This window comes from Bacillus sp. B2-WWTP-C-10-Post-4 (assembly GCF_009183805.1).
Lineage (GTDB): Bacteria > Bacillota > Bacilli > Bacillales > Bacillaceae_G > Bacillus_A > Bacillus_A cereus.
Genome location: NZ_WEII01000010.1, coordinates 1 through 56,343, shown reverse-complemented (window position 1 = coordinate 56,343; position 56,343 = coordinate 1). Strand labels below are relative to the sequence as shown.

The window sequence follows — 56,343 nt, the reverse complement described above, 5'->3', positions numbered from 1 at the left end:
TATTTCAGTTTCAATTGCATTCGTTTACGCATATGCAATTGCCCGTACGAATGTTTTTGGAAAGCGTGTATTTCAGTATGTAGCGTTATTACCATTGTTTGCACCAACGATGATGCACGGTATAGCACTTACATATTTATTTGGTAATCAAGGGCTAGTAACGAAAGGAATGTTTGGGTTATTTGAAGGTATACAAATCCCTTTATATGGACCAGTAGGAATTGTAATAGCTGAAGTTATGTATACATTTCCGCAAGCCTTTCTCATATTACTAATTGCCTTTCAAGGATCCGATTATCGTTTATATGAAGCTTCTAATATGCTAGGGGCGAGTAAAACAAAACAATTTTTCACGGTTACTTTACCTAGTGTAAAGTACGGATTAATTAGTGCAATGTTTGTTGTGTTTACACTTAGTTTCACTGATTTTGGGGCACCAAAAATTGTTGGTGGACAATATAATGTGCTTGCTACTGACGTATACAAACAAGTAATTGGACAGCAAAATATGTCGATGGGTGCAACAGTTGGAATGATTTTATTAATCCCAGCTATATTCGCATTTGCAGTTGATCGTATTACGCAAAGAAAGCAGGCGAATTTCTTATCTTCAAAAGCAGTACCATACAGAATAATAGCTAATAAGAAAAGAGATGTCATCTCATTCATATACTGTAGTGTGATTACATTTATGATCATTCTGTTATTTGTGGCAGTTGGTATTGCTGCAAGTGTGAAAGTATGGCCATATAATATGAGTTTTACATTTGAGCATTTTAATTTTTCGAGTTTAACAGGAGATGGACTTGAAGCATTTAAAAATAGCGTAATTGTTTCAGCAGTTACAGCAGTTATTGGGGCGATTTTAACATTTGTATTTGCATATGCAATTGAGAAAATAGACCAGCTACAATTCTTCCGAAAAACAGGTTACTTTTTCTCTATCGTTCCTTTAGCCATACCAGGTTTAGTACTCGGATTAGGATATGTCTTTTTCTTTAGTCAACCAACGATTCAAATTTTGGGACTATCAGTAACGAACCCGTTTCATTCTTTATACGGAACAATCGCTGTGTTAGTACTAGTAAATATCATTCATTTTTATTCTGTAACATTTGTCACGGCAACGACTGCTTTAAAGAAATTAGATCGAGAGTTTGAGCTTGTTTCGCAGTCGATGGGTATTCCGTTTTATAAAACATTCTTTAGAGTAACGGTACCAATGTGTTTACCAGCAATTTTAGAAATGGTAATGTACTACTTCGTAAATTCAATGGTAACTGTATCGGCAGTTGTATTCCTATATGCAGCTGATTTTAAACTAGCTGCCGTATCAATCGTAAATATGGATGATGCAGGAAATGTGGCGCCAGCAGCTGCAATGAGTGTGCTTATTGTTGTTACAAATATTGTAGTAAGAGTTGTATATGAATGGGGAACGAAAGCACTTCGTAACCGAACTTCACAATGGCAAAAAAGATAAGTAAGAAAGGTGATGGACAGAATGAAAATTGAAGCAGTTATTTTTGATTGGGCAGGGACAACAGTTGATTACGGATGTTTTGCACCACTAGAAGTATTCATGGAGATTTTTCATAAACGGGGTGTAGCAATTACAGCAGAAGAAGCTCGTAAGCCAATGGGGTTATTAAAAATAGATCATGTAAGGGCACTTACTGAGATGCCTCGTATTGCGAGTGAGTGGAATCGTGTTTTCCAACAATTACCAACAGAAGCAGACATTCAGGAGATGTATGAAGAATTTGAAGAGATTCTCTTCGCTATTTTACCACGCTATGCTTCGCCGATTAATGGAGTAAAAGAAGTGATTGCTTCTTTACGTGAAAGAGGAATTAAAATTGGTTCAACGACTGGTTATACGAGAGAAATGATGGATATTGTAGCAAAGGAAGCAGCGTTACAAGGATATAAACCTGATTTTCTTGTTACGCCAGATGATGTTCCAGCAGGCCGTCCATATCCATGGATGTGCTATAAAAATGCAATGGAACTTGGTGTGTATCCGATGAACCATATGATAAAAGTTGGGGACACAGTATCAGATATGAAAGAAGGTAGAAATGCTGGAATGTGGACAGTTGGTGTAATTCTTGGCAGTAGCGAGCTCGGTTTAACGGAAGAGGAAGTGGAGAATATGGATTCGGTAGAACTTCGTGAAAAAATAGAAGTAGTTCGCAATCGTTTCGTTGAAAATGGGGCGCACTTTACGATAGAAACGATGCAGGAACTCGAAAGCGTAATGGAACATATCGAGAAACAAGAACTTATTATTTCATAAAAGGGGAATAGGATCATGACTGAAAATCACTACTTATTATTAACACCAGGACCATTAACGACAACAAAATCAGTAAAAGAAGTTATGCTATACGATTGGTGTACGTGGGATGATGAATATAATACGATGGTGCAAGAAGTAAGAGCTAAACTTGTATCGTTAGCGACGAAGGAAGAAGAGAAATATACAACAGTGTTAATGCAAGGAAGCGGTACGTTTTCAGTTGAAGCAGTAATTGGTTCTGTTATTCCGGCAAATGGGAAGATTCTCGTTTGTACAAATGGTGCGTACGGTAAGCGGATTGTGCAAATGGCAGAGATGTTACAGATTGATGTAGTGGTCAGTCAAACAGAAGAGTGGGAACCTACTAATATTGTAGAAGTAGAGAAGTTATTGCAAGAAGATAAAGAGATTACGCATATTGCAGTTGTTCATTGCGAAACGACGACAGGCATTATAAATCCAATTGTAGATGTATGTAAATTAGGAAAACAGTATGGAAAGGTTACAATTGTTGATGCGATGAGTAGTTTCGGCGGGATTGAAATAGACATTGCTGATTTACAAATTGATTTTTTAATTAGTAGTGCGAATAAGTGTATTCAAGGGGTTCCTGGATTCGGATTTGTAATCGCAAAACGTGATGAATTATTGAAGTGTAAAGGGCAAGGACGCTCTTTATCTCTTGATTTATATGATCAATGGGAAACGATGGAAAAACAAAATGGGAAATGGCGTTTTACTTCACCTACACATGTTGTACATGCTTTTTATCAAGCACTACTTGAACTAGAAAAAGAGGGAGGAGTAAGAGCGCGTTACAATCGATATTACAACAATCAAAAACTACTAGTAAATAGAATGGGAGAAATCGGATTTAAGCCACTAGTAGATGAGGAATACCAATCTCCTATTATTACATCTTTCATTTATCCAAAAGAGGGATTCGAGTTTCAACAGTTATATAACGAATTAAAGCGTTATGGATTTGTTATTTACCCTGGGAAAATTTCGAAAGTAGATACGTTCCGCATTGGAAATATCGGTGATGTACATGAACAAGATATTAATCGCTTAGTTGATAGTATTGCTAAAGGAGCTGTTATTGGGTGAAAGTGTTTTGCTTAGGTGGAGCAGGTAAAATTTGTCGCGAAGCTATTTTGGATTTAGTTCAATTTTCATCTTTTGAGACAATTACAGTAGCTGATTTTAACGAGGTAGAGGGCCGTAAAGTAGTAGAATGGCTCAACGACCCTCGTGTTGATTTTGTAAAAGTAGATGTAACGGATCACGAGGATACGGTTGCAAAAATGATTGGTTATGACATTGTAATGGACGGTACGACGATAAAGTTAAACAGATTGTCGACCCGCTGTATTGCAGAAGCAGGATGTCACGGTGTGAACTTAAATGGATTTGGTGAAGAAAATGAATCGCATGCTATATTTGTTGAAAATGAAAAGATATGTTTACCTGGATTTGGCATGACGCCGGGTGTAACGCAAATGATGGCAATGCATGCAGCAAATCAATTGGATACTGTAGAGTCTGTCCGTGTAAGTCACGGTTCGTATCGTCCGATTGCTTTTTCTGCATCAATTACAGAGACAACGACATATGAATATGATCCATATTTACCATCGCGTACAGTGTATGAAGATGGTGAATTTAAGCAAGTACCTCCGTTTGCGCGTCCGAGAGAAATAGAATTGCCAGAGCCTTATGGTAAGGCAACGCAGTATATCATTCCGCATTCTGAAACGATTACGCTAGCAAAGGCATTAGAAAATAAAGGTGTCAAACTGATAGAGACGAGAGGAACTTGGCCACAGCAAAATATGCAACTTGTACGTGCTTTATATGATTACGGCATATTGCGTAATGATCAGATTGAAATAAACGGGAAAGAAATAGGCATTATGGATTGTATTTCACAGTATTTATTGCAATCGAAAGAAGGGCAAGAAACAGAGCTTTATGGTTATGCACTTCATGTAGAAGTAATAGGTATGAAAAATAATGAGAAGCAAAGACATGTGTTATATCATACACATCCGTTATCTGATGGTTCTGTTGTAGGATGGGAAAAATTAAGAGCGTATACGAGAAACGTCGGTATTCCATTTGGGATTGCTGCAGAGTTAATTGCAAATGGAAATGTAAATAGGGTGGGTGTTGTTACGCCTGAAGAAGCCTTTGAAAATCCACAATTGATTTTTGATGAGCTAGCAAAGCGCGGTATTCATATTCATGAAGAAGTTTCTACTTATAAAGAAAATTATAGCTTTGTATAAGTAAGGACGTTTATAAGGGAGATATAAATGAGGTGAAGCTATGTCTGTAGTAGGAGAAGAAAGAAAGCGAACCATTCTTGAAAAGGTAGAATTTAAAGGGAAAGTAAAGGTTTCAGAATTAGCGAGAGAATTTGCTGTATCAACAGAAACGATTCGTCGATATTTAGAAGAATTAGATCGTGAAAAGAAGCTGAAAAAAGTGTATGGTGGAGCAGTTCAACTTCCAGGCGCTGGAGTAGAGGCACCAATGTTAGAAAGAGAAATGCTACATATAGAAGAGAAGAAAAGAATTGGTTATAAAGCAGCGACATTTGTAGAAGACGGTGATGTCATTGCAATTGATGATGGAAGTACACCGCTTCAAATGGTTCCATACCTTGTTCATCGTAAAAACTTAACGATTGTAACAAGTTCATTTCCAGTCGCAACACAATTAATTTCTTCTATTAATAAAAAGATGTTTCACGGTGAAGTTTTGTTTATAGGTGGAAAAGTATCTCCAAAGCATTCGCGTGTATCAGGGTCTATTTCTCAGCAAGTCATACAGCAATTTCATTTTCATAAAGCGTTCGTTTCGATTGATGGGTTATTACCTAGTTTTGGAGTTTCCAGCTTTGAATTAGAGAAAGCGAAATTGTCAGAGGCGATGATGAAATTAGCTGAGAAAACATATATTTTATGTGATCATACGAAGGTAGGCGTGAAAGGGAATTATCGTATAGCAGCAATTTCGCGTATTCAACACGTAATTTGTGATAAAAAAATGCCATATAGCTTTGAAGAAGAACTTAAGAAGCATAATATTCAGTGGACAGTTTGTTAAATACAGTGAAAGCACATAAACTCCCGCCTAATTTTTAGGAGGGAGTTTTATTATCTGTAAATCGTAAAATAAAAGATTTGCAGTTATGCAAAAAGTGGACACATTTTCTCACCTCTTTCATATAATTTACCAATACAAAAAAAGTTGGTCGAAGGAAAGAAGGGAGAACATGTCAGAACGAATATATAATAAACTTGTATTGTACGCGAATATTTTGCAAAAAATCGGTGTCATCAATGAGAAGGAAAAAAGTGAAATTCTTCATACGATAGGTAAAAAAGCCCTTTGAATAAAGGGCTTTTTTATTTTTTATCTTTAAAAATATAAATTTAATGTAATATTCTCATTGACAATGATAATGATATTCATTATCATTTATTTGTGGATAATTGATAATAATTATCAATTGTAAAGATTATATATGATAGGGGATATTATTTTGAAAAAAAATTACATGAAGGCGCTAGTAGTAGCGACAACATTAGCAATTCCATTTGCTACGTACTCTACTCCAGCATTAGCGGCATTAAAAGTTGAAGCAAATCAATCGGTAGCAGCAGCGAGTGATCGCACGTATGATACTGAGATTAAAATATATAAGGACCAAAAAGATGAGCCATCTATGGTTTCTCAATATATAAAAGATCCTAAAGTAACGATTGCAGCTGGCAAAAAAATTGTCACTGTAACAATGCAAGATAGTGATTATTTTCAATATCTTAGAATAGAAGATAGAAACCAGCCTGGTGTATTTCATGATGTGAAGGTTTTGTCAGAAGATAAGAGGAAGAATGGAACGAAAGTAGTTCAATTTGAAATTGGTGAGTTTGAGAAGAAGCACAATATGCAAATGCATATACTTATTCCAGCTATTGGATATGATCACAAATATCAAGTTCAATTTGAAATTAAAGATCCAACTGTAGGTAACAAAGAAACAGAGAAACCAGATGATAACTCTAATTCAGGCAATACGGAAACGGATAATCCAGTTGATAATCAAAATATGATAACAGATAAGAAATTAAGAGAGCTTGTTAATAAAAAAGTATTTAATAGAAAAGATTTAAATACACCAATTACGAAAGAAGATTTATTACAAGTAAAGGATTTGTTTTTAAATACAAATGAGATACTTGATTATAGTGCATTAAAATATATGCCAAATTTAAAATCTTTAACAGTTGCGAATGCGAAGATAAAAGATCCGTCGTTCTTTGCGAACTTAAAGCAATTAAGTCATTTAGCTTTGCGTGGTAATGAATTTTCAGATGTAACGCCACTTGTTAAGATGGATAATTTAGAATCTCTTGATTTAAGTAATAATAAAATTACAAACGTTGCACCACTAACTGAAATGAAAAATGTAAAAAGTTTATTTCTATCAGGCAACCAAATAGAAGATGTAACAGCATTAGCGAAAATGGAACAACTAGATTACTTGAATTTAGCAAATAATAAAATTACGAACGTTGCTCCATTAAGCGCTTTGAAAAATGTAACATACTTAACTTTAGCAGGTAATCAAATTGAAGATATTAAAGCGTTATATTCATTACCTTTAACAGACTTAGTATTAACACGTAATAAAGTTAAAGATTTATCCGGCATTGAGCAAATGAAGCAATTAGAAGAATTGTGGATCGGGAAAAATGAAATAAAAGATGTTACTCCTCTAAGTAAGATGACACAGTTAAAACAATTACACTTACCTAACAATGAGTTAAAGGATATTACGCCATTATCAAGTTTAGTAAACTTACAAAAGCTTGATTTAGAAGCGAATTATATTTCAGACTTATCACCAGTTAGTAATTTGAAAAAATTAGTATTTCTAAGTTTTGTTGCAAATGAAATCCGTGATGTGCGACCAGTTATAGAACTAAGTAAGACGGCTTATATTAATGTCCAAAATCAAAAAGTATTTTTAGAGGAAACAGAAGTAAATAAAGAAGTAAAAGTACCTATATATGAAAAAGATGGTGAGGTTTCTACGAAAATCCGTCTGAAGAGCGATAACGGTACGTATAGTAATGGTGTAGTGAAATGGAGTACACCAGGTGAGAAAATATATGAATTTGGTGTGAAAGATCCATTCGCGGATACAGGAATTTTCTTTACAGGGTCTGTTATTCAAAATGTAGTAGAAAGTAAAGACGGTAATACGTCTAAAGAAGATGAGAAAACAGAAGTGGTAGAATTTAAAGATGTACCAAAGGGACATTGGTCAGAAGAAGCAATTAATTACTTAGCGAAAGAAAAATTATTTATAGGCTATGGAAATGGTGAATTTGGATTTGGTGATAACATTACTCGTGGACAAGTAGCTCTTCTAATACAAAGGTATTTAAAATTAGAAAATAATCTAGTACCAAAAACGGCATTTACAGATACGAAAGGAAATATGTATGAAACGGCTATTGATGCAGTGGTTCAAGCTGGAATTATGACAGGCTATGGAAATGGTATGTTCCGTCCAGATGGAGTATTAACTCGATATGAAATGTCAGTAGTATTACAAAGAGTATTTCAGTTAAAAGAAAATGAAAATAGTGCAGAGAATTTTAAAGATATACCAAATGACCATTGGGCGAAAGGATATGTGAAAGCTTTAGTGGATAATAAAATATCAAAAGGCGATGGGGAAGGGAATTTTTTAGGAGATAATTTCGTAACACGTGAACAATATGCACAGTTTTTATATAATGCAATAAAGAAATAAAGTGAAACTTTAATCAGTGGGGGTTTTGTTCATTCCCCACTGATTATTAGCCCTCACTAATCGGGCTGCCCGTTAATGCGGAATAAAAAATGAGGAAAATACGCTATTCTTTAATTAAAGAGTAGCGTATTTTTATGTACAAAATGAAATAGGAAATAGATAGGAGTATAGACATATGAATAGCCTATTTTAAAGAAGAACCACGAAACTATATTGACAAAAAAGCGTTCTCATGTGATAATTCAATTAATTTTTAGAATAATCAAAAAATATTCCTTTTACATAGAAAGGATTTGAACCTTATATGAATATTATGCCGGGGGTGACGAAATGTTATTTTTTCTGAAGAAATGGAATGAATTAAAAGATGTGAAATCTGAATTGGCACTTCGTGATTGGTTTTATGGTACCAAAATTAGCTTATCGCTATGTACGTCAAAAGAGCCGTTAACATTCTTAGTAAATGTTGAAGGAAGAGATAAAGGGCTATTTTCGGAAGAAGATTTTATTGTCGTAAATTGCATGTGCGAGTCAGTATTTGAAAATGAAGAAAAACCAGCTGCAGAGTCATTTATGCATGCGGATATTTATAAAAAAAGTAGTGCAGGATGTATTTTACAAGTGCAGACTGTAGATAGTCATTTAATATCAGAGTTATATGGGGAAGAAGGAGAAGTAACGTTCGATAAACGCAGTGTGGAGCGTGTTTTCGGAAAAGAAGGTATAACAGAAATGACAATTCCAATTGTAGAAGATGAAAAAAAATTCGCTGATTTATTAGAAAGGAATGTTCCGAATTTCATTGAAGGTGGAGGGGTAGTTCTTGTTCATAATTACGGCATGATTGTGTGGGGAAAAACGCCAGAAGAGGCGAAAAAATGGCTAGAGGGTATAGAATATTTAATGAACTATCATGTAAAGTTATTAATGATTAAGGGGGCAAGAAGCTCTGTTATATAAAAATGGATGTGATATAGCTACAAGTTAATAAATAAATGAAAGCGTTTTAAAAATAATTTCACTCATAAAATATAGGTCTCCTTATTATATATAGATTACATGTTGACATGTAAGGAGGAACATATTTTGCGAGTTAAATATCATTTTCTGCCAAAGCAGCAAGTAACATTTTGCAAAATAAATGATTCTGGTGAAGAGGCACTGCAAATGATGAACGAAACGGGATTTCGAGCCATCCCGGTATTAGCAGAAGATGAGAAGAAATTCACGGGGATTATTTATAAAGTAGATTTATTAGAAAAAAAATGCAATAGCGGATTAGAGCATGTAAGTGCAGGGGATATGCTCGACGATTCCAATGCATTTATTTTTGAAAAGGATTCCTTCTTCAGAGCCTTTTATGTAATTCGTCGGCTTCCGTTTTTAGCCGTGCTAAATGATTATAATGAATTTGTCGGTATGTTAACGCATTCGAATATATTTGATGTTATTGAAGATTCATTTGGTATGCGAACAGGTGGTTATATATTAACAATTGCAACACAAGATTGTAAGGGAACGATTAAAGAGCTTGGGACATTGTTAAAAGCATATAATATCGGTGGCCTATTTACGCTAGATAACGGTGATCAATATATCCGCCGCGTTATTGTAAATATATCAGATGAGTTAGATGAAACAAAATTAAAGCAATTAATCGGAAAAATAGAGAAAAAAGGATTCAGAGTGAGTCACGTAGATTATATTTAAGTTAAAAAGAAAAGTACCTATCTGTTATATATAGATAGGTACTTTTTTGTCCCACTATTTGTGGGTAGTAAAATCCACGCCTCAAAATTTGGTGAAAGCAAAGAAGTTAGGTGGGCGGGTGTTACCTGTAAAAGCCCAATTGGTGAGGGCTGATTATATGTGAGTAATGAACTTTATTTTGAAACAGGAGGCGGGGATAATGCTAGATCAGATAAGAAAATAAAGTCTGCATGCTCACGAATTTTAGGGATAGAAGTTTCAATAACGCGTGATGTAATTTCACCTGGGGGGCCCACATGCCCGATAGCTACCATAATAGGTTTTTCTTGAATTTTTTTGATGAGTAATTGGGCTTGTTTTGAAATATGCCCTGCTGTATATACATCATCAAAAAATAGTTGGTTTTCAATAATAGGAACTCCTAATTCTTTTCCGATTTTTGGGACGACACTATTAGGATTCGTTTTACTATCTAAGTAAAATAAACCGTGTTTTTTACAGGCAGCAAGTATAAGGCGAACAATTCTTTCATCCGCTGTTACTTTTGACCCCATATGATTGTTCATTCCAATTGCATGCGGTACTTCTTGAATCGCTTGTTCAAGTCGGTTGTTTATTTCTTCATCGCTTAAATCAGTTGTAATTGCTTTCGGCCCAAGCCATTCTTTTTTACCTTTTATAGGTTCCATTGGCATATGTATAATAACTTCATGTCCTTTCTTATGGGCAGCTATTGCGTCTTCTTTTGTGGAAGGAAGAAAAGGCATAACAGCAACAGTGAGTGGAATGGGAAGTGATAACATTTGATTAGTCCCCTTCATATTATTACCGAAATCATCAATGACAATAGCAACTTTATTCGTATGAGCATTTGCTTGAATAGGAAATAAGAAAGACGGTAAAAACAAAACAATGATGAATAATGCAATCGTATATTTTCGCATATAAATATTTCCTTTCTATTGTTATCCTGCTATTTGTGGGTAGTAAGACTCCCACCTCAACATTGGGCTGGATAGGTGGGAGATTCACTGCCTACCCGATTGGTGAATGCTAATTATCAGTGGGGGCTGAACAAAAAAACACTGATTAAAGTTTCACTTTATCAATCATCATTATGTTTTGCTTTTTTATATAAATTAAACAAAAAATGTCGAAGAAAAGTAGGTGGAAAATTAAGAATCCCCGGTTTACGTAGAATTTATAAAAAAAGAAGATGAAAAAAATGTCTATTATTGCGAATGTATTTACAAAGATAGAATAATTTGTAATAATTCTCAAAGTGAGGGTAAAGATTTGTAAATTACAGGGAGAAAATGTTAAATTTTCTGATTCTTCAAATTTGCATATGATTAAGTAGTTAAAAAAAGTCAATGGAGAAGTGAAGTTAAGAGCATGGAAGTATAATAAGGGGGATATGGATGTTTACTGTAAAAAGGAAGTACACATTAGAAAAGCTTTCACGTGATATTCATATGAAACGTGAAGAAATGATTCAACTAGGATTAACAAGTGGGCTAAATAGTAGGGAGACAATTCAAGTTAGTCAAGAATTGGACAAGCTTATTTTACAATATCAATGTTATAAAGAAAAACAAACACCGAAATGGTTTTCAATTATAAAAATACCTATTTTCCAAATCGGGTATGAAGGAAAATCAAATAATTTTTGGCGAATGCTTGTGGGTGGTTTTATGAAATAAGTATAATTACCCTTATAGGATAAGGATAATTATACTATGTGTAACGGAATTTCGATATGAACTGTCGTTCCTTCATTTTCTGTACTGTCGATAAAAATATGCCCATTATACATCTCTACAATTCGTTTACATATGACAAGTCCAAGACCTGTTCCAGTATCTTTATTAGTAAAGAACGGATGAAAGAGGTGTTTTTGAATATGTTGCGGAATCCCTTTTCCAGTATCTGTAATATGCAGTTGTGCGTGTGTTTCATTGTTTTTTACTACAATGGTTAGTGTATCATTAGAAGTCATGGCCTCAATTGCATTTTTGGTAATGTTTAAAACCACTTGTTTCATATGGTCTTTCGAACAACGGATATGAACAGGATGGTCTGGCAAATGTAAATGGAATACAATGTTATGTAAATTCGCCTCAGATTGAATAATTAATGCTACCTCATTTAGAATTGTTCTTACATCATATGTTTGTTCAATGATGGCGGTTGGCTTTCCTAGAATAAGAAATTCACTTACAATTTCATTGATTCGCTCTATTTCTTGTTCAATTACGGAAAAGTAGAACTGATCTTGTTCATCTTTATATTTCTCTTTTAATAGAGCGACGAGTCCTTTAATTCCAGTAAGAGGATTACGGATTTCGTGTGCTGTACTCGCTGCAAAAGTTCCAACTAATTCAATTTTCTGTAGTTCATTTTGTTGTCTTTCAAGTTTTGTTTGACGTTTTAACAACATATATTGAGCAAGCAAAAATAAAATAGACATTAAAAATAAAGTAGCTATACACTCTATTGCAACCCACTGGTATAAGGTTTTTTGATGAATGGGTAATGGAGAAACAGAGACCTTCCAATTTAATCTTTGGAGTGGGGTAGTAAGCATATTAGAATGCGTATCACTTGTGTCGTTATTATCATCGGTTAGAAAAACTACATCATGTTTATCAGTTACCTCAAAATGGTATTGTGGTTTAATGGCATTTAAAGAAGAGGAAATGTAATCAAAGCGTAAACTAGCTAATAATAATCCTGAGAGCTCCTTCTGTTTATTAAATATGGGGGCAGCAATCATAATAGCTTTATGTCCAAGAACGCGATCAGTAATGACTGATGATACAGTGGTTTTTTTAGTTTGGAGCGCGTCTTGAATATATTTACGGTCTGAAACATCTATAGGCTTTGATTCATCTTCAGATGCGATTGTAATGACTCCTTCTGGTGTAGCGTAATATAGACCAGAAAAGCGTGCATCGTTTCCATCTGTATCATGTACAATTTGTTTAATGCCATTTATATTACCAGTCTCGGTGCCTACAACTTTTGCAAGCATGTCTAAAGCAGAAATTGCTTCACCAAGATGATGATCCAAATAATCTCTATATAAAAAGAGAACTGTATGAGCAGATAATTTGTTTTCCTGTTTCATTTTATATGTATGATACGAATAAAATGTAGCACCAATCCCTATTGTCGGTAGGATAACAAGCAATATATATATAATTATGCTTTGGAATTTGACTTTCAAATGTGGTACTCCTTCTTTTTTTATTATCATTATATATAAACTATGTTAAAATTGTCATGTTTTTATTCAAGAATGATTTTTAATATATTAGGGGAGAGGAAATGGATGAGTGAATGCTCATTCGGAATTCACATGAAGTATGAAGTGGTATTTTCTTTTTATTGCTGAGAATTTAAGTGAAGGGTTGAAAGTTGTATGACATCAAATAATGAACGAGAAGATATTTCTCAATCTTTAAAAGTATTTATTGCATTATCTCGTGTACATCGTTCTGTTATGGATACTACAAATAAATCTATACAAAGTAACGGGTTAAATCCAACTGAATTTGCTGTATTAGAACTGCTATATCATAAAGGCGGTCAACCACTCCAGCAAATTGGTGAGCGCATTTTAATAGCTAGTGGCAGCATTACATATGTTGTAGATAAGTTGGAGAAAAAGGGGTTAGTAAAGAGAATCCCATGTCCGAATGACAGACGTGTTATTTACGCGCAATTAACTGAGTCTGGCGAGAACTTTATTGCTTCTATTTTTCCGGGGCATGAGAAAGTTATACATCAGTCTTTTGAAATGTTAACGAAAGATGAAAAAGATGAATTACTTGATTTATTAAAAAAAATTGGGAAGTATGAAAAATAATATGTTCCAAAGGAGCTTTGGATAAATAAATCCAAGGCTTTTTTATTTGTAATGAACTCATGGCAGTCACTGCCGAAATTTGTTGAAAATTAAGAGGGGATTCGAGAATACGTATTGAATTATAATAAAGGTATGTAATGGAGAGGAGGCTCGTTCATGTCATTTAAAGACTATGAATATAAACGCCCAAATATTGAAGAGTTAAAAGAGAAATTTACTGTTGCTTTAGAGAAGTTTGATAACGCAAAAACTGTAGAAGAACAAAAACAAGTCATTCATTCAATTAATGAGATTCGCAACGATTTTGGTACAATGGGAAACCTTTGTTACATTCGCCATTCTGTTGATACGACGGATACTTTTTATAAGGAGGAGCAGGATTTCTTTGATGAATTCTCTCCAGTTGTACAAGGATATGGTACAAAATATTATAAGGCACTCATTAATTCTCCATTTCGTGAAGAATTAGAGGCGTATTATGGAAAACAATTATTTGCTCTAGCAGAATGTGATTTAAAAACATATTCAGATGAAGTCGTGAAAGATTTACAATTAGAAAATAAATTATCATCGCAATATACACAGTTATTAGCATCTGCAAAAATTGACTTTGCTGGAGAAGAAAGAACGTTATCGCAACTGATTCCGTTTATGCAAGGAAAAGAAAGAAGCGAACGTAAAGCAGCAAGTGAAGCATACTACGGATTTTTAGCTGGAAATGAGGAAGAACTAGATCGTATTTATGATGAGCTTGTTAAAGTGAGAACGAAAATCGCAAAATCTTTAGGTTTCAAAAACTTTGTTGAACTTGGATATGCAAGAATGTACCGTACAGATTATAATGCGGAGATGGTGGCTAATTACCGTCAGCAAGTGCTAGATTATATCGTTCCCGTTACAACGGAATTAAGAAAGCGACAACAAGCACGTATCGGTGTAGAGAAGTTAGCTTATTACGACGAAAACTTTGAGTTTGCTACAGGTAACCCAACTCCAAAAGGAGATGCGGATTGGATTGTTGATCATGGAAAGACAATGTATAAAGAGTTATCGGTTGAAACAGATGAATTTTTCAATTTCATGCTAGATAATGATTTATTAGATTTAGTTGCGAAAAAAGGAAAAGCTGGTGGCGGATATTGTACATATATTGAGAATTATAAAGCGCCATTTATTTTCTCAAACTTCAATGGAACATCTGGTGACATTGATGTATTAACACATGAAGCAGGTCATGCTTTCCAAGTATATGAAAGTCGTAAATTTGAAATTCCAGAATATAATTGGCCAACATATGAGGCATGTGAAATCCACTCTATGAGTATGGAATTCTTTACATGGCCATGGATGAAGCTATTCTTTGAAGAAGATGCAGATAAATATTACTTCTCTCACTTAAGTTCAGCACTCCTGTTTTTACCTTATGGTGTATCTGTTGACGAATATCAACATTATGTATATGAAAATCCTGAAGCATCACCGGAAGAGCGTAAGACAGCATGGCGTAACATAGAGAAGAAATATTTACCGCATCGTGATTATGAGGATAATGATTATTTAGAGCGCGGTGGTTTTTGGCAACGTCAAGGACATATTTATAGTTCGCCGTTCTATTATATTGATTACACGCTTGCTCAAATCTGTGCGCTACAATTTTGGAAACGTGCAAGAGATAATAGACAAGAGGCTTGGGAAGATTATGTGAATCTGTGCCAACAAGGTGGAAGTAAATCGTTCTTAGAATTAGTAGAAGTTGCAAATTTAACATCACCATTTGCTGAAGGCTGTGTGAAAAGTGTTATTACAGAAATTGAAGCATGGTTACATGCGATTGACGACACAAAATTGTAAAAAACATGCGCTTTTTTTCACATGTTTAACATCGACATAATGGGAAAATGATGAGATAATAAAAGAAAATTCAGAATACTAAAGAGGTGTTTCTAATAAGGAGCACCTCTTTTCACAAACAAAAGGGGGGAACAAGTATGCTTCAATCTAATATGGATGTAAGTTTAGAAAGTTTAGTAAACTCATTACAGTCTACTCGAAGCACGCTATTATCAGAAATTGAAATGTTAAATGACACAGAAGTGAATGTAAAGCCACGCCGTGATAAATGGAGCATTATTCAAATTTTACACCACTTGCATTTAGTTGAACAATCTGTCACGTCTGCCCTTGTATATGCTTTACAAAAAAAGGAAAGAAACATGACTCCATTTAAAGACCTCCAACTTACGCTTGATCGCACACATAAACGAGAAGCTCCTCAGCAAATGCAACCAACAGAAACTTTAATGAAAAAACAGCAAGGAATTCAATTGCTAGAACATTCACGCCAAGAACTATTACACGCGCTTCATAGTGTTATAGATGAAAAAGATTTATTTGAAAATGGATTAAAGCATCCTGTTTTTAATGATCTGAATTTGTATCAATGGGTTCAATTTCTTGATTTGCATGAACAAAGACATCTTACGCAGTTAAAAGAGGCGAAACATGCAATTTTGCAACGCTAAAGTGGAAGAAGTGGGAAACCACTTCTTTTTTGATACGTGCATAGTTTTCTTTCTTATTTTGGAATACTACATGGAGAAAGAAAAGAAGGAGTTGAAAAAACATGTCTAAAAAGAAGCGAGAAGAAGAGCGCGCCTGGAAAGCACGTAAAGAAAATCAACAACCGCACGGAAAAGTGAAAGCTTTTGCTGAATTAGTTGAAGGAACAGAAAAAACGTGATGAGTATTTCATCACGTTTTTTGTATGAGTGGAAAAGTTAATAAAAAGGTTGTACCGATTCCTTTTTCACTTATAATATCAATTTTTCCATTCATAGCTTGAACAACACTGAATACGACCATCATTCCAAGTCCAGTACCTTTTTCTTTCGTTGAATAAAAAGGAGAGCCAAGACGTTTTACTTGTTCTGAATCCATACCGACTCCTGTATCTTTTATATATAACTGAATATGCTTATGATCAGGAACTAATGTGAAATAAAGATCACCGCCTTTTGGCATAGCCTCAATGCAATTTTTTAAAATATTTAATAAACATTGATTTAGTTTTTGCTTTTCACCAGCGATAAAAAAAGAAGTGCTTTGCTTTATATAATGAGTACGTACATTTGTTAAATTAGCAAGCGGTGTAATTAACGACAATGCATGTAGTAATTCTTCTTCTAACTGTAATGTTTGTTCTTTTTCAATGCTTGGTTTAGCAAAGGTTAAATAATCTGTAAGAACATGATTTGCTTGTTCGATGCCATTAATGGCAATGTCGATATATAATTTTCGTTCCTGCTCAGTGCATGTACCTGATTGTAACAGTTGTAAAAAACCTTTCGTTGAAGTTAATGGATTGCGAATTTCATGAGAGATAGACGCTGCCATTTCACCAATTAAATGAAACTTTTCAGCATTTATAAGTTCGTTTTGGAGACGAACTTGAGTTTGTAATATGTGTAGTAAATATAGAATTAGAATCGTACCAAGCATTGAACATAATTCATACACAATAATATGCGGTATATAATCAGTCTTATTTGTAACCTTTGAAAGGAAGAAGGGTATCCAACTAAATCCGTATGTGAGACTGTAGATAATAGCAAGTGTTATTTTTATACGATTAGAAGTTCGATTGAAAAATTTATATGTTAATAATAGAACAATAAATAGAAGAACAGAACCGATAAGAGATGGGAAAACACCTACCCCACCTAATAATAAGCGATATATGTTTAATACAACTAAGATAGAACCACCAGCAATAGGCCCTCCCGTTAATGTACCGACAATTAATACAATATGGCGCATATCAAATTGAAAACCATTATTTGTTTTTGCTGCAAATGTAATACAGAGTACGGTAGCAAGGCAACAGAGTACAATGAATATAGCTGAATTTAATTTAGGAGAGCGTTTCCCTTTTTGATTCCAAAATAAATGATATACGAGCATTGTAATCAGGATGAATAATATATTTAAAAAGAGATAAATAATAAAGGATTTCAGTGGGATGCCTCCTCTCTTCTTAGATTAAATTAATCATACTATAAAATGAAAGAAATGAAATAATAAATAGCGGAAAAATCAGAAATTTTTACGCTAGTATACAATATGTTACAATAAGCTGTGTCAATGAAAGAAGAAATTCCGTGCATCGCGCGGGAGAGGTTCGCGAACTCCCTCTATAAAAAACTATGGAAACAACAATATCCCTAGGTATTGTTTTGTTTTTTTATTGTGACAGTTCAAGAACGTTCTTTCTTCTTATTTATAGTAGAGAAGGAGAATGAGTGAAATGAAAAAAGAAAAAGCAGTTGTTGTTTTTAGTGGAGGACAAGATAGTACGACATGTTTATTTTGGGCAATAGAGCAGTTTGCAGAGGTAGAAGCTGTAACGTTTAATTACAATCAACGTCATAAGCTAGAAATTGATTGTGCAGCGGAAATTGCAAAAGAACTAGGAATAAAGCATACGGTACTAGATATGAGTCTATTAAATCAACTTGCTCCAAATGCGTTAACGAGAACGGATATGGAGATTACACATGAAGAAGGTGAATTGCCATCGACATTTGTAGATGGACGAAATTTACTCTTCTTATCATTTGCTGCTGTATTAGCAAAACAAGTTGGAGCACGTCATATTGTAACGGGTGTATGTGAAACTGATTTCAGTGGTTATCCAGACTGCCGTGACGTGTTTGTGAAATCGTTAAATGTTACTTTAAATTTATCTATGGATTACCCGTTTGTCATTCACACGCCACTTATGTGGATTGATAAGGCTGAAACATGGAAATTATCAGATGAACTTGGAGCATTTGAGTTTGTTCGAGAAAAAACATTAACATGTTATAACGGAATCATTGGTGATGGTTGCGGTGAATGTCCAGCATGTCAACTTCGTAAAGCAGGATTAGATACGTACCTACAAGAACGCGAAGGAGCGACTAACTAATGGATAACTTTTTTGGATTTCGCATCGTAGAGAATTTGCAAAAAATGGACAAGGATATTCAGCGTAAACAACTCAAATACCATAATAAAAGAGTAATGGTCAGCAAGGAATTTACATTTGATGCAGCACACCATTTACACTGTTATGAAGGGAAATGTAAAAACTTACACGGTCACACATATAAAGTTGTATTTGGAATTAGTGGATATGTAAATGAAATAGGTCTTGCAATTGACTTTGGAGATATAAAAGAAATTTGGAAAAATGAAATCGAAATTTATCTAGATCATCGTTATTTAAACGAAACGTTACCTGCAATGAATACGACTGCTGAAAATATGGTCGTTTGGATTTATGAAAAGATGGCAGAAGCACTAACAAAAGAGAATCGAGTGAACGAATATAAAGGAGCTCGCGTTGAATTTGTTCGTCTATTTGAGACGCCGACTAGTTATGCGGAAGTAAGACGGGAGTGGATGCTTGATGAGTAAAATCCCTGTCTTAGAAATATTCGGTCCGACTATTCAAGGTGAAGGAATGGTTGTAGGGCAAAAAACAATGTTTATCCGTACAGCTGGTTGTGATTATAGCTGTGCTTGGTGTGATTCTGCTTTTACGTGGGATGGATCAGCTAAAGATCAAATTAGACAGATGACACCAGAAGATATTTGGGATGAGCTTGTTGCAATTGGAGGAGAAAATTTTTCTCATGTTACGATTTCAGGTGGAAATCCGGCATTACTGAAAAATATTGAGTTTCTTCTTTCTATATTAAAAGAAAATGGAATGCGAACGGCAATTGAAACGCAAGGGAGTAAATGGCAAGATTGGTTACTTCAAATTGATGAGGTAACAATTTCTCCAAAACCACCAAGTTCAACGATGAAAACAGATTTTCATAAGTTAGATGCTATTATTCAGAAACTAGCAGGAAAAGATATTAGTTTAAAAGTAGTAGTATTCGATGATCATGATTTTGAATATGCAGTTAAGATGCACGAACGTTATCCAAAGGTACCATTTTTCTTACAAGTAGGAAACGATGATACAAAAACAGTGGATGATGCGATGCTTATAAAAAAATTATTAGATAAGTATGAATGGCTGATTGATAAAGCTGTAAATTGTAAAGAGATGAATGATGCAAAAGTATTGCCTCAGCTTCATGCGTTAGTATGGGGAAATAAGCGCGGCGTATAACGAGAAGGGATGTTTAAAATGACAGGAAGATTAGATGAAGATTTAAAAGATGTAACATTACTAGGGAATCAAAATACAAAATATTTATTTGAATATAGCCCAGAAATATTAGAGGTATTTGATAATAATCATCCAAACCGTGATTATTTTGTAAAATTCAATTGTCCTGAATTTACAAGTTTATGCCCGAAAACAGGACAACCAGATTTTGCAACAATTTATATTAGCTATATTCCAGAGCAAAAAATGGTAGAGAGTAAATCTTTAAAGTTGTATTTATTTAGTTTCCGCAATCATGGTGATTTCCACGAAGATTGCATGAACGTTATTATGAACGATTTAATTAAATTAATGGATCCGCGTTATATTGAGGTATGGGGGAAATTCACACCACGTGGTGGCATTTCAATTGATCCATACTGCAACTACGGGCGCCCAGGTACGAAGTATGAACAAATGGCTGACTACCGCATGATGAACCACGATCTATATCCGGAAACAATTGATAATCGTTAATAGAAAGAAAGGGCCTGTATAGTATACAGGCCCTTTCTTTCTATTATATTATGCATTTTGATTAATGACAGTATAGTTTTTATGACTTACAACTGTAAGAGGTTCCATATCTAGTTCTCTAAAATTCTTCATAATTGTTATATCAACAATAACAGAGTTTTGATTTACTTTTTGAACACGGCCTTGCATTCCACCTTTAAATTCGATGATATCTCCAGTTTCTGCGATCTGCATAAGCAACTCTCCTTGTTACAGTTTTCCCAAAAAAAGAATAAATTTGGGTTTTTTTATTTCCTCCTATTTTGAACCATATTTCCTACTTTGTAAATGTTTCCAAAGTAAAAATTCGAAAAATATTCACTTTTTGTAAGAAAATATGTAGAAAATCCATGTTTTTTAGAAAAAATAGCAAAAATGCGAGAATCTTTATATCGAGGTATAATGAAAAAGTAGAATAACCTGCTGAAGTGGGAGAAATTAGAGGCGGTAAAATGATGTTTGAATTTGTGGGGAGTGTTATAGCTTTAATTTTATTTTTATTTTCTTATATGCATTTAAAAAAGATTCGTCAATATGATACGAGTACATATTTTGATGGGATGGATGGTATCCATGCTTCGATAACACATGATAGTGGTGGGGAGATGTAAAGGTATATAACTTTATTTTCTTGCGTGGTATGATGTTTAGAACTAGTGCATAATAGAGTTCATAAGTGATGAATGGAGAGTGAAAAGAATGAAGATTTCTTTTATTCGTCATGGTTGTTTAAGTCGTATAAGAGAACCGATGACAATTAATTCATTTCACGAATGGATGAAACAGTATGATTCCGAGTCAATGATACAAAAAGCTAAAATGCCGATAGAAACAATAGAGGCAATTGAAGCAGCGAAATTTGTCTTAACAAGTGATCAAAGGCGTGCTGTACAATCAGCAGCTGAATTGACGGATTCTTTATCTTTTATGCAAAATTCTCTTTTTAGAGAAGCTGAAGTTCCTTCATGCTTTTTTGCTCCGAAGTGGTTGAAATGCACAATTAAGGTATGGATGTTCATTGGACGAACATTATGGATACTTGGCTACCATAAAGATGTTGAGTCTTATAAGGAAGTAAGAGAGAGGGTAAGGCAAGCGGCTTACCTGTTACATCGTTATGCTCTCGTACATGGAAGTATAGCTCTTGTAGGTCATAATTATGTGAATGTAATGATTGGTGCCGAACTGAGAGCGATGGGATGGTCTGGTTCTCCTATTTTGCACAGAGAGCCATGGGGATGTACAACATATACGTTTCACGAGGCGATGGATGGAAATATATTAAATACAAATTTAACATAAAAGCACACGATTTATATAAATCGTGTGCTTTCTTTTTAAGATATAGAAATTTTGACGTTTAATGGTTTTACGAGATGAGCATAAGGTTCCCCTACTAGCATAACAATTTCATCTTTTTTATAACCTAACTTTTCGTATAGTGAATAGGCGCGTTTGTTTTCTAAATTAACAAGTAAAGCGATTTTTTTATGCCCTTTTTCAGTTGCATAGATTTCGGCAGCTTCAATTAATTTAGAACCTATACCTTTTCCGCCGTGTGCACTTGAAACTGATAATGTATCAATGTAATACTCATCAAGCTCAGCTTCTTTTTCTAACGTAATTGATTCATCTTTATGTAATGCTCTTAAGTGATATACAATTGGTGCGTCAAGCTGTGTTGCTTCACTACCGTGATAAGCGACAATAATTCCAACTGCACTCTCGTCTTGTTCATAGACAAAACAGTTTTCGTAGCTCAGACGGTTATTTTCTTTTGAGAACCATGTCTCAAGTCCTAGTAATACTTCTGCTTCAACTGTGCTACCTGTGATTTTTTCAGCAATTTCATGCAGAGCATTATACAATAAAGGAGCTATTGCCATTGCATCTGTCTTTTTTGCTTTCCGAATCATAGTATCCCTCCTAGTTCTATTTGTATATTGTAGCATAGTGGTATGGAACTTTGCATAATTGAATGCCGAAATGTTTGATATAGAGAAGTAGCTATGTTAGTATATGATATTTAGTGGACATATAGTAAAACAATATTGTTTGCGAAATAACGAAAATAAAATCATGGCATAACAACGAGATAAAGTGAAACGTTAATCAGTAAGATTTTTTGTTCATTCTACGACTGATTAGTAGTCAACACCAATCGGACTACCTGCAAATAGCGGGATAAATTTACAGTTGTTGACCCATAGAATATAAGATAAAATAAAATATTGCAGAGAGGTGAAATACATGGATAAAGAATTAGCAAATACAATTTTAGATCAGCTAAAAAATGGTGAAATAAAGGAGTATGTTGTTACGAAAGATGTATTTTATACGTTCAGAGAAGTTGTTGTAAATAGAGAAGACTTTAAGCATTTCATTGGTAACGCACAGCGAGGCGGGCAAGTGATTTATACATATTCAGAAACGCCACGTTCATAAAGGAGAATTTTGATCAGCAGGGCATCTCTCACTGATTAGTAGCCTTCACCAAATGGACGTTTAATGCGGGATAAATAAAAGATAAAGGAGAGGGGAATTATGGGCGATTTTAAACAAGGCATTTTACCACATTGGGATTATATGTGGAAAGATAGAGCCGGCAATCGATTTATGGGAATGGTTATGTATCCAGAGAAACGAAAATGTTCAGCAAAAATGCTTCAGAAAATAAAAAGAGCATATGAAGAAGCAATAGAAATTAAAGTAACTGTACAAGTTCAACATACATATCAGTACGTAGAAGGACTGATTGTATACTTTGATGAAGAGGCTCCTGTATGTACAATGCTGGATAAAGATGAAAATCCACATCATATATTTGTAAAAGATATTTTGCGCATTGAGTACTCTGAATAAACTTTTCATAAATAAATTGAAGTTCCATAATAATAATCTTTTTCTATAATAGTTATCTTTTAGTATGTAACGAAAAACGAAAGTATATGTATAATATATTTAATAAGGTAAATTTGATAAATGTAATCGTTTTTTAGAGCAGATTATAGTTTCATATCTGTTCTTTTTTGCGTGATGCTGGAGAAATATATTTCTTCAGCATCTACCGTTTTATGACAAAATATATTGTTAACTTTTTTAAAAATAAGGTTAAATTCGTTGACAACTTTTTTGAAAAGCACTTTATTGACATGAGTTTTAGAATGTTGTTTCATAGTCATTGTATTGAAAAAAAACAGCTATCATGTCGAAAAGTAAAAGTTAAAAAAAGAAAGAATTTATACATATATCTTGTGTCTTATTTTGAAACGTAATACAATATATAGAGAAATCAAGAACAACATATAGAGAATATAGATTTGAGAGGGAGGGTCGGAAATGTTAGTTGCATATGATTCTATGACAGGAAACGTGAAGCGTTTCATTCACAAATTAAATATGCCGGCCGTTCAAATTGATGAAGATCTAGTAATAGATGAAGACTTTATTCTTATTACGTATACAACAGGTTTTGGAAATGTACCAGAACGTGTTTTAGACTTTTTAGAGCGCAATAATGAAAAATTAAAAGGCGTATCTGCAAGCGGCAATCGTAACTGGGGAGACATGTTCGGTGCAAGTGCTGACAAGATTTCTACTAAATATGAAGTGCCTATTGTATCAAAATTTGAGTTATCTGGAACAAATAACGATGTAGAATATTTTAAGGAAAGGGTGCGGGAGATTGCGACACATTGAACTGAATAATGAAATCACGCAAATGCAGGACGGTTTTTATCAGCTTCATAAAGATAAAGAGGCATTAGAAGTCTTTATGGAAGAAGCTAGAGAGAATACCGTTCCTTTTAATAGCGTGGCAGAGCGAATGGAGTATATGAAAGAACATGATTACTATTACAACGTTCTGGACGAGTATAGCTTGGAGGAAGTAGAGGAAGTATATAACATCGCTTATGGTGAAAACTTCGAGTTCCAATCTTATATGGCAGCATCTAAGTTCTACAAAGATTATGCGTTAAAAACGAATGATCAAAAACAATACTTAGAAAGCTATGAAGATCGTGTAGCAATTGTTTCATTATACTTAGGACGCGGTGATGTTTCGAAAGCAAGACAATTCGCAAGCATGATTGTAAAACAAAACTACCAACCAGCGACACCAACCTTTTTAAATGCGGGAAGAAGCAGAAGAGGAGAAATGGTGTCTTGTTTCTTGTTAGAGATGGATGATAGCTTAAATTCAATTGGCTTTAACATTAATACTGCGATGCAATTATCAAAAATCGGCGGGGGAGTAGCTTTAAACTTATCTAAGCTACGCGCACGTGGTGAGCAAATTAAAGGTATCGACAACGCTGCAAGTGGCGTAGTACCTGTTATGAAATTGCTTGAAGATTCGTTTTCATATGCGAATCAGCTTGGCCAACGAAAAGGTGCCGGTGCAGTATATTTAAACATTTTCCATTGGGATATTATTGAATTCCTTGATACAAAAAAAATAAATGCCGATGAGAAGAGCCGTATTCAGTCTCTATCAATCGGAATTATCGTTCCAAGTAAGTTCTTTGAGCTTGCTGAGAAAAACGAACCTTTCCATGTTTTCGCGCCTTATACGGTTTATAAAGAATATGGCAAGCATTTAGATGATATTGACATTGATGAAATGTACGATGAATTAATGAGCAATCCGAAAGTGAAGAAGAAGCCACTAGATATTAGTGCACGTGATATGCTTATTAAAATCGCTATGATTCAGCTTGAGTCTGGTTACCCATACTTAATGTTTAAATCAAATGCAAATAATCAACATCCATTGAAGGATATTGGAACTGTGAAGATGTCGAACTTATGTACAGAAATCTTCCAGCTTCAAGAAACTTCAGAAATAAATGATTACGGTACAGATGACATTATCCGTCGTGATATTAACTGTAACTTAGGATCATTAAATATCGTAAACGTAATGGAAAATAAAGAAATTCGTGAAGCAGTTCATGCGGGAATGGAAGCTTTAACAGCTGTTTCTGATATGACGATTATTCCGAATGCACCAACTGTGAAAAAAGCAAATGACGAGCTTCATTCAGTTGGACTTGGAGCAATGAACTTACACGGATATTTAGCAAAAAATAAAATCGCTTATGAAAGTGCAGAAGCGAAAGAATTCGCTCGTACATTCTTTATGATGTTAAATTACTATTCTATTGAGAAAAGTATGGAAATCGCTACAGAAAAAGGCGAGACATTTAAAGACTTCGATAAATCTGATTATGCGAATGGCACATACTTCGAAAAGTATGAAACGACAGATTACAGTCCAGTAACTGAAAAAGTTCAGCAACTATTTGAAGGAATTCATATTCCGACAAAAGAAGATTGGACAAGTTTAAAAGAGCAAGTGCAGAAGAATGGTTTATATAACTCATATCGTCTTGCCATTGCTCCAACACAATCAATCAGTTACGTTCAAAATGCAACTTCAAGCGTAATGCCGATCGTAAGTCAAATCGAATCAAGAACATATGCGAATGCGACAACATATTATCCAATGCCGTATTTATCAAAAGATACGTTCTGGTACTATAAATCTTCTTACGATATGAATCAGTTTAAATTAATTGATTTAATCGCAGAAATTCAAGAACATATTGACCAAGGAATTAGTACAATTCTTTACGTTAATAGTGATATTTCAACACGTGAATTAGCACGTTACTATATCTATGCACATAAAAAAGGCTTAAAGAGTCTGTATTATACGAGAACACGTAAATTAAGCGTGGAAGAGTGTGTGGCTTGTACCGTTTAATATAAAAAGTGAGACATGATGAGCAGGGTTTTCTGAACCCTGCTCATGCTTAGTTATCATATTTAGAGAAGGGGCGATTTAATGCGTGCGGTAAACTGGAACAAAAAAGAAGATGATTTTAGTTTAATGTTTTGGAAGCAAAACATCGCTCAGTTTTGGACAGAAGAAGAAATTGCGGTTTCGTCTGACAAAAATACTTGGGTGCAATTATCGAAAGAAGAGCAAATTGCTTATAAGCGTGTATTAGGTGGTTTAACACTTTTAGATACGAAACAAGGTGGCGAAGGAATGCCACTTGTACTTGTTCATCTTGAAAATTTACAAGCGAAAAGTGTATTAGCTTTCATGGGAGCTATGGAAGAAGTACATGCGAAAAGTTATAGTCACATTTTCACAACACTAGCTACAGAAGAAGAGATTGATGATATTTTTGACTGGGTAGACAATCATCCGTTACTTGAGAAAAAAGCTGGTATTATTACTAGTTACTATCGTCGTTTATTAAAGCCTGAAGTAACAAAAAAAGAGTTATACATGGCAATGGTAGCAAGTGTGTTCTTAGAAAGTTACTTATTCTATAGCGGATTCTTCTATCCACTTTACTTAGCTGGTCAAGGAAAACTAACAGCAAGTGGTGAGATTATCAACTTGATAATTCGTGATGAGTCAATTCACGGCGTATTCGTCGGTATTTTAGCACAACAAATCTTCGCAGAACTTTCTGCAGAAGAGCAACAAGAAGTGCAAAAAGAAACACAAGAGTTATTAATGGAACTATATGAAATTGAAATGGCCTATACAGAAGAAATTTACACTTCTATCGGTCTTGTAGAAGATGTAAATCGTTTCGTTCGTTACAATGCAAATAAAGGGCTTATGAACTTAGGGCTTGAGCCGAAGTTTGAAGAAGAAGAAATTAACCCAATCGTTTTAAATGGTTTACGTACAGATACGAAAAACCATGATTTCTTCTCTGTAAAAGGAAATGGTTACGTAAAAGCAACGAACGTTGAAAAGTTAGCTGACGATGACTTCGTGTTTAACTTTTAATATAGGATTATAAAGAAAAACTGTCTTATTCATTGATAAGACAGTTTTTCTTTATAATTTTGTTTACATAACACTATTATTTTTGTATAGCGATTTATATTTGGGAAGTTCTATTCGTTTAACGGATAGAACTTTTTTGTAATTAAATGGGTATTTACAAACCTTTTGTATCGGTGTATTATTTAACTAGTACACTGATACAAAAGGAGGGAAGAAATGAAAATAGAGTTTTCTCCAAATACACCAATTTACATTCAGGTAATGGAATACATAAAAAAAGAGATCGTAACAGGACATTTATTACCTGGTGATAAAATTCCCTCGGTCCGTGAATTAGCGAGTGAATTACAAGTGAATCCAAATACGATTCAGCGTACATTTCAAGAGCTAGAACGGGATGGAGTTGTTGTCACACGTAGAGGAATGGGACGGTATGTAACGAATGAAGGGGAGAAAATTATGGAGCTACGAAAAGAGATGGCGAAAGAATTACTTCATTCTTTTATAGATGGAATGGACAATTTAGGTTTTTCAGAAGAAGAAATTCTTACAATTCTTCGTTCTTCATTACATGAGAAAAGGGAGGAGAGCGAATGACAGAGCTATTAAAAATAGAAAATTTATGGAAGAGATACGGATTAAAAGCAGTGATTCGTGAATTAAACATAGAGATTCCGGAAGGGAAAATCGTTGGGCTTGTTGGAGATAACGGGAGCGGGAAAACGACGTTATTGAAAATGATTGCAGGCTTGCAACACCCTTCTGAAGGTAGTATTACAATAGACGGTAAAAAGGTAGGATTACAGACGAAAGAAATCGTTTCATTTATGTCCGATAAGCCAATCTTTGATGATTGGATGACTGTAAAAGACGCTTTATTTTTCTACCGGGATTTTTACAATGATTTCGATATTCAAAAAGCGGTAGATACGATTGCAGAATTTAAAATACCGTTAGAAGAAAAAATTACAGCTTTATCAAAAGGTATGGTTGAAAAGCTTCAAATTATATTAACGTTTTCGAGGAAAGCGAAGTTATACGTATTAGATGAACCGCTTGGCGGGATTGATCTTGTTTCTAGAGAGCACATATTGAATCTCATTCTACAATTTTATAGAGAAGATTGTACGATACTAATCTCGACGCACTTAATAAACGAAGTTGAAAATATTTTTGATGAAGTGATCTTTTTAAAAGATGGGGAAATTGTATTGTATGAAAATGTAGAAGAGTTACGTTTTCAGAGAGGAAAAGCTGTTACAGAGGTGTTTAAGGAGGTGTTTAGTAGATGAAGCCGAGCTTAATATATATGTACAATATAAATAAAAAGCAAATAATTATTTCTTTGTTAACATTTATATTCGTTGTCGCTGTAGCTTTCGTAAGTTTGGGGAATTATATTAAGCAAGAATCAGGAGAAGTAAGACAAACAATTATAGTTAGTTTCGTTATTCTAGTATATATAACTTTTTTAGCAATGATAGTTATTCAGGCGGTGTCTGCATTTGGAAAAATGACTGAAAGCACATTATTTCGGTTAACATCGATATCCGGTAAAAAGATTGTTTTAGCAATATTGTTATACTCTGTAATTTATTTACTTATTTTCGAATTAATAGGATCTATTTTTTTATATGGTATTTCTATGAAAATAATAAAAGGTACAGAGCTCTATGAGGTATTATTTACTTAAAGTGTATTCAATCCACTAAAGCACCTCTTTAGTACTATGTTATATGTATTTAATTTATCAAGCATATTGCTAGTATTACTTTTTTCAGTAGCAAGCGTTAAAGTGTTTTCTTTGAAAAAGAAGAAGTTAAAATATCCACTGGTATTTTTCTTATTTTTACTAGTAACAAAATTATTAGGTACTATATATGGAATGTTGGGTGGTCTTGCACCTACTACGCCTTTAATAGCAAAGTTAGTATATATAGATGAATCATCAGAAGTGAATGTGTTTCTCTATCCAGAAAAACTTATGAATTTATATAGTATTGCTTTTTCAATCGGTATATTTGTTCTACTTATTTATATAACAGGTCGCATTATCGATAAAAAACTAGAAGTCTAAAGGAGGAATCAGCATTGGGAAACGTAGTAGTAAAGTTAGAGAATGTTCGAAAAAAGATTGGTGGAACGGAAATTATTCGTGGTTTATCATTTGAGGTTCGTGAAGGAGAAGTATACGGATTCCTTGGGCCGAACGGTAGCGGTAAGACGACGACGATCCGTATGATGACAGGTCTTATTTCAATGACAGAGGGCGATATTACAATTTGTGGACATAGTATTCGCTCGGAGCGTGAAAAGGCACTAGAGCAAATTGGAGCGATTGTAGAAAATCCTGAACTATATGATTATATGACAGGAATGCAAAACTTAAAGCATTTTGCGAATATGGCCATTACACCAATTAGTAAAGAGCGCATTGCTGAGATTATAAAGCTTGTTGAGTTAGAGCATGCGATTCATAAAAAGGTGAAAACATATTCACTTGGCATGAAACAACGTTTAGGAATTGCACAGGCATTACTTCATCAGCCGAAAATCTTAATTTTAGATGAGCCGACAAATGGATTAGATCCAGCTGGTATTCGCCAAATTCGTGATTATTTACAACGTTTAGCGAAAGAAGAGAATATTGCTGTAATCGTATCAAGTCACTTATTGAGTGAAATTGAATTAATGTGTGATCGCGTTGTTATTATTAAACAAGGTGAGTTTGTACAAGAGTACAACTTACATGAAAAAGTGAAACATGATGAGGCAGTCGTTGTAGCGTTTGAAGTAGATGAAGTTCAGAAAGCAAATGAAATCATTAAAGGCAAAGCAAAAGGGAATGTAATTGTAGCATCTGTAACAAAAGACAACATTCCACAACTTGTAAAAAAACTTGTTCATGCTGATGTGCTTGTATATGGCGTTACTGTTCAAAATAAAACGTTAGAGGATGAGTTCTTAGCGATTACTGGGGGAGTGAAAGCGTAATGTTTAAATTAATTCAAAATGAATTTTTAAAGTTGCATGCGAAAAAAGGTATGTATATTTTAATTGGTGTCATTGCGGCACTCGAAATTTTAGGTACTTTAGCAATGTTGAAGTGGGGAAAAGGTGATGAGTTTAAGGGGTCATATTTAGATTATGCAAACTCAGAGATTGGCTTAATTGTTTTATTTACAACGATTTTTGGGATTACACTTGCTGCCCGTACTCTTACTGATGAGTTCCAAAAGGGTACAATTAAACAATTGTTAATCCGTCCAAGAAAAAGACTTGCAGTTTTATTTTCTAAATATATTACAGTGTTATTAGCAATGTTATTTATCGTATTAGCTGGTATGCTAATTGCAATGATTATTGGCGGTATTGTAATGGATGGTAGTAAAACAGAATTAACATTAGGAATCGTAATGAAGTCCACTTTATATCAACTACTTTCACCGTTCTTTTTTGCAACACTTGCATTTTTCCTAGCAAATGTCTTTAGAAAATCTGTATTACCATTAATTATTACGATGTTCCTATTCTTCTTACAAGGTGCAATTAATATGGTATTAATAATGTTTGCAAAAGGTGTAGCGAAGTTTGTAGTATTCAACCATTTGGATTTAAGAGCTTACGATAGTAATAAATTAATCAATGGTGGAATGGAACCAACATTTACAGAATTTACGTTTACAACTTCATTATTACTTGTAGCTGCATACTTTGTTGTGTTACTTGTAGCATCAAGTGCATTATTCCAAAAACGTGACGTATTATAATAAAAGAAATCCCCGCTTGTAAAAACGGGGATTTTTATTACATAAATTTCTCTTAGATTGCAACCTGAAGAACAGCGATATGTTATTTTAAGAGATATGCTGTTTGAAATGATTTGAGAAAAATAGGAAGAATTTCAACTATATTCATATTATAATTTAGTTATCCTGCTATTTATAGGGAAAGGATTGCCTATAAAGTATTGATTAAAGTTTTATTGTATTTTTACTATCTTTGGGGGTGTTCTATATGCACTATGCATTTTCACGTATAAGGCTACGTAGCTTTTTTGGATGGATGATTATAGGGGTGCTCCTTATAATGATCCCATTAGGTCTAGCAAATGTTTCTGAGAATACGATGGAGGTTATTTCACAAATAACTGTATTTTTTGTATTTCCGTTACTTTGGCTATACGTAAAAACAAATAAAAATAATATTGTATTTAACAGTTTTTTTTATAAGCCAGGACATTTACCTTGGGGATTAATTGTATTAGCAACGATAATGGGAATGATTTTTTCAGTTGGCATATCTCAGATTCAATTTTACATATTAGCACATACGTTACCGAATTTCTTAGTTACTATGCTAGAAGACGGAAATGTTATTAATACGAGTAACGTATATATGACGATATTTACTTTCATTTCAGCATGTGTGTTAGCACCTATTATGGAAGAGGTTATTTTTAGGGGATTTTTCTTACAGCGAATGGCTTATAAATGGGGAATTAAAAAAGCTGTAATTATATCTTCAATTATTTTTGGCTTAGGACATTTTGATGTTATTGGTGCGTTCATGTTTGGTGTCGTTATGTGTCTTTTATATATAAAGACACAAAATATATGGACGAATATAGCTGTGCACGCTCTAAATAATTTGATTGCAACAAGTATGCAATTTTTCGGTGGAGAAGAAAGTGGTACAATCTCAATTACTGAATTACAAGCGCAAAGTAATGTATGGATTGGTATCGGTCTTACAGTTGTTGGATTACTTTGGTTAATTCCTTATGTTTGGAAACAATGGCGTACAGTAGAAGAAGTTGGCGTGCCACGAGTACGTTTTATAAATGAGCAAAAAGTAGTGAGTTCATCACAAGAAAATGAAGTGTATAGTCAAGTGATCGTAACCGATAGATTGATGGCCATAGAGTTACCAGATGAGGCTGTAAATAAGCTTCGGTTAGAAGAAAATGATTATGTAACAGTATCTGTAGAAGAAGATAAAATCGTTATAAAGAAAGCACATAATAGATAATTAAAAAGTAGCTCCTTAGGAGCTACTTTTTAATTTGTAATAATTTCTACACGAAAATTATTACCGTTCTTTACATATTTAATATCTGTAACAGTGCGGACCGTCTTTAAAATCTCCACTTTTTCACCAATTCGTGGGATGGTTGGAACATTGTCCCAAATACCAAGCAAGTCATCTAATTGTGCCGTTTTTTCATAAAACCAGATTTTCAATGTAAAGCCCCTTTCTCGAACTTTATGTATTTTAATACATAATATATTATTTTTATTCTTATTGTAAGGGGTTTTTTTATATTTTATGAATAAAAATAAATTAATCTTCTGGGAAGATATGTTCAATATCAGGAGTAAGAGATACTTCTGATAATACGATATGAGAAACGGTCGTTGCATATGAAGAAACATCATTGATAAATTCTTCCAGTTCAACGAGTGAAGGAACAGAAATTTTTACAATGTAGCATAAGCTTCCTGTTACTCGGTAACAAAAACTTGCAGATGGATAAGACTGAATAAACTGTTGCATACGTGTTGTATCACCATTTTTTAAAGTGATTTCTAAAATACAATCTAAAACGAGTCCTGCTTTTTTATAATCAATATCGATTGTGTATTTTTGAATAACACCTTCGCTTTCGAGCTTACGAACACGTTCTGAAGTAGATGGAGCAGATAAGTTTACTCGTTTCGCCAATTCACGCATCGAAAGGCGACTATCATTATATAATTCATTTAAAATTTTCCGATCAACACGGTCTAATTGCATTTGTAAATATACCTCCAGTAAAATAATGATTTTTGTAAAGGGAAAATATAAATTAAGATTCATATGAAATGTAAAGTGAACGTTATTTATTTTACAATAAAACAGAAGGAAATAGGAGGGGAAATGATGGAGAGAATTTCATTATCAAATGTAGGAGATACAAAGTTTCAAAAGTTATTAGGGCATAATTCGGATATATTACATTCGTGGAGTACGTTAGAAGATACACTGTACAATAAAGGAACTCTTTCAGCAGAGTTGAAGGAGCAAGTGAGAAGAACATTAGCGTATGGGAATGAATGTCCGTACTGTATGGCAAAAGGAAGACCTGATGATATGCAAAAGGCAGAGGAGATTGGTGTAGCAGTTACTTTTGCGCATACATTTGTTCATGACCGAAAAGCAATAGATGATACTATGTTTCACGTATTAAAACAATATTGGACAGAAAAAGAAATTGTAGAGCTTTGCGCCTATGTTTGCTTTATTACTGCGTCACAACAACTTGGTTTTCTATTTCAATTACAGCCAAATTAAGGGGGAAATGATGACAAATCAAATAGCACTTATCATAATCGATGTACAAAAGGCATTTCAATTACCAGATTGGGGCGAGAGAAATAATATTTTTGCTGAAGAAAACATGAGAATTTTATTAGAAGAATGGAGAAAAAGGGAACGACCAGTTTTTCATATTCAACATGTAAATAAAGAAAATGCTCAGTCAATGTTTTATGAGAGAGCGGAAACGGTAAACTTTAAAGAAGAAGTGCAACCACTACTTGGTGAAGTGGTTATTCAGAAATTCGTTAACAGCGCGTTCATTGGGACAAATTTAGAAGAGCAATTAAGAAAGAACAAATGTAATGCAGTAGTGGTTGTAGGATTAACGACAAATCACTGTGTGGAAACTACAACACGAATGGCAGGGAATTTAGGATTTACAACATATTTAGTGAGTGATGCAACGGCTACTTTTAACCGTAAAGGTTTAGATGGTAAGGAGTATAGTGCAGAAGATATTCACAATATGACACTTGTAAATTTACATGAAGAGTTTGCTACGATTGTGACGACAAAAGAAGTATTAAAATTATTTTAAGAAAATAATTGCAAATTATGTAGAAAAAAATAAGAATATTTCGTATAATCTAAGTACAATCATTTTGAAAATAGGGGTGGCATCATATGGAGCAAATTTCAGTAAAGAAATTAGAAGAGGTACTTGTTGTAGCAGGGGATGATAAACAGAAGCAAAAGGAATTTTATGAATTGCTCTTATCTACTGAGTTTTATGTTGCTGGTTCACTAGAAGCAGAGGATGGGGCAACAGAGGGAATACTTCGTTTGCGTCATTTCCAAGGAGAAGGTAGATGGATCGTTCCGTTCTTTACACAAATGGAATTTGTAAAAGATGTGTTGCCAGAAGGAACGCCCCTTATTACGATACGTGGGAAAGAGTTATTTGGTAGCATTGAGAAAGATGCTACAGCTGTATTAAATGTTGGTACTGATATAAGTAAAACATTTATTCCAGAAGAAATTGCAGATATCTCATCTGGACGAATTTTTAATTATTATAAGTAAAAGGAAAAGCGTAATCGCTTTTCCTTTTTAATTTGAATATGGAGTGGCTATACCGGAAGAAATAGAGACTGTTTTATTATTCGTGTTTATTGTCGCTGTAGCTCCAAGTGGAATACCGATGTTTGGACTTATATGTCCAATTGGTAAACCGAATAGGACCGGTATATGATATGGTGCGAAATATTCATATAATATTGCTTGCAATGATTGAGATGGCTTTGAAGGAGTGCAGTCGTGACAACTTGTGAAAATAACGCCCCTACATTCATTAAACTTTCCAGATAAAAGTAGCTGATTTAACATACGGTCAATGCGGTACGGTTCTTCACCAATGTCTTCAAGTAATAAAAGTGTATTGTCCGTATTTATCTCGTAGGGCGAGCCAATTATACTTGTTAACACAGCTAAATTTCCTCCAACTAACGTACCTGTAACTGTACTGTGAGAGCTAGGTACGATACATTCTGATGCAGATAAAATGGTTGAATACGGATGGAATAGCTGATTGAAAGAAGATAAAGAAAGAGAATCTACACCTTTCCCTAATTCTTCAACCATTGGGCCATGAAATGTCACAAGCTTTGCATAACGTGAAACAGCAGTATGTAAAGCTGTAATATCGCTATATCCCCAAAAGATTTTAGGGTTTTGCCGAATGATTTCATATTGAATGTGAGGGAGGAGACGAGCACTTCCGTAACCACCTCGTGCACAGAAAACGGCCTTCACTTCATTATTTGTAAATGCTTCATGTATATCGTCAAGCCGAACTTGATCACTTCCGGCTAAAAATCCATATTTCTCGTAAACACTCTTCCCGATTATTACGGATAACCCCATCTCTTGTAATACATTCACACCTTGTAATACATTTTCGATTGTAGGTGGACCAGATGGTGCAATGATCATTACTGTATCACCTTGTTTTAATGCATTTGGATAAATCATTAAGCTCAGCCTCCTTCTCTTTCAATATATTCGCTTCATATGAAGTTCAACCCTTGCAAAAGCAGGGGAAAGCTTATCAAATAAAGAAGATATAAAGGAAATAGGAGGGGAAATGATGTTTATAAGTCGAGTAACAGACATATTAAAAATTGAGTATCCCGTTGTTCAAGCCGGTATGGCAGGCGCGATTACGACGCCAGAACTTGTTGCAGCAGTAAGTAATAGCGGAGGATTAGGGACGCTTGGAGCGGGCTATATGAGCCCAGAACAAATTCGTGAAGCGATTTATAGAATAAGAGAACTAACAGATAAGCCGTTCGGTGTTAATTTACTTGTAACGAAAGAGATAGAAATAGAAGAAGAGAAGGTAAATGAGGCGAAAGTATTACTAAGCGGAGTGAATAGAGAATTAGGTATAGAAGTAGAAGGAACGTTAAAGCTTCCAAAAAGCTATAAGGAACAATTACAAGTGCTATTAGATGAAAAAGTACCGGTCGTTAGTTTTGCATTTCAAACGTTAGAAAAAGAAGAAATAAATGATTTAAAAAGAAGTGAAATAAAAGTTATCGGAACAGCTACCCATGTGAAGGAAGCGAAAGTACTTGCTGAGCTAGGAGTAGATATTATTATTGGGCAAGGTAGCGAAGCAGGAGGGCATAGAGGAACGTTTATTGGGAAAGAACGAGATGCTATGATTGGTACTTTTGCGTTGATACCTCAGTTAGTAGGGGCTGTTCCACATATCCCAATTGTCGCAGCAGGTGGTGTAATGAACGGACAAGGGCTTGTTGCGGCATTGGCACTAGGAGCAGAAGGTGTTCAAATGGGATCGGCCTTTTTAACAAGTGAAGAGAGTATTACGCACGATGTGTATAAAGAAGCGGTTTTACATAGTACAGATACGAGCACAACTGTAACTCGTGCGTTTTCTGGGAAATATGCGCGGGGTATTCGGAATGAATTTATAGAGAGACATGAAGGAAAAGAAGAAGGGCTACCGATGTATCCAGTGCAAAACGTATTAACTTCTAAAATACGCCAAGAGGCAGCGAAGCAAAATAAGGAAGAATATATGTCACTTTGGGCAGGACAGGCAGCATCATTAGCTCGAATCGAATCAGCTCAGCATGTAGTGGAGCGAGTTATGAAAGAAGCAGAGAATGCAATCGAACAATTACAAAATATATACAAAAAGACCACTTGAGTAATTCAAGCGGTCTTTTCATTAGTTTGCTTTATAAAATTGTTGGATGGCTTCGTCGATGTAAACCCAGCCTTTCCAACCTAAGTGCATATGATCTTTTAAGAAGTATTTATCGTATTCATGATTTGAGAAGTCGGCAATTGGATAACCAGCTTTTTCAATTTGCTCATGAACTTTCTTATAGTATGCTTCGCGGCGTTCTTTTGGGAAGCCAGCGTAGTCGTACCAAGGACCTTTTACAGGAACAGAAATGAAGAGTGGTTTTGCACCAGATTGTTTTAATAAATCAAGTACAATTTGTAAATCTTCATATTCTGGCGATTGGTCGTAAGCATCATTTTTTAAGTAACCTTCACGTTGCTTTAATTTTTTCTTAATTTTGCTATTGAAGTAACCATCTTCGATACCATATTCATTAGATCCAGATTCTGCTGCACCTGTTTGATCCGCATGTTTACGAGCTTCTTCCCAGTTCATTTGTTTTAATGAAGGATCGAGCTTCTCTTTGTGCGGTTTAATATTAAACATAGCTGTAAATAAATCTTTACGATCTAAAATGTTACGGTAAATATAAGCGAAAGGTTTAGCAGCAAGTGCTTTTACTTTATACTTCGTATCATCATAAGCGATGCCTTCAAGCGAGATTTTTAATAAAGTTTCTTTTTTTACAATCTCAAAGTTTAATAAACGCTTTGCAATTTGTTTTTTCATTTCAGGTTTTAAATCATTGTTGAAAATGAAGTGGTAACCTTGTTGTTTTGAAAAGTTAGGTGCAAAGTGCGTCTCGTCAATACCTTGTGGTACAAACCATTGCGGAGAAAGAACGAATACCATTTTCTTATCTTTCAATTGATCCATTGTAGATGCGAAGTTTAACACATGTACAAGGTCTTGTGTTCCGCCGCGTCCAAGAAGGAATGGCGTAAATCCTTCAGGCTTTACTTTAAAATAATTAGATGGATGGAAAGCATCCATACGTGCGAATTCCGATGAACCGTACATCGGAAGATATTTTGGATCTGCTAACATCTTTTGCTGTAAAATCATACTTTGAATTTTTTCTTCTTTTAAAGAAGTGGCAGCTTGTTCTACTTTTTCATCACTTAAAAGTGGAAGTAGGAAGCGCGTTGGAATAAGTAAGAATACAGCAAAAAGGGCCAATGCTAAAAGCATCGGACCAAATTTTGCTTTGTTCATCGGATTTCTTCCAACTTTTTAATAACCATGTTTGGTGTAGCCCACTCGTCACGGTCAAAATCAGAAATAGAAACTTCAATATCTAAACGCTCTTGGAATTCAACTAATAAAGATACTACAGCGAAAGAATCAAGGATACCTTCTTCAAATAATTGAACATCTAAGTTTTCTTTCACAATATCGTTTTCACATACTTCTTCTAAAATATCTAATACTTGCTCTTTGAATTCTGCCATTTTTAAAATCTCCTTTATATCCGAAATATATTATATGTGCAACTTCTTAATGGAATAAGAAGAGTGCATTAAAAGTATCTGTTAAGGTGTCCAGAGAAGATTAGGAAACCGAAACATACAACGTGGAACGTAATTACAATCGCAAGGATGCGTGTGAATTTATTGTTTGGCCAAAATTTATGCTTCTTGTTTTTTCGTTCGAAAATATCGAATAAAATAAACAGTGCGGCATGATAGAGACCATAAATAATATACTGCGCAACAGCGCTTCCTTGGATATGCCAAATTCCCATAATGAAGAAGTTTAAAAATGCACCGATATACGAAATTGTGTAACGGTTCTTAATTAACTTTTTCTTCGTTGCAAAAAATACGAAACGCATGTAGATGAAATCACGGAACCAGAATGATAAACTCATGTGCCAGCGGTTCCAGAAGTCTTTAATATTGCGACTAAGGAATGGCTTATTAAAGTTTTCTGGCGTTTTAACTCCCATCATATAACTTACACCAATTACAAAAGAGCTATAACCAGCAAAATCAAAAAATAGATATAAGCTATAGCTATACATGTAAATCATATTTGAAAAGATTGTATCGTGTTGAGCGAATGCTGGATCCATACAATATTGCTTTATTAAGTAAGCAATAATAAATTTATACAAGAAACCTTGGAAAATACGATTTAGTCCTGTATATAGTAAATTTTGATATTCTTCAGCGCTAGGTGGCTTTTGAATATCTTTTTGGAATCTACGGTAACGATCGATAGGTCCTGTTGAAATCGCAGGGAAAAATAAAACGAATTCCCAGAAGTTAAAGAAAGAAAGCTCTTTAATTAAACCATCACGAACTTCAAATACCATTTGAACTGCTCTGAATGTTACGTAAGATATACCTAGAAAAACAACAAGTTTTAACTCAGGTAGTAACGATGCAAATGGTGCGATTTTTGCCAAAATAAGAGGCAAAATCGATAAAATAACAGCTATGCAAAATGTGAATGTACTATTATTTTGTTTTCTTAAAATTAAATAGCCTTTAATTAGGGCATATTGCCAAATAATAAATGCGGCTAACATCATTGCTTGCTTCGGTTTATCTGAGAAGATAATAGCAATCATGACTAATGTTAATACTGCATTATATTTACGCAACATTTTACCTTTTAATCCAGCTATGATAGTAGGTATTAATAAAATGCCCACTATAGCGAAAAAATAAAATGATCCATATGCGGTCATGCTGTAACCTCACTCAATAATTTTTTGCGATCTACCTTTCCATTTGGTGTCATTGGAATAGAAGATTGATACATGAATTTACGTGGAATCATGTAGTTTGGTAATCGCTCATTGAGTTCTTTTTTGATTGCAGATGTTAATTTGAATTCTTTTTCAAATGAATGTTCTCCAGGAACAACAACCGCTAATAAATAATCGTATTTTTCACCTTTTTTAATTGGAACGATAACTGCACCTTCTACGTAAGAACACGCACGAAGGTGATGCTCAATTTCTTCTAATTCCATTCGATAACCATGCAGCTTAATTTGGAAATCAAGACGACCATTATAGAATAGAAGACCATTTTCAACATAGCCAGCATCGCCTGTTTTATAGGCGCGCTCACCGTCAATCATAGTAAATGCTTTTTCTGTTAATTCAGGGCTTCCTAAATATCCAACGCTTACGCTTGGACCGACAATTACGATTTCACCTTTTTCACCATCAGGTGCAATCGTGCCATCTTCTTTCATAATAAGAAGGCGACAGTCTGATTTACAATAGCCAACTGGAAGTGATTTGTATTGATTAAGCACTTCTTCTGTAACGTGAATACCTGTTACAGCGACAGTAGCTTCTGTTGGACCGTAAGTATTCATAATTGTTGCTTTTGGGAAACGCTCAATTAATTTTCTAGCCACTTCATTTGGTAACACTTCACCGCAGAATAAGAATGTTTTCATGTTCGGTAGCATACTTTCAGAGAAGGATGCTTCCATTAAACACATTTCAGCGAAAGAAGGTGTCGAAGTCCATACTTGAATATCCGATTGCTCTAAAGAAGCAAACAAGTCTTTTGGACGCGCAATCATATCTTTATCGATTGCCCAAAGTGTACCACCTGTTACTAATGATGGGTAAATATCCATTACAGATAAATCGAATGAGAAAGGTGCTTGATTTAAGAATACTTGCCCTGTTTGTAAGTTGAAATCTTCTACAGCCCATTTTGTAAAGCTAACAAGGCAGTTATAAGTAATCTGAACCCCTTTCGGATTACCTGTGCTTCCTGATGTGTAAATAATGTAGAAGTTCTCATCACCTTTTACCGCATGTTCAGGATTTGGAGTGTTCCCTTTATGAGTAAAGAAAATATCTTTTAAGTTGTCTTCACTTACGATGCGAACTGGTAAATCAGTTACAGTTACTGCTGTTGCCGATAAAAGTAATTTCGCACCAGAATTTTCAGCAATACGTTGTACACGATCAGCTGGGATAGATAAATCTACAGGAATGTAAGCATGTCCAGCTTTTACACATCCTAAAAAGTTAACAATCATTTCAGGTTGCATATGGCCATACACCATAATTGGTGAACGATCGTCTGGATACTCAGAAGAAATCCAATGTGCTAACGCATCAGAATCTTCCTTTAATTGTTTGTACGTAATTTTCGCATCTCGCCAAACAAAAGCGGTTTGATCAGGCGTTTCTGCAGCCCACTTTTCAATTTGTTCTAATAACTTCATAACGTTCCCACCCTAGAATTCATTGTAAATAAATGTACTTGTGTTTGTATCATGGAATCCATACAACCAAAGTAATGCAAATAAAATTGCAAGATAATAAACCGTCTTTGCAACCCATTGTGTGAGTGGTCGAGACCATATCTCTTTTAATCTTTCCATGTCTTTCCCTCTCTTAATGAAATAATAGCTCTTTGTAGGTATCATGTCCTACATTATTGTGAAAAAAACAAAATCCCACATTTTAGGTAAAAATAAGTCAAAAGGCTCTTTTTTGATATTAGCACTAAATACTAAAAAAGAAAATCCCTAACTTAGCAATTATATTACATTCAGTATGAATTTGTAATGGGTTTGACATGTAAATAGAAAGTGGATTGTGTGAATACATAAAAGTGGACTATAAGAATACGTAAAAATACAGTATTTGTTTTTATTAATCATTCAAGACGGAGTAAACTTTTAAATTTCTAGTTCTTTTGAAAAGGAGGAAATTATCATGAATAGAGTGTGGAAGAATCTAATTTCGGAAGAAAATATCGTGAAATGGAGAAGGCACTTCCATAAGTATCCGGAATTATCATTTCATGAAAAAGAAACTTCGCAATTTATATATGATACATTATGCTCATTTTCTTCTTTTGAAGTAACGAGACCGACGAAGTATAGTGTACTAGCAATTAAAAGAGGTGTGAAGCAAGGGAAAGTAATTGCGATTCGAGCTGATATAGATGCTTTGCCAATTCAAGAGGAGACAAGTAAATCTTATACATCTGTGAATAAAGGAATGATGCATGCATGTGGGCACGATGCTCACGCAGCTATTTTATTAAGCACAGCAGAGGTGTTATCAAATATAAAGGAAGATTTTGCAGGTGAGATTCGTCTATTCTTTCAGCACGCAGAAGAGGTGTATCCTGGCGGGGGACAAGAAATGGTTGAGGCAGGTGTAATGGACGGTGTTGATTATGTAATAGGTTTACATGTTATGTCTGGATTGGAAAGCGGAAAGGTAGGAATTGCGTATGGGCCGATGATGGCGGCACCAGACGTATTTACAGTTGAAATTCAAGGCAAAGGAGGACATGCGGCGCGGCCAGAAGAAACGATAGACCCTATTGCTATCGGAGCACAGATTATTACAAATTTACAACATATCGTATCAAGAAATACGAGTGCTTTTATGCAAAGGGTTATTTCAGTTACACAATTTCATGGGGGAACGGCTGACAATATTATTCCTAGTACAGCAACTTTAATGGGAACCGTTCGTTCATTTAATCAAGCATTGAGGGTGGAAGCAGAAGGGAAAATCGAGAAAATTGTGAAAGGAATTACAGAAGCACATGGAGGATCGTATACATATACGTATCGATATGGATATGATCCGGTTATTAATGATGAATATATTACGAAAATAGTAGAAGAAAGTGCACTACATTTGTTTGGGAATGAGCGTGTTGTGAAGCTTGAACCTTCTATGGGTGGGGAAGATTTTTCAGCATATTTAAGAAAAGCACCCGGTTGTTTCATTAAATTAGGAACAGGTAATGAAAATATATATACTTGTTATCCACATCATCATCCGAAATTTGATGTGGATGAATCAGCATTAATTTGTGGAGTGGAGCTATTTTTAGAGACGACTATAAGATTACTAAAATCATAGAAAAACAAAAAAAGGCAACTGCACTCTATTGCAGTTGCTTTTATTTCTTTCCGTCAGAGAGGGCTGAGAAAGAACTATGCTCATTCATAGTATATGAATAGCTAACGGACAAGCTTGTACATTTTAATCATTTTTTAAAAAATAGTTGTTGACATTGATAATCAATGTCAATTAATCTAAAAGTAGTTGAAATTGATAATTATTATCAATAGGATGGATGCGACATGTTAATGAGAAAAAATTTTCACCTTCTGCGGAGGGGATTAAAAGATAAAAATAAAGATAAAGATAAAGATGTTGATCAGCATATGGAATGGCAAAGAAATGTAATTCGGTCTGAATATGTAGATGAGAAGAAGAGCATTCAAACAGAAAAAGAGATACAAAGTAAAGGGAGAGGTTCAGTTGAGTAAGTTAGTAATGATTTTTGCAAGTATGAGTGGAAATACCGAGGAAATGGCTGACCACATTGCCGGCGTAATTCGTGAAACAGAAAATGAAATTGAAGTTATTGATATTATGGATTCACCAGAAGCTACTATATTAGAACAGTATGATGGAATTATTTTAGGTGCATACACTTGGGGAGATGGTGATCTTCCTGATGATTTCTTAGATTTTTATGATGCAATGGATTCTATTGATTTAACTGGGAAAAAAGCGGCAGTATTCGGATCATGTGATTCGTCTTATCCGAAATACGGAGTGGCAGTTGACATTTTAATAGAAAAGCTACAAGAGCGCGGGGCAGCAGTTGTGTTAGAAGGACTAAAAGTAGAATTAACGCCAGAAGATGAAGATGTAGAAAAATGTTTACAGTTTGGAGCTGAATTTGTAAAACACCTTTCTTAATGGCAGAAGGGAGATGAAGAGCAAGTGCATGAGAAAATCTCAATCAAAACGATGACAGATTATCATTTGTATGATTTTATGCGTTGTCCGCATAAATTTTATTTTCGTCATATAAAAAGAAGAGAACCTTCTTCATTTGAATGGCAACAAATAGCACAAATGATTGTCAATCAAATTATTAACGAGTATTACACGCTACCTGCGGGTCAACAAACGAAAATTGTACTTTTAATATTAATAGAAAAGTATTGGAAAAAAGTAAGGATTAATATGTTTGCTTCGAAGACGGAGTACTATATTGTATTAGCTAAGCTAACGGATCACTTATTACAGTTTGTTGAAAAGGATGATAGTCAGACACCACCATTGTTTTTATACGAGAAGTTTCAAACATATATGGAAGAGTTAGGTGTCCACATGTCATTGACATTTGAAGTTGGTGAGTGGAGTGCTGGGTCGTTTGTAATTAAAAAGTATGTCGTCGATGCGGATGAGGAAATGCTTGCTCTTTGTCAGAAGCTAATGACAGTATTCAGTTATAAAGCTTTCGGCGTTCTTCCAGGAAAGATTGAAGTTATTAATTTAATAGAAGGAACTAAGTATGAGTACATTCCAAAACAGGAAGATATTATAACTGGAATGGCTGATTTATCTAGAATGAAAGAAATGTTGCAACAACCTGAGCATTATACAGAGCGTCATTTTCGTTCTGAGTGTATAAGTTGTGCATTTCGTAGTGAATGCCAAGGGGAAGAAGTAAAGAAAGAAGCGGAGCAGAAGAAAAATATCGTACATTAAAGGATGCAACTTTGCATCCTTTTTTGTTGTTGACATGAAAAGCTTTTCATCATTTACCGTATATTTGTAGCAGATTTTAATAAAGGGAGGAATAATCAATGAAAGATGAAACGAAAGTATTTCAGTGGTTAAAAGAACAGAATGCTCCTTTTGAAATTCAACTGCAAATTTTACAAGCATTTCAACTGTATAAAGTCATTGTTGAAATGGATAAAAAGTTAATGTTGTATGAGGAGAGAGTATATAGGGAGAGAATGTAATCTCATCCCTGCAGTATTATTTTCAGTTGTTCTGTACCCGATATGAATTCAAGTTCCTCGTTTCTAAGTTAAGTTATTCCACTTTATGATATCAGAATTTTCTTTCTATATGTTAAAATATAGCTATCATTATGAAGAAGGGCGGGAGTATTACGAAAAAAAGACTGTTAATCAGTTCTCTATGTATCGCTTTTATATTGTTATGGTCATATAAAGAGGAGGTTTTTGCTACCTTTAAACCGATTGATCAGTACGAGTTAAATAAGGAGTTAAAGAACAAAAGTATAGAAAATTTAACTCATAATGAAATGAAAAAGGTAGGAGAGCATTTTGTGACCGAGCAACTATCAGTGTTTGGGTCTACTAATAAAGAAGATGTGAAACGAAAAGGTGAAGAACTATTTTTAAATAGAGGGTATGAACAATTAATGGGAAATTATTATCCAAATCGTTTTCGAGATTTAGAGTATAAATTTACAAACGAGGAGGTACGTGAAGAGACCGATGAGAGTTTTCTTTATCAAGCTGTAGCGTACGTTGCGGGTACTGAAAATGGTAAGAGAAGTGAAATGAAATGAAATTGAATTATGAAGTGAAAATTGTAAAGGTTAATAATATATTTATGGTGCTAGAACAAAAGCAGCGCGTACAATAAAGGAAATTCATTGCTCAATAGAACATTTTTGGGTGTGTACTACTTAATGCGGAATAAAAAGGCCCTCAAGGAATAAAGGGCCTTTAAAGATTTTCATTTTGTTGACCAAGTTCTTTTTGAGCAATATATAAATTTCCTTGCTCGACTTGTTTAAGGGTATGAACAGAATCTCCTGCATATCCTTTTTGTGTTTTAACAGTTCTTTTTGAACGATTGGAATCTTGTTTCTTCATATAATAGGCCACCTTTCATCAAAAATAAACGAAAATGATAAGTATGAGTAATACAGCAGCGAAAATGGTAATGCCCATTAAAAACGAAGTGTTTTTATATTTAGGTGGCTTATGTACATCTTGCCGATATCCAGGTGAAATTTCAGGGGCAAATTCTTCATCGAATGATTGCTTTTTTTCTTTGTCGTCCATATGTACCCACCTTTCTTTTTCATTATATTATACGTTACAAGAAAAAATATGCATAAAGAAAACAGCCGCTTTATTATTAGCGGCTGTTTTGTGTTGTATATTTTCGTTGTACTTGAAAGAGACGGATAAGTAGGAAGGCAGCGCCAAATGCTAGACCGATAATAAGACCGATCCAATAGCCTTTTGCGGCCCATTCTGTATACGTTGCTAATATATAACCTAGTGGTAGACCTATTATCCAATAAGCAATTAAAGTCATAATTAGAGCGACATTTACATCTTTATAACCACGCAGAGCTCCTTGTACAGGGGTTGCAATTGCATCTGAAATTTGAAATAAAATCGCAAAGATAAGAAATTCTTTTGCTAAATGATGAACTTTTGCATCTGTCGTATAAATAGAAGCAATTTGATCATCAAAGAAGTAGAGAAGAATCGAATATAATAAAGCAAAGGCAAGGGCTAATCCAATTCCAATCAGTCCGTATTGTTTTGCATTATCGAAACGTTTTGCACCAACTTCGAATCCGACCGCAATAGTCATTGCCATTGCTAAACTTAGCGGAGTCATATATAACAAGGAAGCGAAGTTCATAGCTGCTTGGTGAGCTGCAATAGTTGTCGTACTAAAATTACTCATCATAAGCGTTACCGCAGCGAAAATACTCGTTTCAAAAAAGATAGCAAATCCGATAGGGACGCCAAGCTTTAAGAATGCTGTCCAACTCGAAAGAGAAGGGCGGTATAATTGTTTGAAAATGTTGAAAGAGGCAAAAGGCTCTTTCGTCTGAATAATAATGACTGTAATAATTAAAATGCACCAATATGTTGCAGTGGAAGCAATTGCCGCTCCAACACCACCAAGTTTTGGGAAACCGAAGTTACCAAAGATTAATAAGTAATTTAATATTACGTTAATTGGTAATGATAGTAATGTAATAATCATCGTTGTTCGAGTTTTTCCTAATGCATCAATAAATCCACGTAAAACCGTGTAAGTGAATAAAGGTATAATTCCTATTGCGATAATACTTAAAAATTGAGCTGCAATACGTTCCACAGGTTCTTCTAAGCGCATGCCGTTTAAAATAGGTGAAACGACGAAGAAACCGATGAGGATAACAACGAAACTAGCACAAATTGCTAAATAAACTGCTTGTATGACAACGTGGGGAACGTCCTCTTTTTTCTTGGATCCAACGAGCTGTGCAACAATGGGAGTCGTGGCCATTAAAATTCCTGTTAACCCAGTACTAACTGGAATCCATATACTTGTTCCAATTGCGACACCTGCTAAATCAGTTGGGCTTGCATGTCCTGACATTGTTGTATCGAAAAAGCTCATCGCAAATAATGACATTTGCGTTACGAAAATCGGAAAAAATAGTAATACAAATTGCTTTAACTTTTGTGAGAATGAAGTAGTTTCTTTCATAAAATCCCCTTTCCGTATAAAAAAACAAACTCTTACTATCATACAATTTAATCAAAGATTAGAAAAGAAATACGCGCCTACAACATATGAAGCCAATAAAAAAAGGATGCACTTTGAAAAGGGATAAGGTATTATGATAAGGTGTGAAAAAATTACATATTATTTGTTATTAAGGAGGCACTACTTGTGGCTGATTGGTTAATTGGTTTAATCATGGGTGCTGTTGAAGGGTTAACAGAGTTTCTACCAGTATCATCAACAGGACATATGATTTTAACAGGACATTTAATTGGATTTGAAGACGAGAGAGCGAAAGTTTTTGAAGTTGTTATCCAATTGGGATCGATTTTAGCAGTTGTTGTTATATTTTGGAAGCGTCTATGGTCGTTAGTTGGAATAGGTAAAGTAACAGACGGACCATCGTTAAATTTATTACATATTATTATCGGGATGATTCCTGCCGGGGTACTTGGCGTATTATTCCATAGCACTATTAAAGAGGTTTTATTTGGTCCAGGACCAGTTGTTATTAGCTTAGTAGCCGGTGGTATTTTAATGATTGTTGCTGAGAAGTTTTCAAAACCAAGTACAGCAAGAACGTTAGATGAAATCACATATAAACAGGCATTTACAATTGGAATGTTCCAATGTTTAGCTCTTTGGCCAGGATTTTCTCGTTCTGGTTCTACAATAAGTGGTGGTTTATTAGCTCGCGTGTCGCATACAGCGGCAGCTGAATATACGTTCATTTTAGCGGTACCGATGATGGTAGCTGCAAGTGGCTTAGATTTAATTAAAAGCTGGGATGTATTAAGCTCAGCAGATATAACGCTATTTGTAACAGGATTTGTAACTGCATTCGTTGTTGCGATGCTTGCAATTGTTTCATTCTTGAAATTATTATCTCGTGTAAAACTAACACCGTTCGCTTATTATCGTTTCATTTTAGCTGCGGTATTCTATTTCTTCATTATGTAAAATAAAAACCTGCCGAGCTCGGTAGGTTTTTATTTTACTAATTTTTCTATCATGTTTTCCATTACATGTTCCCAAAGAGAAGTATCATCAGCTAATGTAGCACGGAAATTAGCATACATTTCTTTTTGTTTTTCTTCGAATGTTGGATCTTCTTTTTCAGGTAATGTAGCGCGCATTGAAGTTACTAATTCTTGTACTTTTGGAGCGCGTGGTCCAAAGACGGCTTGTTCATTTCCATCTTTATCAATGAAAATAAAGATTGGAATCGCACGTGCTGTTCCATTTGTTAAATATTGATCCATTAATTCTAAGTTTTCATCGCGAATTAATAAACGCATATCAATATTTGCAACTTCAGAAATTCGTTTCATAACAGGTACGCATAAAAGAGCATCGCCACACCAATCAGCAGTTAATACGATAACACGCCAGCCATCATTTTGACGTTCTTCTAATACAGGAAGTAATTCATTTGGAATTAAAAAGTTATTGTAAATGTGTAGTAGCTCGTATTGGTTTACTTTCATTTCATTCACATATGTATCAAAGGACATACCTTTATCAGCCCATTGTTGTAAGTTCATAATTAACACCTCTTTAGTAAGATTTGCTTTCATTGTACCAATTTTTATATAGAAAAGCTTGTATTCTTACTCTTTCTTGTCACTTAATAATTTATTTAATAGAAAAAAGAATAGTACGGCACATAATTCAGCTAAGTTGGACATTTGTACATTTTCTATCCAATCATCAGCAGTATGAATGACGAACCAATCTAGTGTAATTTCAATGAATGAGAAAAGAGTGATAGAAATCCAATTTGGCATGTTTTGAGTCGATGGATATAGCAGCGCTTTGAAGAAACTGAAAATAAAAAATGTAATACCTTCTAAGAAAGTGATTAATAAAAAAAAGAGAAGTAAAGCAGTACGTGAACTATACGCTATACCTGTAATTTGAAAGATTCCTACATATACAAAAAATATAAATGCAAAAACTATAATGAGAAAAAGAGCAATAATACTAATAATAATTATTTTATCTTTTTGGCTGAGATTTGAGAACCTCTCCTCCTCACGCATTAAAATCCCCCTTTTTCTGGAAGTTGACTTCATTTTATCATGAAATACATATTAAAAAACTACGAATTATGGGAAAATAAGATGACAAAAAGTAAGATTTCATGTAAAATTATTAATAAGGTTTTTATTTAACTAAATGAAATAAAAGGAGCTGTCAATGTTGTCTCAAAATCGAGAGCAATTAATGGAAGAACTATCGACAAATGTGTTTGCTATGTTTCGCACATTGCGTAATGATATCGGAAAAATATTCGGTGGTTACATACCGTGGAATGAATTCATCGTTCTGAGAATATTAAATCGTACGAATAAAGAAATGGTATCGCGTGTAGCAAATGAATTAAATGTGTCGAATAGTCATATTACAGCTGTTACAGAAAAATTAATTAATAAAGGTTTTGTAACTCGTTCACGTTCTACATCAGATCGCCGAGTTGTGTATTTAGAGATTACAGAACAAGGGAAAGATTTAGTTGCGAAAATGGAAGATGCGAAAAAACAATATTTACAAGAAAGATTCTCTGCACTTTCAGAAGATGAAATGAATGTAATGATTTCAATTTCCAAAAAACTTATTTAAGTGATTATAAACAAGAAAACGCTTACGTGATGAAATAGAAGATCTTCCTTATATATGGGAGGTCTTCTTTCGTGTGTAATAGATGTTAAAAAATAAAATGTGTATGAAAAAACATAGAGCGCCATACTACTAATACAAGGAAGGGAGGGAGAGATATGACGAATCGTAACGGTAGTAAAGGGAGCGGTAATCAAGGATCACCAAAGTCCTGCCAGTTTAATCAGGAATTTAGCACTGAATTTGAAACTGGTAATGATAATAAAGGGAAAGAATATCGTTCTAAAAAAGGGAGTAAATCAAAAAAGGAGTGAATTAATTCACTCCTTTTTTGATTTACGATGCTGCCGATTGATCCGTATTATATTTTTCTTCTGATTTTGCGACAATCATTGCGCAAATTGCATCCCCAGAAATGTTTACAGCTGTTCTAGACATATCTAGAATACGGTCAATACCGATAATTAAAGCGATACCTTCTACTGGTAGATTTACTTGATTTAAAACCATTGTAAGCATTACAAGTCCAACACCAGGTACACCAGCAGTACCGATACTAGCTAGTACAGCAGTTAATACGACCATAGCTAATTGCGGTAATGTAAGTTCAACTCCGTATACTTGAGCGATAAATACAGTGGCTACTCCTTGCATAATGGCAGTACCATCCATATTAATAGTTGCCCCTAGTGGTTGTACAAATGAGCTTATCGCTTTTGGAACGCCAAGCTTATCTTGTGCTGTTTTCATTGCAAATGGAAGCGATGCATTAGAGCTAGATGTACTAAATCCAATTGCCATTACTGGTCCGAAATGTTTAAAGAAACGAACAATATTTTCTTTTGCTAATACCTTTAATAAGCCACCATATACAAAGACCACGTGAATAATGAGTACTAACATAACGACAATCATATACTTGAACATCGCAGCGACGCCTGCAAGCCCCATTTTACCAACGGATGAAGCGAGCAAACCGAATGTTCCAATTGGGGCTAATTTCATAACGAGATTAACAAGATACATCATTAATTCGTTGCCCTGTTCAAGTAATGAATGGATACCTTGAACTCGTTTTCCTAAAATAGCTATACCGAGTCCAATCAATACGGCAAAGGCAATGATTTGTAACATGTTTCCGTCAGCCATCGCTTTTGCTGGGTTATCTGGTACGATATTTAGCAATGTGTCAACGAAAGATGTTTCAGTTTTTGCACCTTCATACTTAAGACCTTCTGTTTTAAAATTACCGCCAGCTCCTGGTTTTATAATAAGTGCAAATGTAACCGCTATAGAGATGGCAACCGCAGTTGTTACGAGAAAGAATGAAATTGATTTTAAACCGATTCTTCCAAGTTGTTTCGGATCTCCAAGGCCGGCAGCACCAAGTACGATAGAAATGAACACAACAGGAACAACTAGCATTTTAATAAGTCGAATAAACAATTGACCAATTGGGTTGAACACATATTGATTTAGTGGCTCAAAGATAGATGGAGCAGCTAAATTTAGAGTGAGTCCAACAACTAGACCTAGAAATAATGCGATTAAGATTGCTTTTGTTTGTTTCAATAAAATCCCCCCTTTTGTTTTTGTGAAATTTCTTTCTAAAGTAATTATACCGAAAAAATCCCTAATTTAACAATATTTTCTGAATTTTTGGTTTTTAGGTGTAGATAGACTGATTTTGTGTTTGGAAAATAAAATAGACCATCACATAGGATGGTCTAGGGAAGGGGACAATTTATGTCAATTTAATTAGGGATGGAAGTTGCTTTAAGACACTGGGGAATGTCTTATAAATTAGGGAGGAACAACTTCAATACATATACTATAAAAGGTAGGTGTGACTCTCATGTGAACATAGGGTGAAAGAGAGAGGGAGTTTTAAATAAAAGGTAGAAAGACAAAAAAATAAGACCATCATTTATAAGATGGTCAAGGAAGGGGACAATTTATGTCAATTTAATTAGGGATGGAAGCTGTTCAAAGACACTGGGGAATGTCTTATAAATTAGGGAGGAACAACTTCGATACATATACTATAAAAGATAGATGTGACCTCTGTGTGAATATAGAGTGAAAGAGAGAGGGAGTTTTAAATAAAATGAAAATTTAATGAGTGTTTTTTGTTCATCCCCTGTTGATTATTAGCCTTAACCAATCGGGCGTTTATTGCCCACAAATAGCGGAATAAAAGATAAAGCAAACAAAAAATAAGACCATCATTTATAAGATGGTCAATGGAAGGGGACAATTTATGTCAATTTAATTAGGGATGGAAGCTATTCAAAGACACTGGGGAATGTCTTATAAATTAGGGAGGAACAGCTTCGATACATATACTATAAAAGGTGGATGTGACCTCTATGTGAACATAGAGTGAAAGATATGGGGATTTGAAAGATAGTACATATGAAATTGTTATTGCTAGCAATATAGAATTAGGATATAGAGTTTTCCAGCATAAAACGAAAAGGAATCTGAATATAAATAAAAGTTGTAATCTATGAAAAAAAAGATTATGCTCAACTATATTATGAGAATATAAGGTTTGTCCCAATTATTTAAGGGCTTTTAAAAAGCTTTTTATTGTATGAGGGGAAGCTTCACTTTAATAAGGGAGTTAGTGATATGGACGTAACAAAAAAACAAGGGCTGTATAATCGTCTTATACGATTAAACCCACCACAAATATTAGCATTAGGCTTTTTCTGCTTAATTGTGGTTGGCGGTTTGTTATTAAAATTACCATTCGCAACGAAAGTACATATTAGTTGGGTAGATGCTTTCTTTACAGCAACGTCAGCAGCGACCGTAACTGGTTTGGGAGTAGTGGATACAGCAAGTACATTTACGATGTTTGGCGAAATTGTTATTATGTTTTTAATTCAAACAGGTGGTCTAGGCCTTATGACAATTGCCATTTTAATTGTTTGGGTACTAGGTAAAAAAATCGGATTACGCCATCGTTTATTAATTGGAGAAGCATTTAATCAAACAAATATAGGTGGTCTTGTAAAATTAGTAAAGCGTGTCTTTATATTTTCGATTTGTATTGAACTTATTGGGGTCATCTTTTTATCGTTTCGCTTTATTCCAGAGTTTGGTTTTGGAAAAGGTTTATACTATAGTATTTTTCATGTAATTGCATCTTATAATAATGCAGGGTTTGCTTTATGGCCAGATAATTTAACAAGATATGTAGGGGATCCCATTATTAATATTGGGATTTGCTCTTTAATTGTAATTGGTGGACTCGGTTTTACCGTATTAATTGATATATGGTATAGTCGCAGTTTTCGAAAATTATCACTTCACTCAAAAATAATGATTATTGGAACAGTAGTACTAAATGTTATAGCAATGATTGTGATTTTTGTATTGGAATATAATAATGTGAAGACGTTAGGGAATTTATCTTTAAATGAAAAACTATGGGCTTCCTTCTTTCAAGGTATTACTCCGCGGACAGCTGGATTTAATACGGTTGACTATGGAGGTATGGAAGAATCATCTATATTATTTACGATGATTTTAATGTTTATTGGTGCAGGAAGTGTATCAACAGGTGGAGGAATTAAATTAACGACGTTTGTTATCTTAATTACATCTGTCCTTTCTTTCTTTAGAAAAAAGGAGGAAATTGTTTTATTTCAGCGTACAATTAAAATGTCGACAGTAACGAGGGCCTTAGCGATTGCTGTTGCCAGTCAAATACTTATTTTAGCAGCGGTATTCATATTAATGCTTACAGAAAACTTCAGCTTTATTCAATTATTATTTGAGACAATATCAGCGTTTGGCACAGTCGGATTAACGATGGGAATTACTGCAAAGCTATCGGCATTCGGAAAATGTATTATTATGTTTGTTATGTTCTGCGGATTAATTGGACCATTAACACTTGTGTTCTCTTTAGCGCGACCAGCAAAACAAAAAATAAAATATCCATCGGAAGATGTGTTTACAGGATAAGGTATCCCGCGTTAAGCGAGATACCTTTTTCTTTTTTAGAACAGGGAGAACAATAGACCAATAAGTGCTACTCGGAATAAAATTGCGATAAGTGCAGCAATTCCACCGACAACTGCAGCGATACCGCCAGTTACAGTAGCTCCGCGATTATAAGCGTAAATACCGAGTAAAACAGAAACAAGACCAAATAGTGTTGGAAATGTAAATAGCGATAAGATAGATAGCGCAAGAGCGATAAAACCAGCAGTTGATCCAGCAGCGGACGATTTTACAACATCTTTATCGTCTTTATCATCGTAATCATAATCAATGTGTTGTGGTGCAACCTCAGCGGCGTACTCTTCTTTATAGTCACTATAATCACTATCTATTCTATCTCTTTTTTTATAATCATCAAATTTCTCAGTCAAAGTCATGACTCCTTTCATAACAAGGTTCAATAGTAGTATGTATCTCTTTTTCTTTTTTATCCCGCTATTTGTGGGAGTCGAGCTACGTACACATCCCACTGATTAAAGTTTCACTATACCGGAGCATGTACAGGGAGTAGTATCTTTTAAAAGAAGGAAAATGTTTTTTTGAAATAGGAAAAGTTAGTATGACTTCCTCTATTTTGGAAAATATAAAAAGGAATAATGAGGAAAGGGTGCAATACATAATGGAACATCCAATTGAAAATTTAATGAAAACGGCAATGACAAATTTAAAAGAGATGGTAGATGTAAATACAATTGTTGGGAGCCCGGTTTCAACAGCTGACGGAAATGTAGTATTAACAGTATCTCAAGTGGCTTTTGGTTTTGGAGCTGGTGGAAGTGATTTTAAAGGGGATTTCATCACTGAAAAACATAACGGTGGGCAAAATCAGCATAAAGAGAACAAACAACGGCATCCATTTGGAGGAGGAAGCGGGGCTGGGGTTTCCATTAGTCCAGTAGCTTTTTTAGTAGTTGGTTCTAATGGGGTGCAAGTATTACATCTCAACAGCAGTACACATTTAATTGAAAAGGCTTTAAATACTGTACCAAGCACTGTAGATAAATTTGTGAATGGTCGTCAAAAGTGAACTTGCATTTTTTAGGAATTATGATATATTAGAAAAAGTGCGCTTTAGGATGATCGGAATAATTGAAATGTAAATATATATGATGTGTGGAATAAGGGAGAGGAATTTATGATTAATATCAAAAACTTAGTAGTTGGCTTATTTATGTTAGTAAGCGGCTTTGTTGTATATGTAATAAAAGAAAAAGCTCCATTCTAAAACAGACAAACCGTTAATGTCTGTTTTTAATTTGCGGAAAAAAGTTGACAAGTTATTGTATTGGTGTTAAAATTTTAATTCGTGTCTCGGTTACAGCTAGTGTAAAGTAAATATCTCTTATGAATGCAATACGAAAAGTTTGCGAAAGATCGGGTAATTTTATCAACAACTTTTGTGAACAAACCCTATAAATTGTATTTGTAAGCTATATATGTATACTAGTGAATCAAGGAGCGGTCAGTGGAACCGTAATGATGAGAGAGAGGTAGGGCTTTCATCCAGTATATGTTACTTTCCCGTTAGGTGAATATAAAAAAGAGGACTCCTTTTAAAAGGAGTCCTCTTTCATTTTTTAAGTGCGACTTTCAACTTGTTGACAAATTTCATCCGTTGTTAAACCGTGAGCTGTAATGACTGATCCTTTAATTGATGTATCTGCAATGCCCATCACATTAGAATCTTGCCCAGTTACAATGCAACAATCACACCCTTGTGCATCCTGTTCTGAGTTAAGTGTAACAACTTCATGACCTTGTTGTTGAAGAGCTTGTTGAACGTCTGTTAATGAGTTTTCAACGCCAATTCTAGCCATAATTATCACCTCCTACCATCTAATTGCTAGTATGCTCAAGTTCACTGCATATATTTATGAAAAGACGGTAGGAAGTAAATCTTTGTTTAGTCGTTATATACGCCAGTAAGCATTTGACTAACGAATTGATCGTTTAATGTATCTTGTGCTGAAGAAGTATTTGAATGGATGTCGATTGAAGCAATAAAATGATTATGTTCTTTCGTATTTGGTTCTACCTCTACGTAATTATCGAATTTACAAAAACCTTTCGTATCCATTAGATCAAATAATTGCAGCATTTCTACTACCTCTTGTCTCGTTCCTTTAATTTGTACACACGCCATATTTATTTCCTCCTTTATTTTGACAAATTGTTTTTTAAAAATAGGATTATGATTACGAAATGAAAAATATGAATGTTATTTTTAAACAGCGCTATTTTTGTTATTTTCCCCCTTTTTCAGCAAAAGTCGTTATATATTCCCAGATTTATAAAATAGGACGTCCGTTTATTGAATACAATAGATTCGTATCAATTGATGAAAATCCTTCTTTTAAACAAATATTTTTTTTAGTGGAAATTGGCGAAAAAATTTTTGGCTTTTTTGTAAACGTTAACAATGTTGTTAAATCAGTATAAGCAAAGAAGTACGTACGAATAAAAATTATAAATTTTCTAAAAATTCACTTGATTTATTTAGAAAGGAGAGTAAACTAGGAAACAATAAAAAATTCATAGAACATAGGAGGCGCTTCTAGTGAATGAGCAATGGATTTTCTTAAATGGAGAATTTGTTCCAAAAGATGAGGCAAAAG

General features: G+C 34.4%; 67 protein-coding genes, 2 pseudogenes and 1 riboswitch (1 of these 70 only partly in view). Of the genes and pseudogenes, 47 read left to right on the top strand and 22 right to left on the bottom strand.

Annotated features, from left to right (window positions below):
- From GBN78_RS07585 to cbpA, 8 genes are all read left to right on the top strand, one after another.
- Window positions 1-1,483, top strand: partial view of a putative 2-aminoethylphosphonate ABC transporter permease subunit gene (locus GBN78_RS07585; protein WP_000425518.1) — the 3' portion only. The gene continues 275 nt to the left of window position 1, outside the view; 1,483 of the gene's 1,758 nt are visible here — the last part of the coding sequence; its start codon lies beyond the left edge, outside the window; its stop codon occupies window positions 1,481-1,483.
- 21 nt (window positions 1,484-1,504) lie between these two features.
- The gene (phnX, locus tag GBN78_RS07580; RefSeq protein WP_000687363.1) at window positions 1,505-2,299 is read left to right on the top strand and encodes a phosphonoacetaldehyde hydrolase; all 795 of its coding nucleotides are present in this window, start codon (window positions 1,505-1,507) and stop codon (window positions 2,297-2,299) included.
- Between the two features lie 15 nt (window positions 2,300-2,314).
- Entirely contained in the window at window positions 2,315-3,412 is a 1,098-nt protein-coding gene (phnW, locus tag GBN78_RS07575) for a 2-aminoethylphosphonate--pyruvate transaminase (RefSeq protein ID WP_000138230.1), read from the top strand.
- Window positions 3,409-4,593: a saccharopine dehydrogenase family protein gene (locus tag GBN78_RS07570; protein ID WP_000862174.1), complete on the top strand. Its 1,185-nt coding sequence runs from the start codon at window positions 3,409-3,411 to the stop codon at window positions 4,591-4,593. The genes phnW and GBN78_RS07570 overlap by 4 nt, the downstream gene beginning before the upstream one ends.
- 40 nt (window positions 4,594-4,633) lie before the next feature.
- Window positions 4,634-5,416: a DeoR/GlpR family DNA-binding transcription regulator gene (locus tag GBN78_RS07565; RefSeq protein ID WP_000117667.1), complete on the top strand. Its 783-nt coding sequence runs from the start codon at window positions 4,634-4,636 to the stop codon at window positions 5,414-5,416.
- A 421-nt stretch (window positions 5,417-5,837) separates the two neighbouring features.
- Window positions 5,838-8,138 (top strand): NEAT domain-containing leucine-rich repeat protein, encoded by a 2,301-nt coding sequence (locus GBN78_RS07560; RefSeq protein ID WP_002004686.1) that lies wholly within the window; start codon window positions 5,838-5,840, stop codon window positions 8,136-8,138.
- A 330-nt stretch (window positions 8,139-8,468) separates the two neighbouring features.
- Window positions 8,469-9,098 carry a class II aldolase/adducin family protein gene (locus tag GBN78_RS07555; RefSeq protein WP_000896005.1) on the top strand — a complete coding sequence of 210 codons (630 nt, stop codon included), beginning with the start codon at window positions 8,469-8,471 and terminating at the stop codon, window positions 9,096-9,098.
- 126 nt (window positions 9,099-9,224) lie between these two features.
- Complete coding sequence (cbpA, locus tag GBN78_RS07550; protein ID WP_001264207.1) at window positions 9,225-9,848, top strand: cyclic di-AMP binding protein CbpA; 624 nt, start codon at window positions 9,225-9,227, stop codon at window positions 9,846-9,848.
- A 173-nt stretch (window positions 9,849-10,021) separates the two neighbouring features.
- Here cbpA and GBN78_RS07545 read toward each other — a convergent pair whose 3' ends face one another.
- Entirely contained in the window at window positions 10,022-10,792 is a 771-nt protein-coding gene (locus GBN78_RS07545; RefSeq protein WP_001234107.1) for a divergent polysaccharide deacetylase family protein, read from the bottom strand.
- 477 nt (window positions 10,793-11,269) lie between these two features.
- Between GBN78_RS07545 and GBN78_RS07540 the strand changes: the two genes are divergently transcribed.
- Entirely contained in the window at window positions 11,270-11,551 is a 282-nt protein-coding gene (locus tag GBN78_RS07540; protein WP_152127140.1) for an aspartyl-phosphate phosphatase Spo0E family protein, read from the top strand.
- 29 nt (window positions 11,552-11,580) lie between these two features.
- On the opposite strand, the gene GBN78_RS07535 is transcribed toward GBN78_RS07540, so the two are convergent.
- Window positions 11,581-13,077 (bottom strand): DUF3149 domain-containing protein, encoded by a 1,497-nt coding sequence (locus GBN78_RS07535; protein WP_000865053.1) that lies wholly within the window; start codon window positions 13,075-13,077, stop codon window positions 11,581-11,583.
- A 195-nt stretch (window positions 13,078-13,272) separates the two neighbouring features.
- On the opposite strand from GBN78_RS07535, the gene GBN78_RS07530 reads away from it, so the two are divergent.
- The 4 genes from GBN78_RS07530 to GBN78_RS30590 all read left to right on the top strand — a co-directional run bounded on the left by GBN78_RS07530 (window position 13,273) and on the right by GBN78_RS30590 (window position 16,459).
- Window positions 13,273-13,719, top strand: coding sequence for a MarR family winged helix-turn-helix transcriptional regulator (locus tag GBN78_RS07530; protein WP_000203336.1), 447 nt, complete (start codon window positions 13,273-13,275; stop codon window positions 13,717-13,719).
- Window positions 13,720-13,875: 156 nt separating this feature from the next.
- Entirely contained in the window at window positions 13,876-15,570 is a 1,695-nt protein-coding gene (locus tag GBN78_RS07525; RefSeq protein ID WP_000008578.1) for a M3 family oligoendopeptidase, read from the top strand.
- Between the two features lie 137 nt (window positions 15,571-15,707).
- Complete coding sequence (locus tag GBN78_RS07520) at window positions 15,708-16,241, top strand: DinB family protein (RefSeq protein ID WP_000941970.1); 534 nt, start codon at window positions 15,708-15,710, stop codon at window positions 16,239-16,241.
- A 101-nt stretch (window positions 16,242-16,342) separates the two neighbouring features.
- Entirely contained in the window at window positions 16,343-16,459 is a 117-nt protein-coding gene (locus GBN78_RS30590) for a DUF6254 family protein (protein ID WP_000038355.1), read from the top strand.
- An 11-nt stretch (window positions 16,460-16,470) separates the two neighbouring features.
- Here GBN78_RS30590 and kinB read toward each other — a convergent pair whose 3' ends face one another.
- Entirely contained in the window at window positions 16,471-17,679 is a 1,209-nt protein-coding gene (gene kinB, locus GBN78_RS07515) for a sporulation sensor histidine kinase KinB (protein WP_000964156.1), read from the bottom strand.
- Window positions 17,680-17,885: 206 nt separating this feature from the next.
- Window positions 17,886-17,929, top strand: a riboswitch (PreQ1 riboswitch).
- A gap of 93 nt (window positions 17,930-18,022) precedes the next feature.
- Between kinB and queC the strand changes: the two genes are divergently transcribed.
- The 4 genes from queC to queF are packed head-to-tail and all read left to right on the top strand — an operon-like array spanning window position 18,023 to window position 20,401.
- Window positions 18,023-18,685, top strand: coding sequence for a 7-cyano-7-deazaguanine synthase QueC (queC, locus tag GBN78_RS07510; protein ID WP_098293498.1), 663 nt, complete (start codon window positions 18,023-18,025; stop codon window positions 18,683-18,685).
- On the top strand, window positions 18,685-19,176 hold the full coding sequence (gene queD, locus GBN78_RS07505; protein ID WP_000368414.1) for a 6-carboxytetrahydropterin synthase QueD: 492 nt from the start codon (window positions 18,685-18,687) through the stop codon (window positions 19,174-19,176). The genes queC and queD overlap by 1 nt, the downstream gene beginning before the upstream one ends.
- Window positions 19,169-19,885: a 7-carboxy-7-deazaguanine synthase QueE gene (queE, locus tag GBN78_RS07500; protein WP_000036297.1), complete on the top strand. Its 717-nt coding sequence runs from the start codon at window positions 19,169-19,171 to the stop codon at window positions 19,883-19,885. The genes queD and queE overlap by 8 nt, the downstream gene beginning before the upstream one ends.
- 18 nt (window positions 19,886-19,903) lie before the next feature.
- A complete protein-coding gene (queF, locus tag GBN78_RS07495) occupies window positions 19,904-20,401 on the top strand; it encodes a preQ(1) synthase (RefSeq protein WP_001986050.1) in 498 nt (165 codons plus the stop codon).
- A gap of 48 nt (window positions 20,402-20,449) precedes the next feature.
- Here queF and GBN78_RS07490 read toward each other — a convergent pair whose 3' ends face one another.
- Window positions 20,450-20,635: a YkvS family protein gene (locus GBN78_RS07490; protein ID WP_001165082.1), complete on the bottom strand. Its 186-nt coding sequence runs from the start codon at window positions 20,633-20,635 to the stop codon at window positions 20,450-20,452.
- A 260-nt stretch (window positions 20,636-20,895) separates the two neighbouring features.
- Here GBN78_RS07490 and GBN78_RS30110 point away from each other — a divergent pair, with 260 nt between their 5' ends.
- Window positions 20,896-21,051, top strand: coding sequence for a hypothetical protein (locus tag GBN78_RS30110; protein ID WP_000461432.1), 156 nt, complete (start codon window positions 20,896-20,898; stop codon window positions 21,049-21,051).
- 88 nt (window positions 21,052-21,139) lie between these two features.
- Window positions 21,140-21,742 (top strand): histidine phosphatase family protein, encoded by a 603-nt coding sequence (locus GBN78_RS07485; protein WP_000703098.1) that lies wholly within the window; start codon window positions 21,140-21,142, stop codon window positions 21,740-21,742.
- A gap of 35 nt (window positions 21,743-21,777) precedes the next feature.
- Here the strand turns inward: GBN78_RS07485 and GBN78_RS07480 are convergent, their stop codons facing one another.
- Entirely contained in the window at window positions 21,778-22,356 is a 579-nt protein-coding gene (locus GBN78_RS07480; protein WP_000619549.1) for a GNAT family N-acetyltransferase, read from the bottom strand.
- Between the two features lie 334 nt (window positions 22,357-22,690).
- Between GBN78_RS07480 and GBN78_RS07475 the strand changes: the two genes are divergently transcribed.
- The 11 genes and pseudogenes from GBN78_RS07475 (at window position 22,691) to GBN78_RS07420 (ending at window position 32,291) form a co-directional block, all read left to right on the top strand.
- On the top strand, window positions 22,691-22,885 hold the full coding sequence (locus GBN78_RS07475; RefSeq protein ID WP_000356684.1) for a hypothetical protein: 195 nt from the start codon (window positions 22,691-22,693) through the stop codon (window positions 22,883-22,885).
- Between the two features lie 99 nt (window positions 22,886-22,984).
- Entirely contained in the window at window positions 22,985-23,302 is a 318-nt protein-coding gene (locus tag GBN78_RS07470) for a hypothetical protein (protein ID WP_000502197.1), read from the top strand.
- Between the two features lie 477 nt (window positions 23,303-23,779).
- Window positions 23,780-24,139, top strand: a complete 360-nt coding sequence (nrdI, locus tag GBN78_RS07460; RefSeq protein ID WP_000959447.1) for a class Ib ribonucleoside-diphosphate reductase assembly flavoprotein NrdI — start codon at window positions 23,780-23,782, stop codon at window positions 24,137-24,139.
- Entirely contained in the window at window positions 24,126-26,210 is a 2,085-nt protein-coding gene (gene nrdE, locus GBN78_RS07455) for a class 1b ribonucleoside-diphosphate reductase subunit alpha (protein WP_001215839.1), read from the top strand. Before nrdI ends, nrdE begins: the two co-directional genes overlap by 14 nt.
- A gap of 81 nt (window positions 26,211-26,291) precedes the next feature.
- Window positions 26,292-27,260: a class 1b ribonucleoside-diphosphate reductase subunit beta gene (nrdF, locus tag GBN78_RS07450; protein ID WP_001203029.1), complete on the top strand. Its 969-nt coding sequence runs from the start codon at window positions 26,292-26,294 to the stop codon at window positions 27,258-27,260.
- Window positions 27,261-27,476: 216 nt separating this feature from the next.
- Window positions 27,477-27,857, top strand: coding sequence for a GntR family transcriptional regulator (locus tag GBN78_RS07445; protein ID WP_000687513.1), 381 nt, complete (start codon window positions 27,477-27,479; stop codon window positions 27,855-27,857).
- Window positions 27,854-28,552: an ABC transporter ATP-binding protein gene (locus tag GBN78_RS07440; protein WP_000137710.1), complete on the top strand. Its 699-nt coding sequence runs from the start codon at window positions 27,854-27,856 to the stop codon at window positions 28,550-28,552. Before GBN78_RS07445 ends, GBN78_RS07440 begins: the two co-directional genes overlap by 4 nt.
- Window positions 28,549-29,337, top strand: a pseudogene (locus GBN78_RS07435) (ABC transporter permease). The gene GBN78_RS07440 and the pseudogene GBN78_RS07435 overlap by 4 nt, the downstream one beginning before the upstream one ends.
- A gap of 14 nt (window positions 29,338-29,351) precedes the next feature.
- The gene (locus GBN78_RS07430) at window positions 29,352-30,254 is read left to right on the top strand and encodes an ABC transporter ATP-binding protein (protein ID WP_000528786.1); all 903 of its coding nucleotides are present in this window, start codon (window positions 29,352-29,354) and stop codon (window positions 30,252-30,254) included.
- Entirely contained in the window at window positions 30,254-31,030 is a 777-nt protein-coding gene (locus GBN78_RS07425; RefSeq protein ID WP_000475427.1) for an ABC transporter permease, read from the top strand. The genes GBN78_RS07430 and GBN78_RS07425 overlap by 1 nt, the downstream gene beginning before the upstream one ends.
- Before the next feature lie 247 nt (window positions 31,031-31,277).
- Window positions 31,278-32,291: a CPBP family intramembrane glutamic endopeptidase gene (locus tag GBN78_RS07420; protein WP_152127138.1), complete on the top strand. Its 1,014-nt coding sequence runs from the start codon at window positions 31,278-31,280 to the stop codon at window positions 32,289-32,291.
- A gap of 29 nt (window positions 32,292-32,320) precedes the next feature.
- Here GBN78_RS07420 and GBN78_RS07415 read toward each other — a convergent pair whose 3' ends face one another.
- Together GBN78_RS07415 and GBN78_RS07410 are read right to left on the bottom strand one after the other, a co-directional pair.
- Window positions 32,321-32,503: a DUF3913 family protein gene (locus GBN78_RS07415; RefSeq protein ID WP_000707107.1), complete on the bottom strand. Its 183-nt coding sequence runs from the start codon at window positions 32,501-32,503 to the stop codon at window positions 32,321-32,323.
- Window positions 32,504-32,603: 100 nt separating this feature from the next.
- Window positions 32,604-33,056 carry an Lrp/AsnC family transcriptional regulator gene (locus tag GBN78_RS07410; RefSeq protein WP_001175505.1) on the bottom strand — a complete coding sequence of 151 codons (453 nt, stop codon included), beginning with the start codon at window positions 33,054-33,056 and terminating at the stop codon, window positions 32,604-32,606.
- A 126-nt stretch (window positions 33,057-33,182) separates the two neighbouring features.
- On the opposite strand from GBN78_RS07410, the gene GBN78_RS07405 reads away from it, so the two are divergent.
- The 3 genes from GBN78_RS07405 (at window position 33,183) to GBN78_RS07395 (ending at window position 34,643) form a co-directional block, all read left to right on the top strand.
- The gene (locus GBN78_RS07405; protein ID WP_000439753.1) at window positions 33,183-33,593 is read left to right on the top strand and encodes a carboxymuconolactone decarboxylase family protein; all 411 of its coding nucleotides are present in this window, start codon (window positions 33,183-33,185) and stop codon (window positions 33,591-33,593) included.
- Between the two features lie 10 nt (window positions 33,594-33,603).
- A complete protein-coding gene (locus GBN78_RS07400) occupies window positions 33,604-34,158 on the top strand; it encodes a cysteine hydrolase family protein (RefSeq protein WP_000184430.1) in 555 nt (184 codons plus the stop codon).
- Between the two features lie 86 nt (window positions 34,159-34,244).
- Complete coding sequence (locus GBN78_RS07395) at window positions 34,245-34,643, top strand: SseB family protein (protein ID WP_000435266.1); 399 nt, start codon at window positions 34,245-34,247, stop codon at window positions 34,641-34,643.
- Window positions 34,644-34,670: 27 nt separating this feature from the next.
- On the opposite strand, the gene GBN78_RS07390 is transcribed toward GBN78_RS07395, so the two are convergent.
- Window positions 34,671-35,591 (bottom strand): S66 peptidase family protein, encoded by a 921-nt coding sequence (locus GBN78_RS07390; protein ID WP_000640076.1) that lies wholly within the window; start codon window positions 35,589-35,591, stop codon window positions 34,671-34,673.
- Between the two features lie 115 nt (window positions 35,592-35,706).
- On the opposite strand from GBN78_RS07390, the gene GBN78_RS07385 reads away from it, so the two are divergent.
- Window positions 35,707-36,795: an NAD(P)H-dependent flavin oxidoreductase gene (locus tag GBN78_RS07385; RefSeq protein ID WP_000470900.1), complete on the top strand. Its 1,089-nt coding sequence runs from the start codon at window positions 35,707-35,709 to the stop codon at window positions 36,793-36,795.
- A 21-nt stretch (window positions 36,796-36,816) separates the two neighbouring features.
- Here the strand turns inward: GBN78_RS07385 and dltD are convergent, their stop codons facing one another.
- From dltD to GBN78_RS07360, 5 genes are all read right to left on the bottom strand, one after another.
- Window positions 36,817-37,992, bottom strand: a complete 1,176-nt coding sequence (gene dltD / locus GBN78_RS07380; RefSeq protein WP_001030268.1) for a D-alanyl-lipoteichoic acid biosynthesis protein DltD — start codon at window positions 37,990-37,992, stop codon at window positions 36,817-36,819.
- A complete protein-coding gene (gene dltC / locus GBN78_RS07375; RefSeq protein ID WP_000807310.1) occupies window positions 37,989-38,228 on the bottom strand; it encodes a D-alanine--poly(phosphoribitol) ligase subunit DltC in 240 nt (79 codons plus the stop codon). Before dltC ends, dltD begins: the two co-directional genes overlap by 4 nt.
- A gap of 68 nt (window positions 38,229-38,296) precedes the next feature.
- Window positions 38,297-39,472 carry a D-alanyl-lipoteichoic acid biosynthesis protein DltB gene (gene dltB, locus GBN78_RS07370; RefSeq protein ID WP_000127931.1) on the bottom strand — a complete coding sequence of 392 codons (1,176 nt, stop codon included), beginning with the start codon at window positions 39,470-39,472 and terminating at the stop codon, window positions 38,297-38,299.
- Window positions 39,469-40,983, bottom strand: coding sequence for a D-alanine--poly(phosphoribitol) ligase subunit DltA (gene dltA, locus GBN78_RS07365; protein ID WP_000770512.1), 1,515 nt, complete (start codon window positions 40,981-40,983; stop codon window positions 39,469-39,471). Before dltA ends, dltB begins: the two co-directional genes overlap by 4 nt.
- 12 nt (window positions 40,984-40,995) lie before the next feature.
- Window positions 40,996-41,142: a teichoic acid D-Ala incorporation-associated protein DltX gene (locus GBN78_RS07360; RefSeq protein ID WP_000440293.1), complete on the bottom strand. Its 147-nt coding sequence runs from the start codon at window positions 41,140-41,142 to the stop codon at window positions 40,996-40,998.
- Window positions 41,143-41,479: 337 nt separating this feature from the next.
- On the opposite strand from GBN78_RS07360, the gene amaA reads away from it, so the two are divergent.
- From amaA to GBN78_RS07335, 6 genes and pseudogenes are all read left to right on the top strand, one after another.
- On the top strand, window positions 41,480-42,649 hold the full coding sequence (gene amaA, locus GBN78_RS07355; protein ID WP_001082785.1) for an N-acyl-aliphatic-L-amino acid amidohydrolase: 1,170 nt from the start codon (window positions 41,480-41,482) through the stop codon (window positions 42,647-42,649).
- Between the two features lie 224 nt (window positions 42,650-42,873).
- A complete protein-coding gene (locus GBN78_RS07350) occupies window positions 42,874-43,062 on the top strand; it encodes a hypothetical protein (RefSeq protein WP_000929019.1) in 189 nt (62 codons plus the stop codon).
- Window positions 43,055-43,501, top strand: coding sequence for a flavodoxin (locus GBN78_RS07345; protein WP_152127136.1), 447 nt, complete (start codon window positions 43,055-43,057; stop codon window positions 43,499-43,501). The genes GBN78_RS07350 and GBN78_RS07345 overlap by 8 nt, the downstream gene beginning before the upstream one ends.
- Before the next feature lie 24 nt (window positions 43,502-43,525).
- Complete coding sequence (locus GBN78_RS07340; RefSeq protein WP_000544577.1) at window positions 43,526-44,299, top strand: hypothetical protein; 774 nt, start codon at window positions 43,526-43,528, stop codon at window positions 44,297-44,299.
- Window positions 44,300-44,397: 98 nt separating this feature from the next.
- Window positions 44,398-44,559, top strand: coding sequence for a hypothetical protein (locus GBN78_RS30105; protein ID WP_000651084.1), 162 nt, complete (start codon window positions 44,398-44,400; stop codon window positions 44,557-44,559).
- Window positions 44,560-44,690: 131 nt separating this feature from the next.
- Window positions 44,691-45,214 (top strand): annotated as a pseudogene (locus tag GBN78_RS07335) (biotin transporter BioY).
- A gap of 83 nt (window positions 45,215-45,297) precedes the next feature.
- Here the strand turns inward: GBN78_RS07335 and GBN78_RS30100 are convergent.
- From GBN78_RS30100 to GBN78_RS07325, 3 genes are all read right to left on the bottom strand, one after another.
- Complete coding sequence (locus GBN78_RS30100; RefSeq protein WP_000743742.1) at window positions 45,298-45,447, bottom strand: hypothetical protein; 150 nt, start codon at window positions 45,445-45,447, stop codon at window positions 45,298-45,300.
- Between the two features lie 18 nt (window positions 45,448-45,465).
- On the bottom strand, window positions 45,466-45,639 hold the full coding sequence (locus GBN78_RS07330) for a hypothetical protein (RefSeq protein WP_000341062.1): 174 nt from the start codon (window positions 45,637-45,639) through the stop codon (window positions 45,466-45,468).
- Between the two features lie 76 nt (window positions 45,640-45,715).
- Entirely contained in the window at window positions 45,716-47,074 is a 1,359-nt protein-coding gene (locus GBN78_RS07325; protein WP_000665550.1) for an MATE family efflux transporter, read from the bottom strand.
- Window positions 47,075-47,260: 186 nt separating this feature from the next.
- Between GBN78_RS07325 and uppP the strand changes: the two genes are divergently transcribed.
- On the top strand, window positions 47,261-48,052 hold the full coding sequence (uppP, locus tag GBN78_RS07320) for a bacitracin resistance undecaprenyl-diphosphatase (RefSeq protein ID WP_000796263.1): 792 nt from the start codon (window positions 47,261-47,263) through the stop codon (window positions 48,050-48,052).
- A gap of 29 nt (window positions 48,053-48,081) precedes the next feature.
- Here uppP and GBN78_RS07315 read toward each other — a convergent pair whose 3' ends face one another.
- Window positions 48,082-48,669, bottom strand: coding sequence for a thioredoxin family protein (locus GBN78_RS07315; RefSeq protein WP_002004705.1), 588 nt, complete (start codon window positions 48,667-48,669; stop codon window positions 48,082-48,084).
- Between the two features lie 33 nt (window positions 48,670-48,702).
- Complete coding sequence (locus GBN78_RS07310; RefSeq protein WP_001206404.1) at window positions 48,703-49,134, bottom strand: regulatory YrvL family protein; 432 nt, start codon at window positions 49,132-49,134, stop codon at window positions 48,703-48,705.
- Between the two features lie 160 nt (window positions 49,135-49,294).
- Here GBN78_RS07310 and GBN78_RS07305 point away from each other — a divergent pair, with 160 nt between their 5' ends.
- Both GBN78_RS07305 and GBN78_RS07300 read left to right on the top strand, forming a co-directional pair.
- Complete coding sequence (locus GBN78_RS07305; protein ID WP_000081432.1) at window positions 49,295-49,714, top strand: MarR family winged helix-turn-helix transcriptional regulator; 420 nt, start codon at window positions 49,295-49,297, stop codon at window positions 49,712-49,714.
- A 155-nt stretch (window positions 49,715-49,869) separates the two neighbouring features.
- Entirely contained in the window at window positions 49,870-50,025 is a 156-nt protein-coding gene (locus GBN78_RS07300) for an imidazoleglycerol-phosphate dehydratase (RefSeq protein WP_098299609.1), read from the top strand.
- A gap of 22 nt (window positions 50,026-50,047) precedes the next feature.
- Here GBN78_RS07300 and GBN78_RS07295 read toward each other — a convergent pair whose 3' ends face one another.
- On the bottom strand, window positions 50,048-51,283 hold the full coding sequence (locus GBN78_RS07295; protein ID WP_152127134.1) for a dicarboxylate/amino acid:cation symporter: 1,236 nt from the start codon (window positions 51,281-51,283) through the stop codon (window positions 50,048-50,050).
- Window positions 51,284-52,345: 1,062 nt separating this feature from the next.
- On the opposite strand from GBN78_RS07295, the gene GBN78_RS07290 reads away from it, so the two are divergent.
- Window positions 52,346-53,689, top strand: coding sequence for a TrkH family potassium uptake protein (locus tag GBN78_RS07290; protein ID WP_000383526.1), 1,344 nt, complete (start codon window positions 52,346-52,348; stop codon window positions 53,687-53,689).
- A 35-nt stretch (window positions 53,690-53,724) separates the two neighbouring features.
- On the opposite strand, the gene GBN78_RS07285 is transcribed toward GBN78_RS07290, so the two are convergent.
- Window positions 53,725-54,099 (bottom strand): imidazole glycerol phosphate synthase, encoded by a 375-nt coding sequence (locus tag GBN78_RS07285; protein ID WP_176520272.1) that lies wholly within the window; start codon window positions 54,097-54,099, stop codon window positions 53,725-53,727.
- A 188-nt stretch (window positions 54,100-54,287) separates the two neighbouring features.
- Between GBN78_RS07285 and ytfJ the strand changes: the two genes are divergently transcribed.
- Together ytfJ and GBN78_RS07275 are read left to right on the top strand one after the other, a co-directional pair.
- Complete coding sequence (gene ytfJ / locus GBN78_RS07280; RefSeq protein ID WP_001986234.1) at window positions 54,288-54,755, top strand: GerW family sporulation protein; 468 nt, start codon at window positions 54,288-54,290, stop codon at window positions 54,753-54,755.
- Window positions 54,756-54,863: 108 nt separating this feature from the next.
- Window positions 54,864-54,953 (top strand): hypothetical protein, encoded by a 90-nt coding sequence (locus GBN78_RS07275; protein ID WP_000608227.1) that lies wholly within the window; start codon window positions 54,864-54,866, stop codon window positions 54,951-54,953.
- A 352-nt stretch (window positions 54,954-55,305) separates the two neighbouring features.
- Here the strand turns inward: GBN78_RS07275 and GBN78_RS07270 are convergent, their stop codons facing one another.
- Together GBN78_RS07270 and GBN78_RS07265 are read right to left on the bottom strand one after the other, a co-directional pair.
- Window positions 55,306-55,545, bottom strand: coding sequence for a YkuS family protein (locus GBN78_RS07270; protein WP_000101017.1), 240 nt, complete (start codon window positions 55,543-55,545; stop codon window positions 55,306-55,308).
- 86 nt (window positions 55,546-55,631) lie between these two features.
- A complete protein-coding gene (locus tag GBN78_RS07265; RefSeq protein ID WP_000752512.1) occupies window positions 55,632-55,871 on the bottom strand; it encodes a DUF3911 family protein in 240 nt (79 codons plus the stop codon).
- 59 nt (window positions 55,872-55,930) lie between these two features.
- Here GBN78_RS07265 and GBN78_RS07260 point away from each other — a divergent pair, with 59 nt between their 5' ends.
- Window positions 55,931-56,167 (top strand): hypothetical protein, encoded by a 237-nt coding sequence (locus tag GBN78_RS07260; protein WP_152127132.1) that lies wholly within the window; start codon window positions 55,931-55,933, stop codon window positions 56,165-56,167.
- The last annotated feature ends 176 nt before the right edge of the window (window positions 56,168-56,343 follow it).

Excerpts from the sequence above, each read along its gene's own strand:
- GBN78_RS07405 (WP_000439753.1), top strand. The coding sequence starts at position 33,183 with ATGGAGAGAATTTCATTATCAAATGTAGGAGATACAAAGTTTCAAAAG.
- GBN78_RS30105 (WP_000651084.1), top strand. The coding sequence starts at position 44,398 with ATGAAAGATGAAACGAAAGTATTTCAGTGGTTAAAAGAACAGAATGCT.
- GBN78_RS07315 (WP_002004705.1), bottom strand. The coding sequence starts at position 48,669 with ATGAAAGCAAATCTTACTAAAGAGGTGTTAATTATGAACTTACAACAA.
- GBN78_RS07330 (WP_000341062.1), bottom strand. The coding sequence starts at position 45,639 with ATGGACGACAAAGAAAAAAAGCAATCATTCGATGAAGAATTTGCCCCT.
- GBN78_RS30110 (WP_000461432.1), top strand. The coding sequence starts at position 20,896 with ATGTTTGAATTTGTGGGGAGTGTTATAGCTTTAATTTTATTTTTATTT.
- GBN78_RS07325 (WP_000665550.1), bottom strand. The coding sequence starts at position 47,074 with ATGAAAGAAACTACTTCATTCTCACAAAAGTTAAAGCAATTTGTATTA.
- GBN78_RS07565 (WP_000117667.1), top strand. The coding sequence starts at position 4,634 with ATGTCTGTAGTAGGAGAAGAAAGAAAGCGAACCATTCTTGAAAAGGTA.
- ytfJ (WP_001986234.1), top strand. The coding sequence starts at position 54,288 with ATGACTTCCTCTATTTTGGAAAATATAAAAAGGAATAATGAGGAAAGG.
- GBN78_RS07545 (WP_001234107.1), bottom strand. The coding sequence starts at position 10,792 with ATGCGAAAATATACGATTGCATTATTCATCATTGTTTTGTTTTTACCG.
- amaA (WP_001082785.1), top strand. The coding sequence starts at position 41,480 with ATGAATAGAGTGTGGAAGAATCTAATTTCGGAAGAAAATATCGTGAAA.
- GBN78_RS07470 (WP_000502197.1), top strand. The coding sequence starts at position 22,985 with ATGGGCGATTTTAAACAAGGCATTTTACCACATTGGGATTATATGTGG.
- GBN78_RS07425 (WP_000475427.1), top strand. The coding sequence starts at position 30,254 with ATGTTTAAATTAATTCAAAATGAATTTTTAAAGTTGCATGCGAAAAAA.
- GBN78_RS07480 (WP_000619549.1), bottom strand. The coding sequence starts at position 22,356 with ATGATTCGGAAAGCAAAAAAGACAGATGCAATGGCAATAGCTCCTTTA.
- phnW (WP_000138230.1), top strand. The coding sequence starts at position 2,315 with ATGACTGAAAATCACTACTTATTATTAACACCAGGACCATTAACGACA.
- nrdI (WP_000959447.1), top strand. The coding sequence starts at position 23,780 with ATGTTAGTTGCATATGATTCTATGACAGGAAACGTGAAGCGTTTCATT.
- GBN78_RS07270 (WP_000101017.1), bottom strand. The coding sequence starts at position 55,545 with ATGGCTAGAATTGGCGTTGAAAACTCATTAACAGACGTTCAACAAGCT.
- queF (WP_001986050.1), top strand. The coding sequence starts at position 19,904 with ATGACAGGAAGATTAGATGAAGATTTAAAAGATGTAACATTACTAGGG.
- GBN78_RS07560 (WP_002004686.1), top strand. The coding sequence starts at position 5,838 with ATGATAGGGGATATTATTTTGAAAAAAAATTACATGAAGGCGCTAGTA.
- dltB (WP_000127931.1), bottom strand. The coding sequence starts at position 39,472 with ATGACCGCATATGGATCATTTTATTTTTTCGCTATAGTGGGCATTTTA.
- GBN78_RS07485 (WP_000703098.1), top strand. The coding sequence starts at position 21,140 with ATGAAGATTTCTTTTATTCGTCATGGTTGTTTAAGTCGTATAAGAGAA.
- GBN78_RS07390 (WP_000640076.1), bottom strand. The coding sequence starts at position 35,591 with ATGATTTATCCAAATGCATTAAAACAAGGTGATACAGTAATGATCATT.
- GBN78_RS07530 (WP_000203336.1), top strand. The coding sequence starts at position 13,273 with ATGACATCAAATAATGAACGAGAAGATATTTCTCAATCTTTAAAAGTA.
- GBN78_RS07410 (WP_001175505.1), bottom strand. The coding sequence starts at position 33,056 with ATGCAATTAGACCGTGTTGATCGGAAAATTTTAAATGAATTATATAAT.
- kinB (WP_000964156.1), bottom strand. The coding sequence starts at position 17,679 with ATGCTCGTATATCATTTATTTTGGAATCAAAAAGGGAAACGCTCTCCT.
- GBN78_RS07475 (WP_000356684.1), top strand. The coding sequence starts at position 22,691 with ATGGATAAAGAATTAGCAAATACAATTTTAGATCAGCTAAAAAATGGT.
- GBN78_RS07525 (WP_000008578.1), top strand. The coding sequence starts at position 13,876 with ATGTCATTTAAAGACTATGAATATAAACGCCCAAATATTGAAGAGTTA.
- GBN78_RS07300 (WP_098299609.1), top strand. The coding sequence starts at position 49,870 with ATGACGAATCGTAACGGTAGTAAAGGGAGCGGTAATCAAGGATCACCA.
- GBN78_RS07555 (WP_000896005.1), top strand. The coding sequence starts at position 8,469 with ATGTTATTTTTTCTGAAGAAATGGAATGAATTAAAAGATGTGAAATCT.
- GBN78_RS07350 (WP_000929019.1), top strand. The coding sequence starts at position 42,874 with ATGTTAATGAGAAAAAATTTTCACCTTCTGCGGAGGGGATTAAAAGAT.
- GBN78_RS07360 (WP_000440293.1), bottom strand. The coding sequence starts at position 41,142 with ATGGAAAGATTAAAAGAGATATGGTCTCGACCACTCACACAATGGGTT.
- GBN78_RS07520 (WP_000941970.1), top strand. The coding sequence starts at position 15,708 with ATGCTTCAATCTAATATGGATGTAAGTTTAGAAAGTTTAGTAAACTCA.
- dltC (WP_000807310.1), bottom strand. The coding sequence starts at position 38,228 with ATGGCAGAATTCAAAGAGCAAGTATTAGATATTTTAGAAGAAGTATGT.
- GBN78_RS07440 (WP_000137710.1), top strand. The coding sequence starts at position 27,854 with ATGACAGAGCTATTAAAAATAGAAAATTTATGGAAGAGATACGGATTA.
- queE (WP_000036297.1), top strand. The coding sequence starts at position 19,169 with ATGAGTAAAATCCCTGTCTTAGAAATATTCGGTCCGACTATTCAAGGT.
- GBN78_RS07540 (WP_152127140.1), top strand. The coding sequence starts at position 11,270 with ATGTTTACTGTAAAAAGGAAGTACACATTAGAAAAGCTTTCACGTGAT.
- queD (WP_000368414.1), top strand. The coding sequence starts at position 18,685 with ATGGATAACTTTTTTGGATTTCGCATCGTAGAGAATTTGCAAAAAATG.
- GBN78_RS07275 (WP_000608227.1), top strand. The coding sequence starts at position 54,864 with ATGATTAATATCAAAAACTTAGTAGTTGGCTTATTTATGTTAGTAAGC.
- GBN78_RS07490 (WP_001165082.1), bottom strand. The coding sequence starts at position 20,635 with ATGCAGATCGCAGAAACTGGAGATATCATCGAATTTAAAGGTGGAATG.
- GBN78_RS07400 (WP_000184430.1), top strand. The coding sequence starts at position 33,604 with ATGACAAATCAAATAGCACTTATCATAATCGATGTACAAAAGGCATTT.
- GBN78_RS07445 (WP_000687513.1), top strand. The coding sequence starts at position 27,477 with ATGAAAATAGAGTTTTCTCCAAATACACCAATTTACATTCAGGTAATG.
- queC (WP_098293498.1), top strand. The coding sequence starts at position 18,023 with ATGAAAAAAGAAAAAGCAGTTGTTGTTTTTAGTGGAGGACAAGATAGT.
- GBN78_RS07310 (WP_001206404.1), bottom strand. The coding sequence starts at position 49,134 with ATGCGTGAGGAGGAGAGGTTCTCAAATCTCAGCCAAAAAGATAAAATA.
- GBN78_RS07420 (WP_152127138.1), top strand. The coding sequence starts at position 31,278 with ATGCACTATGCATTTTCACGTATAAGGCTACGTAGCTTTTTTGGATGG.
- GBN78_RS07395 (WP_000435266.1), top strand. The coding sequence starts at position 34,245 with ATGGAGCAAATTTCAGTAAAGAAATTAGAAGAGGTACTTGTTGTAGCA.
- dltA (WP_000770512.1), bottom strand. The coding sequence starts at position 40,983 with ATGAAGTTATTAGAACAAATTGAAAAGTGGGCTGCAGAAACGCCTGAT.
- GBN78_RS07385 (WP_000470900.1), top strand. The coding sequence starts at position 35,707 with ATGTTTATAAGTCGAGTAACAGACATATTAAAAATTGAGTATCCCGTT.
- GBN78_RS07260 (WP_152127132.1), top strand. The coding sequence starts at position 55,931 with ATGAAAAATATGAATGTTATTTTTAAACAGCGCTATTTTTGTTATTTT.
- GBN78_RS07290 (WP_000383526.1), top strand. The coding sequence starts at position 52,346 with ATGGACGTAACAAAAAAACAAGGGCTGTATAATCGTCTTATACGATTA.
- phnX (WP_000687363.1), top strand. The coding sequence starts at position 1,505 with ATGAAAATTGAAGCAGTTATTTTTGATTGGGCAGGGACAACAGTTGAT.
- nrdF (WP_001203029.1), top strand. The coding sequence starts at position 26,292 with ATGCGTGCGGTAAACTGGAACAAAAAAGAAGATGATTTTAGTTTAATG.
- GBN78_RS30590 (WP_000038355.1), top strand. The coding sequence starts at position 16,343 with ATGTCTAAAAAGAAGCGAGAAGAAGAGCGCGCCTGGAAAGCACGTAAA.
- GBN78_RS30100 (WP_000743742.1), bottom strand. The coding sequence starts at position 45,447 with ATGAAGAAACAAGATTCCAATCGTTCAAAAAGAACTGTTAAAACACAA.
- GBN78_RS07265 (WP_000752512.1), bottom strand. The coding sequence starts at position 55,871 with ATGGCGTGTGTACAAATTAAAGGAACGAGACAAGAGGTAGTAGAAATG.
- dltD (WP_001030268.1), bottom strand. The coding sequence starts at position 37,992 with ATGAACAAAGCAAAATTTGGTCCGATGCTTTTAGCATTGGCCCTTTTT.